This is a genomic window from Nocardioides sp. Z38_18, assembly GCF_058215695.1.
This window is the reverse complement of sequence record NZ_JBZAJE010000001.1, coordinates 2,019,961-2,075,102: the sequence shown is the minus strand read 5'-3', so window position 1 is coordinate 2,075,102 and position 55,142 is coordinate 2,019,961. Positions and strand designations below refer to the sequence as shown.

At 70.2% G+C, this 55,142-nt stretch carries 54 protein-coding genes (2 of these 54 only partly in view); 30 read left to right on the top strand and 24 right to left on the bottom strand.

Translation table 11 applies throughout. From position 1 onward, the window contains the following. The 3 genes from AC4BGC_RS10050 to AC4BGC_RS10040 form a co-directional block, all read right to left on the bottom strand. Window positions 1–72, bottom strand: partial view of a hypothetical protein gene (locus AC4BGC_RS10050; RefSeq protein WP_490555453.1) — the 5' portion only. 234 nt of this gene lie to the left of the window's left edge; the window shows 72 of its 306 coding nt (coding positions 1–72); it begins with the start codon at window positions 70–72; the stop codon falls past the left edge of the window. A 21-nt stretch (window positions 73–93) separates the two neighbouring features. Further along, complete coding sequence (locus AC4BGC_RS10045) at window positions 94–318, bottom strand: hemerythrin domain-containing protein (RefSeq protein WP_490555451.1); 225 nt, start codon at window positions 316–318, stop codon at window positions 94–96. A 105-nt stretch (window positions 319–423) separates the two neighbouring features. Beyond that, window positions 424–1,233: a sigma-70 family RNA polymerase sigma factor gene (locus AC4BGC_RS10040; RefSeq protein WP_490555450.1), complete on the bottom strand. Its 810-nt coding sequence runs from the start codon at window positions 1,231–1,233 to the stop codon at window positions 424–426. Window positions 1,234–1,956: 723 nt separating this feature from the next. Between AC4BGC_RS10040 and AC4BGC_RS10035 the strand changes: the two genes are divergently transcribed. Genes AC4BGC_RS10035 through idi form a run of 6 tightly spaced genes read left to right on the top strand, consistent with a single transcriptional unit; the run spans window position 1,957 to window position 7,180 of the window. After that, on the top strand, window positions 1,957–2,709 hold the full coding sequence (locus tag AC4BGC_RS10035; protein ID WP_490555448.1) for a UbiA family prenyltransferase: 753 nt from the start codon (window positions 1,957–1,959) through the stop codon (window positions 2,707–2,709). Next, window positions 2,709–3,902, top strand: coding sequence for an NAD(P)/FAD-dependent oxidoreductase (locus AC4BGC_RS10030; protein WP_490555446.1), 1,194 nt, complete (start codon window positions 2,709–2,711; stop codon window positions 3,900–3,902). Before AC4BGC_RS10035 ends, AC4BGC_RS10030 begins: the two co-directional genes overlap by 1 nt. Continuing rightward, window positions 3,890–4,981 (top strand): type III polyketide synthase, encoded by a 1,092-nt coding sequence (locus AC4BGC_RS10025; protein ID WP_490555444.1) that lies wholly within the window; start codon window positions 3,890–3,892, stop codon window positions 4,979–4,981. Before AC4BGC_RS10030 ends, AC4BGC_RS10025 begins: the two co-directional genes overlap by 13 nt. Next, window positions 4,978–5,517 carry an isoprenylcysteine carboxyl methyltransferase family protein gene (locus AC4BGC_RS10020; RefSeq protein ID WP_490555443.1) on the top strand — a complete coding sequence of 180 codons (540 nt, stop codon included), beginning with the start codon at window positions 4,978–4,980 and terminating at the stop codon, window positions 5,515–5,517. The genes AC4BGC_RS10025 and AC4BGC_RS10020 overlap by 4 nt, the downstream gene beginning before the upstream one ends. Beyond that, window positions 5,514–6,536 carry an NAD(P)/FAD-dependent oxidoreductase gene (locus AC4BGC_RS10015; RefSeq protein ID WP_490555441.1) on the top strand — a complete coding sequence of 341 codons (1,023 nt, stop codon included), beginning with the start codon at window positions 5,514–5,516 and terminating at the stop codon, window positions 6,534–6,536. The genes AC4BGC_RS10020 and AC4BGC_RS10015 overlap by 4 nt, the downstream gene beginning before the upstream one ends. Further along, window positions 6,533–7,180, top strand: a complete 648-nt coding sequence (gene idi, locus AC4BGC_RS10010; protein WP_490555439.1) for an isopentenyl-diphosphate Delta-isomerase — start codon at window positions 6,533–6,535, stop codon at window positions 7,178–7,180. The genes AC4BGC_RS10015 and idi overlap by 4 nt, the downstream gene beginning before the upstream one ends. Window positions 7,181–7,186: 6 nt before the next feature. On the opposite strand, the gene AC4BGC_RS10005 is transcribed toward idi, so the two are convergent. Continuing rightward, window positions 7,187–7,999: an ABC transporter permease subunit gene (locus AC4BGC_RS10005; RefSeq protein WP_490555438.1), complete on the bottom strand. Its 813-nt coding sequence runs from the start codon at window positions 7,997–7,999 to the stop codon at window positions 7,187–7,189. Next, entirely contained in the window at window positions 7,996–8,895 is a 900-nt protein-coding gene (locus tag AC4BGC_RS10000; RefSeq protein WP_490555437.1) for an ABC transporter ATP-binding protein, read from the bottom strand. The genes AC4BGC_RS10005 and AC4BGC_RS10000 overlap by 4 nt, the downstream gene beginning before the upstream one ends. Window positions 8,896–9,025: 130 nt before the next feature. Between AC4BGC_RS10000 and AC4BGC_RS09995 the strand changes: the two genes are divergently transcribed. From AC4BGC_RS09995 to AC4BGC_RS09985, 3 genes are all read left to right on the top strand, one after another. Further along, the gene (locus AC4BGC_RS09995; protein ID WP_490555436.1) at window positions 9,026–10,165 is read left to right on the top strand and encodes a sensor histidine kinase; all 1,140 of its coding nucleotides are present in this window, start codon (window positions 9,026–9,028) and stop codon (window positions 10,163–10,165) included. Then, the gene (locus AC4BGC_RS09990) at window positions 10,162–10,818 is read left to right on the top strand and encodes a response regulator (RefSeq protein WP_490555435.1); all 657 of its coding nucleotides are present in this window, start codon (window positions 10,162–10,164) and stop codon (window positions 10,816–10,818) included. Before AC4BGC_RS09995 ends, AC4BGC_RS09990 begins: the two co-directional genes overlap by 4 nt. 314 nt (window positions 10,819–11,132) lie before the next feature. Further along, the gene (locus tag AC4BGC_RS09985) at window positions 11,133–11,939 is read left to right on the top strand and encodes an SDR family NAD(P)-dependent oxidoreductase (RefSeq protein WP_490555432.1); all 807 of its coding nucleotides are present in this window, start codon (window positions 11,133–11,135) and stop codon (window positions 11,937–11,939) included. A 31-nt stretch (window positions 11,940–11,970) separates the two neighbouring features. Here the strand turns inward: AC4BGC_RS09985 and AC4BGC_RS09980 are convergent, their stop codons facing one another. Continuing rightward, window positions 11,971–12,669 (bottom strand): GAF and ANTAR domain-containing protein, encoded by a 699-nt coding sequence (locus AC4BGC_RS09980; protein ID WP_490543994.1) that lies wholly within the window; start codon window positions 12,667–12,669, stop codon window positions 11,971–11,973. Between the two features lie 270 nt (window positions 12,670–12,939). Here AC4BGC_RS09980 and AC4BGC_RS09975 point away from each other — a divergent pair, with 270 nt between their 5' ends. Both AC4BGC_RS09975 and AC4BGC_RS09970 read left to right on the top strand, forming a co-directional pair. Continuing rightward, complete coding sequence (locus AC4BGC_RS09975) at window positions 12,940–13,644, top strand: GAF domain-containing protein (RefSeq protein WP_490555431.1); 705 nt, start codon at window positions 12,940–12,942, stop codon at window positions 13,642–13,644. A gap of 138 nt (window positions 13,645–13,782) precedes the next feature. Further along, the gene (locus AC4BGC_RS09970; RefSeq protein WP_490555430.1) at window positions 13,783–14,490 is read left to right on the top strand and encodes a GAF and ANTAR domain-containing protein; all 708 of its coding nucleotides are present in this window, start codon (window positions 13,783–13,785) and stop codon (window positions 14,488–14,490) included. 23 nt (window positions 14,491–14,513) lie between these two features. Here AC4BGC_RS09970 and AC4BGC_RS09965 read toward each other — a convergent pair whose 3' ends face one another. After that, window positions 14,514–16,274 carry a PKD domain-containing protein gene (locus tag AC4BGC_RS09965; protein ID WP_490555428.1) on the bottom strand — a complete coding sequence of 587 codons (1,761 nt, stop codon included), beginning with the start codon at window positions 16,272–16,274 and terminating at the stop codon, window positions 14,514–14,516. Between the two features lie 163 nt (window positions 16,275–16,437). Here AC4BGC_RS09965 and AC4BGC_RS09960 point away from each other — a divergent pair, with 163 nt between their 5' ends. The 3 genes from AC4BGC_RS09960 to AC4BGC_RS09950 all read left to right on the top strand — a co-directional run bounded on the left by AC4BGC_RS09960 (window position 16,438) and on the right by AC4BGC_RS09950 (window position 20,755). Continuing rightward, window positions 16,438–17,124 carry a DUF2238 domain-containing protein gene (locus AC4BGC_RS09960; protein ID WP_490543998.1) on the top strand — a complete coding sequence of 229 codons (687 nt, stop codon included), beginning with the start codon at window positions 16,438–16,440 and terminating at the stop codon, window positions 17,122–17,124. Between the two features lie 111 nt (window positions 17,125–17,235). After that, window positions 17,236–18,153, top strand: coding sequence for a universal stress protein (locus AC4BGC_RS09955; RefSeq protein WP_490555427.1), 918 nt, complete (start codon window positions 17,236–17,238; stop codon window positions 18,151–18,153). A gap of 37 nt (window positions 18,154–18,190) precedes the next feature. Continuing rightward, entirely contained in the window at window positions 18,191–20,755 is a 2,565-nt protein-coding gene (locus tag AC4BGC_RS09950) for a cation-translocating P-type ATPase (protein WP_490555426.1), read from the top strand. Window positions 20,756–20,762: 7 nt separating this feature from the next. On the opposite strand, the gene AC4BGC_RS09945 is transcribed toward AC4BGC_RS09950, so the two are convergent. Next, the gene (locus AC4BGC_RS09945) at window positions 20,763–20,930 is read right to left on the bottom strand and encodes a DUF8730 family Cys-rich protein (RefSeq protein ID WP_490555425.1); all 168 of its coding nucleotides are present in this window, start codon (window positions 20,928–20,930) and stop codon (window positions 20,763–20,765) included. A 128-nt stretch (window positions 20,931–21,058) separates the two neighbouring features. On the opposite strand from AC4BGC_RS09945, the gene AC4BGC_RS09940 reads away from it, so the two are divergent. Further along, window positions 21,059–21,325: a metal-sensitive transcriptional regulator gene (locus tag AC4BGC_RS09940; RefSeq protein WP_490555424.1), complete on the top strand. Its 267-nt coding sequence runs from the start codon at window positions 21,059–21,061 to the stop codon at window positions 21,323–21,325. A gap of 10 nt (window positions 21,326–21,335) precedes the next feature. On the opposite strand, the gene AC4BGC_RS09935 is transcribed toward AC4BGC_RS09940, so the two are convergent. The 3 genes from AC4BGC_RS09935 to AC4BGC_RS09925 form a co-directional block, all read right to left on the bottom strand. After that, window positions 21,336–21,989 carry a DUF2238 domain-containing protein gene (locus AC4BGC_RS09935; RefSeq protein WP_490555422.1) on the bottom strand — a complete coding sequence of 218 codons (654 nt, stop codon included), beginning with the start codon at window positions 21,987–21,989 and terminating at the stop codon, window positions 21,336–21,338. Between the two features lie 76 nt (window positions 21,990–22,065). Next, window positions 22,066–23,388 carry a Na+/H+ antiporter NhaA gene (nhaA, locus tag AC4BGC_RS09930; RefSeq protein WP_490555421.1) on the bottom strand — a complete coding sequence of 441 codons (1,323 nt, stop codon included), beginning with the start codon at window positions 23,386–23,388 and terminating at the stop codon, window positions 22,066–22,068. Between the two features lie 82 nt (window positions 23,389–23,470). Continuing rightward, entirely contained in the window at window positions 23,471–25,612 is a 2,142-nt protein-coding gene (locus AC4BGC_RS09925) for a hypothetical protein (protein WP_490555419.1), read from the bottom strand. 93 nt (window positions 25,613–25,705) lie between these two features. On the opposite strand from AC4BGC_RS09925, the gene AC4BGC_RS09920 reads away from it, so the two are divergent. Further along, window positions 25,706–26,314 carry a TetR/AcrR family transcriptional regulator gene (locus tag AC4BGC_RS09920; protein ID WP_490555418.1) on the top strand — a complete coding sequence of 203 codons (609 nt, stop codon included), beginning with the start codon at window positions 25,706–25,708 and terminating at the stop codon, window positions 26,312–26,314. An 83-nt stretch (window positions 26,315–26,397) separates the two neighbouring features. Then, window positions 26,398–27,411: a M48 family metallopeptidase gene (locus AC4BGC_RS09915; RefSeq protein WP_490555416.1), complete on the top strand. Its 1,014-nt coding sequence runs from the start codon at window positions 26,398–26,400 to the stop codon at window positions 27,409–27,411. Here the strand turns inward: AC4BGC_RS09915 and AC4BGC_RS09910 are convergent. After that, the gene (locus AC4BGC_RS09910) at window positions 27,408–29,258 is read right to left on the bottom strand and encodes an FAD-dependent oxidoreductase (protein WP_490555415.1); all 1,851 of its coding nucleotides are present in this window, start codon (window positions 29,256–29,258) and stop codon (window positions 27,408–27,410) included. The genes AC4BGC_RS09915 and AC4BGC_RS09910 overlap by 4 nt on opposite strands. Window positions 29,259–29,296: 38 nt before the next feature. On the opposite strand from AC4BGC_RS09910, the gene AC4BGC_RS09905 reads away from it, so the two are divergent. The 8 genes from AC4BGC_RS09905 (at window position 29,297) to AC4BGC_RS09870 (ending at window position 38,919) form a co-directional block, all read left to right on the top strand. Then, a complete protein-coding gene (locus AC4BGC_RS09905; RefSeq protein WP_490555414.1) occupies window positions 29,297–29,950 on the top strand; it encodes a PaaI family thioesterase in 654 nt (217 codons plus the stop codon). 26 nt (window positions 29,951–29,976) lie between these two features. Continuing rightward, entirely contained in the window at window positions 29,977–30,354 is a 378-nt protein-coding gene (locus AC4BGC_RS09900) for a PaaI family thioesterase (RefSeq protein WP_490555413.1), read from the top strand. Window positions 30,355–30,475: 121 nt separating this feature from the next. After that, on the top strand, window positions 30,476–31,708 hold the full coding sequence (locus tag AC4BGC_RS09895) for an MFS transporter (RefSeq protein ID WP_490555412.1): 1,233 nt from the start codon (window positions 30,476–30,478) through the stop codon (window positions 31,706–31,708). Further along, the gene (locus AC4BGC_RS09890; RefSeq protein WP_490555411.1) at window positions 31,705–35,430 is read left to right on the top strand and encodes a nitrate reductase subunit alpha; all 3,726 of its coding nucleotides are present in this window, start codon (window positions 31,705–31,707) and stop codon (window positions 35,428–35,430) included. Before AC4BGC_RS09895 ends, AC4BGC_RS09890 begins: the two co-directional genes overlap by 4 nt. A 2-nt stretch (window positions 35,431–35,432) precedes the next feature. Continuing rightward, window positions 35,433–37,100: a nitrate reductase subunit beta gene (gene narH, locus AC4BGC_RS09885; RefSeq protein ID WP_490555409.1), complete on the top strand. Its 1,668-nt coding sequence runs from the start codon at window positions 35,433–35,435 to the stop codon at window positions 37,098–37,100. Beyond that, complete coding sequence (gene narJ, locus AC4BGC_RS09880) at window positions 37,097–37,798, top strand: nitrate reductase molybdenum cofactor assembly chaperone (RefSeq protein ID WP_490555407.1); 702 nt, start codon at window positions 37,097–37,099, stop codon at window positions 37,796–37,798. The genes narH and narJ overlap by 4 nt, the downstream gene beginning before the upstream one ends. Next, entirely contained in the window at window positions 37,795–38,526 is a 732-nt protein-coding gene (gene narI / locus AC4BGC_RS09875) for a respiratory nitrate reductase subunit gamma (RefSeq protein WP_490555405.1), read from the top strand. The genes narJ and narI overlap by 4 nt, the downstream gene beginning before the upstream one ends. A gap of 60 nt (window positions 38,527–38,586) precedes the next feature. Beyond that, window positions 38,587–38,919, top strand: a complete 333-nt coding sequence (locus AC4BGC_RS09870; RefSeq protein ID WP_490555403.1) for a cupin domain-containing protein — start codon at window positions 38,587–38,589, stop codon at window positions 38,917–38,919. Between the two features lie 15 nt (window positions 38,920–38,934). Here the strand turns inward: AC4BGC_RS09870 and AC4BGC_RS09865 are convergent, their stop codons facing one another. After that, window positions 38,935–40,302, bottom strand: a complete 1,368-nt coding sequence (locus AC4BGC_RS09865) for a serine/threonine-protein kinase (RefSeq protein ID WP_490555402.1) — start codon at window positions 40,300–40,302, stop codon at window positions 38,935–38,937. A 131-nt stretch (window positions 40,303–40,433) separates the two neighbouring features. Here AC4BGC_RS09865 and AC4BGC_RS09860 point away from each other — a divergent pair, with 131 nt between their 5' ends. Together AC4BGC_RS09860 and AC4BGC_RS09855 are read left to right on the top strand one after the other, a co-directional pair. After that, window positions 40,434–42,695 carry a catalase gene (locus AC4BGC_RS09860; RefSeq protein WP_490555400.1) on the top strand — a complete coding sequence of 754 codons (2,262 nt, stop codon included), beginning with the start codon at window positions 40,434–40,436 and terminating at the stop codon, window positions 42,693–42,695. A gap of 8 nt (window positions 42,696–42,703) precedes the next feature. Further along, complete coding sequence (locus AC4BGC_RS09855) at window positions 42,704–43,441, top strand: TetR/AcrR family transcriptional regulator C-terminal domain-containing protein (protein WP_490544019.1); 738 nt, start codon at window positions 42,704–42,706, stop codon at window positions 43,439–43,441. On the opposite strand, the gene AC4BGC_RS09850 is transcribed toward AC4BGC_RS09855, so the two are convergent. From AC4BGC_RS09850 to AC4BGC_RS09820, 7 genes are all read right to left on the bottom strand, one after another. Further along, window positions 43,433–43,945, bottom strand: a complete 513-nt coding sequence (locus AC4BGC_RS09850) for a MarR family winged helix-turn-helix transcriptional regulator (RefSeq protein ID WP_490555398.1) — start codon at window positions 43,943–43,945, stop codon at window positions 43,433–43,435. The genes AC4BGC_RS09855 and AC4BGC_RS09850 overlap by 9 nt on opposite strands. 265 nt (window positions 43,946–44,210) lie before the next feature. Continuing rightward, window positions 44,211–44,702: a hypothetical protein gene (locus AC4BGC_RS09845; protein ID WP_490555397.1), complete on the bottom strand. Its 492-nt coding sequence runs from the start codon at window positions 44,700–44,702 to the stop codon at window positions 44,211–44,213. Window positions 44,703–44,718: 16 nt separating this feature from the next. Further along, window positions 44,719–45,858 carry a zinc-dependent alcohol dehydrogenase gene (locus tag AC4BGC_RS09840; protein ID WP_490555740.1) on the bottom strand — a complete coding sequence of 380 codons (1,140 nt, stop codon included), beginning with the start codon at window positions 45,856–45,858 and terminating at the stop codon, window positions 44,719–44,721. A gap of 71 nt (window positions 45,859–45,929) precedes the next feature. Beyond that, on the bottom strand, window positions 45,930–46,712 hold the full coding sequence (locus AC4BGC_RS09835) for an MBL fold metallo-hydrolase (protein WP_490555396.1): 783 nt from the start codon (window positions 46,710–46,712) through the stop codon (window positions 45,930–45,932). A gap of 10 nt (window positions 46,713–46,722) precedes the next feature. Then, entirely contained in the window at window positions 46,723–47,178 is a 456-nt protein-coding gene (locus tag AC4BGC_RS09830; RefSeq protein WP_490555395.1) for a siderophore-interacting protein, read from the bottom strand. Window positions 47,179–47,394: 216 nt separating this feature from the next. Beyond that, window positions 47,395–48,402: an ATP-dependent DNA ligase gene (locus AC4BGC_RS09825; RefSeq protein ID WP_490555394.1), complete on the bottom strand. Its 1,008-nt coding sequence runs from the start codon at window positions 48,400–48,402 to the stop codon at window positions 47,395–47,397. A gap of 93 nt (window positions 48,403–48,495) precedes the next feature. Continuing rightward, window positions 48,496–49,680, bottom strand: a complete 1,185-nt coding sequence (locus AC4BGC_RS09820; protein ID WP_490555393.1) for an MFS transporter — start codon at window positions 49,678–49,680, stop codon at window positions 48,496–48,498. Window positions 49,681–49,839: 159 nt separating this feature from the next. On the opposite strand from AC4BGC_RS09820, the gene AC4BGC_RS09815 reads away from it, so the two are divergent. Further along, on the top strand, window positions 49,840–50,349 hold the full coding sequence (locus AC4BGC_RS09815; protein ID WP_490555392.1) for a DUF2243 domain-containing protein: 510 nt from the start codon (window positions 49,840–49,842) through the stop codon (window positions 50,347–50,349). On the opposite strand, the gene AC4BGC_RS09810 is transcribed toward AC4BGC_RS09815, so the two are convergent. Continuing rightward, window positions 50,343–50,840, bottom strand: a complete 498-nt coding sequence (locus tag AC4BGC_RS09810) for a hypothetical protein (protein ID WP_490555391.1) — start codon at window positions 50,838–50,840, stop codon at window positions 50,343–50,345. The two genes, AC4BGC_RS09815 and AC4BGC_RS09810, sit on opposite strands and share 7 nt — an antisense overlap. A gap of 144 nt (window positions 50,841–50,984) precedes the next feature. Between AC4BGC_RS09810 and AC4BGC_RS09805 the strand changes: the two genes are divergently transcribed. Both AC4BGC_RS09805 and AC4BGC_RS09800 read left to right on the top strand, forming a co-directional pair. Beyond that, complete coding sequence (locus AC4BGC_RS09805; protein ID WP_490544029.1) at window positions 50,985–51,485, top strand: hemerythrin domain-containing protein; 501 nt, start codon at window positions 50,985–50,987, stop codon at window positions 51,483–51,485. Window positions 51,486–51,599: 114 nt separating this feature from the next. Then, window positions 51,600–52,028 (top strand): pyridoxamine 5'-phosphate oxidase family protein, encoded by a 429-nt coding sequence (locus AC4BGC_RS09800; protein ID WP_490555389.1) that lies wholly within the window; start codon window positions 51,600–51,602, stop codon window positions 52,026–52,028. Window positions 52,029–52,038: 10 nt separating this feature from the next. Here AC4BGC_RS09800 and AC4BGC_RS09795 read toward each other — a convergent pair whose 3' ends face one another. The 3 genes in view from AC4BGC_RS09795 to AC4BGC_RS09785 are tightly spaced (at most 25 nt apart) and all read right to left on the bottom strand, a layout consistent with a single transcriptional unit that may run on beyond the window. Continuing rightward, complete coding sequence (locus AC4BGC_RS09795) at window positions 52,039–52,740, bottom strand: glycoside hydrolase family 16 protein (RefSeq protein ID WP_490555387.1); 702 nt, start codon at window positions 52,738–52,740, stop codon at window positions 52,039–52,041. A gap of 25 nt (window positions 52,741–52,765) precedes the next feature. Further along, window positions 52,766–54,400 (bottom strand): sensor histidine kinase, encoded by a 1,635-nt coding sequence (locus tag AC4BGC_RS09790; protein WP_490555385.1) that lies wholly within the window; start codon window positions 54,398–54,400, stop codon window positions 52,766–52,768. Between the two features lie 2 nt (window positions 54,401–54,402). Beyond that, a protein-coding gene (locus AC4BGC_RS09785) for an alpha/beta fold hydrolase (RefSeq protein ID WP_490555383.1) crosses the window boundary here: on the bottom strand, window positions 54,403–55,142 show its 3' portion. It continues 73 nt past the right edge of the window; only the last 740 of its 813 coding nucleotides appear in the window; the start codon falls outside the window, past its right edge; its stop codon occupies window positions 54,403–54,405.

Sequence of the window (55,142 nt, the reverse complement as noted above, 5' to 3'; positions counted from 1 at the left end):
TGACTTGAGCTTCGCGAACCCCGCCTCGAAGCCGGGCTCGCTCACCTTCATCCCGTCGAGGTCCGCCAGCATCTTCTTCGACTCGGTCTCCTCCTAGAGGCGCGCGTCGACGACGGCGTTGCCACCCTCGGCGGTGCGGACGTTGGGGTGCGTGACCAGCTCCTCGGCGGTCTCGTGGACGGCGAGCAGGCGACGCAGCTCCTCGAACTTCTGCTGCTTGGCGGCGCCTTCGGCGCTCTCCACCTCGGCGAACAGGGTGCGGATCAGCTCGTGCTGCTCGATCAGCAGGTCCACGACATCACGCTCTGGGGTGCTCATGGTGATCCTTTCGTGCATTCGGGACTTCGCGGGCCGAGGCAGGGGTACCCAGGTGGATGCCGGTCCACGCGCCGGCGTCGTGCCCGCCCGGGGTCAGGTGCAGGGTCAGTACGACGAGAGCTCGCCCACCCGGTGCCGGAGCTGGCCCAGCACCCGGCTCAGGATCCGGGAGACCTGCATCTGGGTCACCCCGAGCTTCTCGCCGATCTCACGCTGGGTGAGCCCTTCGTAGAAGCGCATCCCCAGGACGAGCCGATCGCGGTCCCCGAGCGTGGCCAGCACGGGGTCGAGCATCAGGCGGGCTTCGGCGGCACCGTGCTCGTTGGCACTCGCGGGCAGCAGCTCGCCCAGGGTGGTGGTGGTGCCGTCGCCGCCCACGGTCTGGTCGAGCGAGGTCATCGTGAAGTAGCCGTCGCTGGCCAGAGCCTCGATCACCGACTCGGTCGGCACCCGGAGGTGCTGGGCGACCTCGCCCGGTTGCGGGGAGCGTCCCAGCAGGTGCGAGAGCTCGGCGTCCGCGACGCTGATCCGGGCCTGGAGCTCCTGGATCCTGCGAGTGGGCCGGATCATCCAGCCGTGGTCGCGGAAGTGCTTGCGCAGCTCGCCTCGGATGGTCGGAGCCGCGTAGGACATGAAGTCGAAGCCCGAGGTGACGTCGTACCCTCGCGCAGCCTTCGTCAGGGCCATCGCGGCGACCTGCTTCAGATCCTCGAGGGGTACGCCGCGGGAGCGGTACCGGGCCGCCTGGGCGTGCGCGTAGTCGAGGTGCATCTCGACCACGCCGTTCAGCAGCTCGAGTCGCTCCTGCTCGCTTCCGCACGACTGGGCCAGCAGGAACAGTTCGCGAGCCCGGTCCGAGCGTCCTTCGATGGAGGAGCGACCTGAATGGTCGTGGATCTGGGGATAGGTAGTCATCGCGCGCACCAAAGCTCAGGTCTCCGCGTGGAGACCAAATGGTGAGTGCCGCTCGACTAGAGCACTCTGGAACCTGGTCGAGTGTCTGCAACGAGGTCATCGCCACCGAAAGGCAGCGGTGCCACTCACTCTAGAGGGTCGGTGTCTGCCGACAAAGAACCCGCTCGGAGGTCACTGGTCCACCCTGGCGGCGAGCAGGTCCAGCAGCCGGTCGATCTCCTCGACGGTCGGTCTGACGACGGAGAACACGAACAGGTCGCTCTCGGCTGACCGGCCAAGTGGCCTTGCGCCCGCGTTGGTGCCTCGGCGATGGGTACAGACACCGTCACACGGCTCGGGCTCCCGGAGGCATTATGCGCATCGTCATCACCGGCGAGAATGGCAATCTCCGCTCGGCTCGGACGCGCCGATTGGCTGCCGGCGGCGTACACGACTTGGACTACCTCGACATAACAGGCACCCGCCGGGTCATCGCGGCGCACGAGGTGGCGGGGCACGGAACTCGCGTCCCGCCTACGGCCCGGCAATGTGGGACAGCGGACAGCCGGCAGCGCGCTGCTTCGTCATGGCGTCCTCGTCGGGTGCCCGCCGGGCGCAGAATCTCGTGCGGGTGCTTCCCTTGGACCGTCGGCTGAAGTGACTGACGCGATGAGCATCCCAGTCGAGCGCGCATCGCGGCCAAGCTCACTCGCACTACTGCGGGCTGCGCACATCGGACCAACCGTGGCCGTCACGGTGCTGGCGGCACTGCTTGCAACCGCCGCCGAGCCCAACGCTTCCACCGCGTTCCTGGTGACCGCGGCGGTCCTCACCGGGCAGCTGACGATCGGCTGGGCCAACGACCTGCTCGACCGCGAACGAGACACGCACAGTGGACGCAGCGACAAGCCGCTGGCCACTGGCGAACTGCGCCCAGGGCTCGTCCAGGTGAGTCTGGTCCTGGCCGGCGCCGCGTGCGTCGTGCTGTCGTTCTCCGTGGGCTGGCGCAGTGCCGTGGTCCATCTGCTCCTCGGGGTGGCAGCTGGGCACGCCTACAACCTGGGGCTGAAGTCCACCGTGGTGTCGTGGGTGCCCTATGCATTCGCCTTCGGCACCCTGCCGGCGGTCGTCACCCTCGCTGGCACCCCGCCCGAGTGGCCGCCCTGGTGGCTGATGACTGCGGCCGCCACGCTGGGCGTTGCCGCGCACTTCTTGAACACCCTCCCGGACTTCGAGGACGACGCCGCCACCGGAGTGCGTGGGTTGCCCCATCGGCTGGGCCAGACGGCCTCGCGCGTGGTCGCGACCACGCTGCTCGTGACAGCTTCCGCGACGGCGATCCTGGGTCCAGGCTCCCTGTCCACCTGGAGCTGGGTCGCCCTGGCCACGACCGTAGGACTAGCGGCTGTCGCCCTGATCGGGCCAGGCAAGGTGCCGTTCTACGCGGCTGTCGTCATCGCCTTCCTCGACGTCGCGCTGCTGACGGTGATGACCTGATGCGCTATGACCTCGCCATCGTCGGCGCCGGACCGGCCGGTGCCGCCACTGCCATCGGCGCCCTGCGAGCCGACCCCTCGCTCTCGGTGGCGTTGATCGACCGAGCCGACTTCCCACGTGACAAGACCTGCGGTGACGGCATCGCCCCCCATGTGGTCGACCTGCTCACCGCAGTCGGTGTCACCAACCTGATGGAAGACCAGGTCCCGGTTCGACGTCTCCGGCTCACCAGGCGGGGCCTCAGCGTGGACCGAGCGATGGCACGTCCGGCCTGGGTCGTGCCGCGGACCGTCTTCGACCACCGACTGGTCCTGGAGGCATGCTCCAGGGGTGCCGATCTCGTCCGCCACCGGGTGCGTCATCTCGAGGAGGGCGCGAACTCGGTCGTCCTGGACGATGCTTTCGAGGCCAGTGTGCTCGTAGGCGCCGACGGTGCGCATTCGGTCGTCCGACGGGCCGTCGGCGCCGGCGGCGGGCCGATGGCGGTGGCGATCCGTGGCTACGCGCCCACCAGCCAGGACCGCGCCGGAGCCCAGGTCATCGTCTTCGGGACGCAACGCCAGCCGTCGTACGCCTGGTCCTTCGACCGCGGGGACGGCACCTCCAACATCGGGTACGGCGAGATGCAGACCCGTCGTGGGGGGCGGCCGAGCCGTGCCCTGCTCCTGGAGCAGCTGGAGACGCTGCTTCCCGGCTCGACGATCGGGGGGCGCGGGTGGCGGGGACACCACCTGCCGCTCTCGACCTGGCGAGGTCCCCATCGAGGGGGCGGGCGTCTGCTGTTGGCAGGTGACGCCGCCGGACTCGTGAACCCCATGACCGGTGAGGGCATCTTCTACGCCGTGGCCACCGGCCTGCATGCCGGACGAGCGGCTGCGGAAGCCCTGGCAGCCGACGGTGGCGCAAGCGCTGCGCGTCGGCAGGCGAAGCTCGACCAGGCATTGCTCGCGGGACACCTCCGGCACACGGATCTCGCCGCCAGGCTGTGTCGCTCGGGCGCGGTGCTCGACGCCGGGCTGCGGGCAGCCGCTGCAGACCAGCGCGTGTTCGACGACCTGGTCGAGCTCGGGCTCGCACGGGGTCGCATCAGCGCCACCATGGCCTTCGGCCTGCTCAAGGCCGGGCCTCGCGTACTGACCGACCGACCTTGCAGCAGCGACCACGTCGAGGAGACACGAGCATGCAGATCCTGAGCGTCCGGGGGGTCCTCCCCGAAAACCGTTACGAGCAGTCCCAGATCACCACAGCGTTCACAGAGACGATGCTCAGCGGTGCCGTCGACCGGACGGTTGTCGAACGGCTGCACCGCAACGCGGGAGTCGAGTCCCGACACCTCGCTCTCCCGCTCGAGCGATACGCCGAGCTGCGCGACTTCGGCGAGTCCAACGACGCCTTCATCGAGGTGGGAGTCGAGCTCGGAGCGCAGGCCGTGACCGAGGCACTCAAAGCCGCTGGGCTCACCCCGGGGGACGTCGACCTCATCGTGTCGGCCACCGTGACCGGCCTGGCCGTCCCATCGCTGGAGGCGCGCGTCGCGTCGGTCATCGGGATGCGACCGGACGTGGTCCGAATGCCGCTGGTGGGCTTGGGCTGCGTGGCCGGCGCCGCAGGGGTCGCCCGCCTGCACGACTACCTGGTGGGCCACCCGGACAAAGTTGCCGTGCTGATGTCCGTCGAGCTGTGCTCCCTGACCTTGCAGCGCAACGACGCCTCGATCCCGAACCTGGTGGCCAGTGGGCTGTTCGGGGACGGTGCCGCGGCCGTGGTGGCGGTGGGCGCTGACCGGGCAGCCGAGTTGGCCTCCGACCCATGCTCGCCCCGGCCCGAGGTCCTGGCCAGCCGCAGCAGGCTCTACCCCGATTCCGAGCGCACGATGGGCTGGGACGTCGGCGCCACCGGGCTGAAGATCGTGCTGGACGCCAAGGTGCCTGACCTGGTGCGCACCTACGTGGGCGACGACGTTCAGGACTTTCTCGCCGACCACGGGCTCAGTCACGCGGACATCGAGTGGTACGTCGCCCATCCGGGAGGCCCGAAAGTGCTGGAGGCGCTCGAGACCGCCCTCGACGTCAGCCGGGACGCGCTGCAGCTCACCTGGGACTCGCTCGCGCGCATCGGCAACCTCTCCTCCGCCTCGGTCCTCAACGTCCTCGCAGACACCCTCGCAACCCGGCCCCCGAGGCCCGGTTCCTACGGCCTGATGCTCGCGATGGGGCCCGGATTCTGCTCCGAGCTCGTCCTGCTCCGCGCGCCGGAGGAGGTCGCCGCATGAGCGGGGTGCTGTTCACCGTCCTCATCGGAGCGGTGGCAGTGGAGCGGCTGGCCGAGCTCGTCGTCTCCAAGCGCAACGCTGCGTGGAGCTTCGAGCGCGGTGCGGTCGAGACGGGGCAGAGGCACTACCTCGCGATGGTGATCCTGCACTCTGGGCTGCTGGTGGGAGCACTCGTCGAGGTCTGGGTGCTCAGGCCGGACTTCGAGCCGGCCCTGGGCTATCTGATGTTGGCCGTCGTGGTGGGGTCGCAGGCGTTGCGGTGGTGGTGCATCCAGACCCTCGGACGTCGCTGGAACACCCGGGTGATCGTCGTGCCGGGGCTACCGCTCGTGACGGGCGGTCCATACCGTCTGACGTCGCACCCCAACTACGTCGCGGTCGTCGCGGAGGGGCTAGCGCTTCCGCTCGTGCACTCGGCGTGGATCACCGCGGTCGTCTTCACAGTCTGCAACGCCATCCTGCTCGCGGTGCGACTGCGGGTGGAGAACGAGGCGCTGGTCGCTGCTGCACCACGGTCCCAAGGCGCACACACGTGACGGACCTGCTGGTCGCTGGCGGCGGACCCGCGGGGCTGGCGGCAGGGCTGTACGCCGCACGGGCAGGGCTGAAAGTGACCGTTCGGGACCCGCGGGGCAGCGTGATCGACAAGGCCTGCGGCGAAGGACTCATGCCGGGTGCGCTCGCGGCCCTGCTTGACCTCGGCATCGACCCCCCAGGTCACGAACTGCACGGCATCCGCTACGTCGCCGGTGAGCGAGCCGCCGCGGCCCACTTCCGGAACGGTCCCGGCCGAGGCGTGCGGCGCACGAGCTTGCACGCGAGCATGCGCGAAGCCGCCGTCCACGCCGGCGTGGTCATCGAGCAGAGCACCGTGACCGACGTGGTGCAGGACGACTCCGGTGTGGTCGTGGACGGGACCCGGGCACGGTTCCTGATTGTCGCCGACGGACTGCACTCACCCTTGAGGCGGTCCCTTGGCCTGGAGACCCGACCCGCGTCGCTCCGTCGCTACGGACTGCGTCGTCATTTCGCCATGGCTCCCTGGACGAGCCACGTCGAGGTGCACTGGTCCGACTCGACCGAGGCCTACGTGACCCCCGTCGGTCCGAGTCTCGTGGGGGTCGCGATGCTCACCTCGACCCGTGGGTCCTTCGACTCCCACCTCGCCCAGTTCCCCGCCCTCGGGTCCAAGTTGTCGGGACACGAGGGCGGTGCGGTCATGGGCGCCGGCCCGCTGCGGCAACGGGCCACCTGCCGCGTGCACGGACGATGCCTGCTCGTGGGAGACGCCGGAGGGTACGTCGACGCGCTGACGGGCGAGGGAATCGCACTTGCCCTGGCCCAGGCGCGATCCGCCGTGCGCGCCATCGCTGATGACGACCCGGGACGATACGAGCACGAGTGGCACGCCATTACGCGCCGCTACCGACTGATCACCGCTGGACTGCTGGGAGCCACCCGCGTGCCTCCGGTCCGTCGCGCGCTGGTGCCTGCCGCGGCTCTTCTTCCCGGTGTGTTCACGGCGGCTGTCGACGCCCTTGCGAAGCCGGCATGAGCGCGGCGCCCGAAATGGTCGTCCTGGTGGACGACAGTGGCAAAGCGATCGGCACCGCCCCGAAGGCGACCGTCCACCACCGCCAGACTCCGCTCCACCTGGCGTTCTCCTGCTACATCTTCGACCACCAGAATCGTCTGCTGCTCACCCAACGGGCGCTGGTCAAACCGACTTGGCCCGGGTCGTGGACGAACAGCTTCTGCGGTCACCCCACCCCTTCGGAGGACATCTTCGAGGCCGTCAGGCGACGCGCCCGCCAGGAGCTGGGGATCACTCTCGACCATCTGCAGCTCACTTTGCCGAAGTTCCGCTACGAGGCCACGATGGCCAACGGCACGCGCGAGAACGAGCTGTGTCCGGTGTTCACGGCCACGACACCGGACGCGGTGCTGCCGGAACCCTCCGAGGTCGCTGACCTCAGGTGGGCCGACTGGAACGCCTTCCGCGACGAGGTGCTGGAAGGACGCCGTGCGATCTCCCCGTGGAGTGTCCAGCAGGTGACCCACCTCGCAGCGCACGAGACCGGCACCGGGTTCGAGACGGCACCGACGTCAGACCTGCCCCTTGCGGCCAGGACACCCGAATTCACCGCGAACCTGCGGTGTCCGGAGCCCACAGATGAGTTCCGGACACCGCCTGTCTAGTGTCGGCTACTTGACCTCGGATCGGCGCAGGGAGAGCAGCCCGACGACGAGGGGAATGACGATCCAGATCATCGTGGTCGAGCCGAGCATCGCCCACTCCTTGCCGGTGTTCATGGCGCCCTCGAGGAGCGCCACCTGCGTCTCGTTCCAGTCGATCCACGGCTGCAGGTCCTCGAACCACGGGCGCACCTGGGCCAGGAGGACGAGGATGCCCGGCAGGACCAGGGAGACGAGGAAGTAGCCCACGATCGCTGCCACGGAGCTGCGCAGCACGACACCGAGGGTGAAGCCGATGGCCATGCCGACCAGGTTGAAGAGCACCATCTGGGGCGCCATGGACAACGAGATGTCCCACACGGTGTCGACGCCGGCGAGTGCGGAGCCGGCCACGTTGCCGAGGGCGCCGATGGCGAAGGCGGCGGCCACGGAGCCGAGGCCCACCAGGAGGGTCGCGATCGCCTTGGCGCCGATCACGCGTCCGCGGCTCGGCACCAGCGTGAACGTGGTCAGCCCACTGCGCTGGCTCCACTCATTGGTGACGGCCAGGATCGCGATCATCGGCAAGATCAGCGACATCGGGAACCCGCTCGCCCTCGTGAAGCTCTCGTAGGTGATGTCACGGTCGGGAGCGAAGACGAGGACCGACCCGGCCGCGATGGGCGTCAGGAAGCCGATGCTGACGAGCAGCCAGAAGCCCGAGCGGGTGTTGAACATCTTGCGCAGCTCGACCGTGACTAGCCGGGTGGTCGGGATGGGAGGGGCGGTCCGGCGGACGGGGGCGGCCTCGTTGGTGTCAGGGGGGACGATCGTGGCGGTCATGCCGCAACTCCTTCGCGTTGGGTGTCGGCAGTGAGCGACAGGAACATGTCTTCGAGCCCGGCGCCCTCGGCGGACCGGAGCTCGGTGAGGGCGATGCCGGCGGTCAGCGCCACGGCGCCGACCCGAGCAGGGTCGGCATCGGTGCGGACCGAGCCGTCTCCGGCGAGTGTGCTGGTGATGCCGGCCTGTTCGAGTGCGTGAGTGAGGTCGCTCGGTGACGTCGACCGGGCGAGCGTTCCGGCGGCTGCGAGGAGCTCGTCCTTGCTGCCGGACGCGACGATCTTGCCGTTGCCGATCACGACCAGGTCGTCGGCGACGACCTCGATCTCGTGCAGCAGGTGCGAGGACAACAGGACGGTGCCGCCCTGGCTGGCGAATCCCGTCAGCAGGTCGCGCATCCACCGGATCCCGGCGGGGTCGAGTCCGTTGGCGGGCTCGTCGAGGATCAGCACCCGGGGGTCCCCGAGGAGTGCGGTGCCGATGCCCAGTCGCTGGCGCATGCCGAGGGAGTAGTTGCGCACGCGGCGCTTGGCCTCCGGTGATGTCAGGCTGACGAGGTCGAGCATCTCGTCGACGCGGCGGCGGGGCAGACCCATGGTGTCTGCGGCGATCGTGAGGATCTCGCGTCCGGTGCGACCGGCGTGCTGGGCGGAGGCGTCCAGGAGGACGCCCACCTCGAGGCCGGGGTTGGGGAGGTCGGCGAACCGTTCTCCGTTGATGGTCGCGGTGCCGGACGTCGGGACGGTCAGGCCGACCATCATTCGCATCGTGGTGGACTTGCCGGCGCCGTTGGGGCCGAGGAAGCCGGTGACGCGACCGGGCAGGGCGGTGAAGGAGACGTTGTCGACGGCGGTGAAGCCGGCGTACCTCCGGGTCAGTGACTCAACAGTGATCATGTGACAACCCTCGACGGGTCGCGGCGTGCGCACATCGGCGTCGAGGCCGGACCCTCGCCCGCCGTTGGGAGGAAGGGGTCTCGTTCTTTCGGTCGGTACCCGACGCCTCTGCAGTCCCTAGGGTGGGCAGGTGACCACCGCCCTGCGCTCGCTGTGGGACGAGCCCCGCGCAGCCGCCGTTCCCGCACGGGGGTGGCGCGACTGGGTGCTGGTCGGCGCGTTGATGGTGACGGCGCTGCTCGAGGGAGTCCTCCGCGACGACGTCACCTGGCGGGTGTTCGTGACGATCGTGGTGGTCGGGCTCGCACCGGTGCTGCTGTGGCGGCGTACGCACCCGTTGACCTGCGTCGTGGTGGGCTTCGGCGTCGGTATGGCGTTGGGACTGGTGACTCTGACCAGCGGCGTCCCGGCCCTGGGCCTCGACACGATGATCTACGTGCTGGTGCTCGTCTACGCGTTGGTCCGCTGGGGCTCAGGGCGCGAGATCGTGATCGGGCTGGCGGTCGTGCTGGTCGCTGCGGTGATCGGCACGTTCGCCGACTACACCGGGCCTGCCGAGCTCATCGGTGGGTTCGGCGTCCTGGTGGCCGCGGCCGCGGGCGGAGCCGCCTTCCGCTACCGCGCCGAGAGCTGGCGCCGGGCGCTGGACCAGATCCGCAGCCAGGAGCGGGTCGGCCTCGCGCGCGAGCTGCACGACATGGTCGCCCACCACGTCTCGGCGATCGCTGTGCAGGCGCAGGCGGGCCGGGCGATGGCCGGTCAGCGACCTGAGGCGGGGCTCGAGGCGTTGGCGGTCATCGAAGGTGAGGCGTCGCGGACACTCGCGGAGATGCGGGCGATGGTCAGGGTGCTGCGCGACGGAGCCCCGGCGGAGTACGCCCCCCAGTCCGGCGTCGCCGACCTGGCGTCGCTCGCCCGCCGGGACCCGATCCCGGTCGTCGACGTGGAGGTGTCGGGAGACCTGGACGAACTCCCGCCCCAGGTCGACGCGGCGGTATACCGGCTGGCCCAAGAGTCGCTGACGAACGCCCTGCGGCACGCCCGCAACGCCTCGCGGGTGGAGATCCGGGTCGTCGAGGGTGGAGGAAGGCTCCGGCTGCGCGTGACCGACGACGGACAGATCGACTCGGTGTGGCCGGCGAACCACGGCTTCGGGCTGCTGGGGATGACCGAGCGCGTTGAGCTGCTCGGCGGCACGCTTCACGCCGGGCCGGCGCCCGAGGGCGGGTGGACGGTCGACGCCGAGCTGCCGACGAAGGTCCGCAGATGACGGTGCGAGTGCTGGTGGCCGACGACCAGGACCTGGTGCGGACCGGGCTGTCCATGATCCTTGAGGCCCAGCCCGACATCGAGGTCGTCGGCCAGGCCGCCGACGGCCACGCCGCGGTCGAGCTGGCTCGTCGGCTCCGCCCCGACGTGTGCCTGGTCGACATCCGGATGCCCGGGCTCGACGGGATCGAGGTGACCGAGCTCCTCGCCGGGCGGGGCGTCCCGGACCCGGTCGCGGTGGTGGTGATCACGACCTTCGACCTCGACGAGTACGTCCACGGCGCGCTTCGGGCCGGCGCCCGGGGCTTTCTGCTCAAGGACGCCGGGCAGGAGCTGCTCGTCCAGGCCGTGCATGCCGCCGCCGCCGGCGATGCCCTGATCGCACCGAACATCACGCGACGGCTGCTGTCCACGCTGGCCGCCAGGGAACCGTCGAATCGACGTACCCAACCGATCCAGCCGCTCACCGACCGCGAGGAGCAGGTGCTGGTGCTGGTCGCCCGCGGCCGCACGAACGCCGAGATCGCCGCCGACCTCTTCATCGGCCTGACGACCGCCAAGACCCACGTCGCGAGCCTGCTGACCAAGATTGGCGCCCGCAACAGGGTTGAGATCGCGATGTGGGCCTACGACACCGGCCGGGTCGGGGACTGAAGCCGCCGACCGAGGACTCGGAGAAGCCGTCGCGCCATACAAGCAGGACCCGATGAACGCGGTCTCGTCAAGAAGATGCGCCGCCAGCCGCGGATGGCGTGTGCGGCGAGAACCGTGGCCGCCCGACTCACTCCCGCCGGTGGAACCGCACCTTCCCATTGGGCAGCCGGTGTCCAGGGTGCACACGCCTGCGGCGTCGCGGGTGCGATCACCTCGAACAGGTGCCGGCCCAGGAGCCGCAGCATCTTGGCGTCGTGATCGGCGTGGACACCCGTGCTCGGGTTGACCTGGGCCTGTCCGGGTACTGCGGCCGCATGGACGTCGAGGCTGCATCTACCACCCGTCCGCTCGCGCTCGTCACGGGCGCCTCCAGCGGCATCGGCTACCAGCTCGCGCTGGAGCTGGCGCGACGCGACCACGACCTGCTGATCACCGCGGAGGACGCCGAGCTCGACGCCGCCGCCGCGGCGATCCGCGGGCTGGGCTGCTGGGTCGAGGCCGTCCGCTGCGACTTGCGCGAGACGGCCGGCGTGGACCAGCTGGCCGCTGCCCTCGCAGCCGTGGGCCGCCCGGTCGCGGTGGTCGCCCTCAACGCCGGGGTCGGCCGGGGTGGCGCGTTCGTCGACAACGAGCTGGCTGACGAGCTGTCGGTCATCGACCTCAACGTCACCTCGACCGTCCGCCTGGCGAAGCTGCTGCTGCGCGAAATGGTGAGCGTCGACGCCGGGCGGATGCTGGTCACCTCCTCGATCGCCGCCGAGATGCCCGGGTCGTTCCAAGCGGTCTACAACGCCTCGAAGGCCTTTCTCCAGTCCTTCGTCCAGGGTCTTCAGGACGAGCTGAGGAGCACCGGCGTCACCCTCACGCTACTGATGCCGGGACCCACGGAGACCGAGTTCTTCGATCGTGCCGAGATGCAGGACAGCAAGATGGGACAGTCCGACAAGGACGACCCCGCGACCGTGGCACGGCAGGGAGTGGACGCATTGTTCGCCGGCAAGGCGCGGGTCACCGGGGGTGGCGTGCGCACCCGGCTGCAGGACGCTGCCAGCAAGGTGGTGCCGGACCGGCTGAAGGCGGCCATGCACCGGGGGGCGGCGCAGCCGGGCTCAGCCGACTGAGACTGGCTCGTACGCCGGAAGGTCAGCCGGGTCAGCGCGTCGATTCCTTGTTGGCGTCGTCGACCATGCGCTGCGCGATGTCACGGATCTTGGTGTTGGAGTGCGACGACGCCCGGACCAGCAGACCGAACGCGGCGTCCTGGCTGAGGTGGTACTGCTGCATCACCATGCCCACCGCGGTGCCGATCACCGTGCGTGACGCGAGGGCCTCCTGGAGACCGGAGATCTCGGTGGTGAAACCCAACGCGATCGCGGCGTGGGAGGCGAAGAGCCGGCCGAGGCTGATGGCTCCCGGGTCGATGTCCTCGGTGGTGGTCGAGTAGACGTTGAGACCGCCGACAGTGCCCTCGGAGTCGAGGTAGAGCTTGAGGCCGAGCTGGGACCTCAGGCCGAGTTCGACGGCTCGCGGGACGTACCCCGGCCACCGCGTGTCCTGCTCGAGCCGGGGCGCCTCGACGACCCAGGCGTCGGAAGTGTCCTGGAGGCTGTCGAGACAGGGGCCCTCGCCGAGCGCGTACTGGAGCCGGTCCAGCTCCCAGACCAGCTCGTCCGTCCCGACCCGGGTCGTGACGTGTCCGTCCTTGTCCACGGTGGAGATGCCGACCGCGTCGAACCCCGGCAGGGAGTCCTTCGCCGTCTCGACGATGTTGCTCAAGTGCTCGTCCACGGTGGAGCTCGCGCGGACACTGCGGGCTGCCTGCTCGAGAGCCTCGTTGAAGTCGGTGGTCATGCGGCGTCTCTTCCGACAAATGGGTGACGTCGTGCGCCAAGGACAGGCCTGCTGATCTGACCAGCGCACCGCGGCGACCGGTGTTGAGTCGCTGAGGGCCACGCCATCGTAACGCGGAAGTCCGGCAGGGCCACCGGTCCGCTACTCACCCCGGGACGATCGCCGACCGGCGTGGACGCACCGAAGCGCCACCTCCCGCCCGCTTGCTGCCGATGGGTTCGGGGTACCGGAAGTGTTATGGCGCCCAGCGAGTCGCACAGCGATGATGCGATGCAGCCCGTTGCGGAGACGCGGGTGGCGTTGGACTGGTTGTCCTCCTGCGACCCGGACCGGCAGATGGGCACCTCGATCGCCGAGGTCGGCCGGCGGGTGCGGGAGATCGTGCCGGAGTGCTTCGCCCTCAGCGTGGGGCTCGTCGAGGACGAGCTCACCTTCACCTTCGTGGCCGAGAGCGCGGAGGACGCTGCCCTCGACGCGGTGCAGTACCTCGAGGACGGCTCCCGCGTGCAGGCCGCGCGGACGGACGCGCCGCAGGAAGATGCGCCGTCGCCGATCGACGAGACCAGCTGGCAGCTCTACGCCCGAGCCGAGGAGCCGGCAGGCGTCACGACCACCCTGTCGCTACCGATCATGGAGGGCGAGAAGGTCGTTGCCGGGGTGAGTCTCTACGCCTCGCAGGCCCACGCCTTCGACGGCCACCACGAGGAGCTCGCCGAGGCGTGCGGTGCCTGGGCGAAGGGAGTCGTGACCAACGCCGACCTGTCCTTCACCAGCCGGTTGCGTGCGGCCGCTGCTCCGGCGCGCTTGCGCGAGCAGGCGTCCATGGCCGCCGCCATCGGGTTCGTCGCGGCTCGTCAGCGGGTCGACACCGCCACGGCTGCGGCTCGGATCCGGGACTCCGCGACCCACGCAGGGGTGCGGGAGTCCGACGTCGCCAGGTTCATCGTGGACGCGGATCCCACGGCAGATTCCTGACCCCGGCACAGCCCGGAGGTGTACTCTCAGCAAGCCCCAGCAGGTCCGACAAGTGGCCTCTGTGGAGGGTATGCAGCGTCAGTGACTCGACACCCTCTCTGTGCCCCTTCATCCAGTTCGGATAGCAGAGTGGACAACGTGGACGACAGAACTCTGAGCGCCGCCCTCACGCACGCCGCGCGCTCGATCGGCCAGGCAGGCACCCCCGAAGAGACGTTGCAGAACATCGCCGAGACAGCCCTGCTGTCGATCCCGGGGATCGACCACGTCGGGGTGTCGGTGATCGACGAGCACGGCGCCCCGCAGACCCGGGCCGCCACCAGCGAGCTGGTCTGGACGCTCGACGAGCTGCAGTACTCCCTGAACGAGGGACCGTGCCTGCAGGGCCTCCTGGAAGCGGAGGTGGTCGAGGCTCCCCGGATCAGCGAGGACCCTCGCTGGCCCCGCTACGTCGGGGCCGCGGTCGAGCTCGGCCTCAAGGCCCAGCTGGCCGTCAGGCTGTACGTCGACGACCAGGGCACCGTCGGTGGCCTGAACATGTACTCGACGCAGTCGGAGGACATCGACCCCCAGGCGCCGGGAATCGCTGACCTGTTCGCGACGCACGCCGCTCTGGCGCTCGGCAAGGTCAGGATCATCGACAACCTGACCGAGGCGCTGCGCACCCGCGAGGTGATCAGCCAGGCCGTGGGGCTGCTGATGGCGAGGTACCAGCTCGATCCCGACGCCGCGTTCGGCTTCCTGGTGCGCACCTCCTCGCACTCGAACACGAAGGTTCGCGACATCGCGGCCATGATGATCAAGCACCACGTGGCGCAGGTGCAGCGGCCCGACTCCAAGAAGTAGTCGGCCGGGCCGCCGCCACCTGATCAGTAGGTGAGCGTCACGCTGGCTCCGAGCTTGGCGTAGGAGGTCAGCCAGATCCTGCTGGCGCCGTGCCCGGACAGGACGTAGCCGTTGGCCGGGATCGGCAGGTTGCCGATCTGGTTGGCCACCTGCGTCACCTTGCCGTCGACCACCGCGGCCTCGTAGCCGTACTCGTTCGTCCTGGTGCTGGCGCCGTACGCCGGCGTGTAGCGGATCAGGGCGTCGGTCGACCGGTACACGTTGGTGCCGGTGATGTTCCGGGTCTGGGTGCCGATCCTGACCGCCTTGGGAGCCGTCGTGGGCGTCGCTGTCGGAGTGGGGGTGGGTGTCGGGGTGGGTGTTGGGGTGGGTGTTGGGGTGGGTGTAGGAGTCGGAGTCGGGGTGGGTGTCGGCGTGGGAGTCGGGGGGGGTGTCGGTGTCGACGTACGAGCCATGACTGCGCCGACGGTCTTGACCTGGGTGGACGCGGGCCGGGTGGCCAGCCAGTCCACGAACGCGGTGAAGGTCCCGAGGTCGATCGAGTTCGCCGCGCAGCCGGAGCAGATGCTGTGGAAGACCAGGGGCACCCAACCGCCCTTGTCGTTCTCGGCCTGGGTCACGTAGGTCTTCAGCATCTCCAGCGTGGTGTCGGACTGCACGGACTTGTTGGTCCGCACCTGGTAGGGATCGGCGGGCGGGATGGTCTCCGCGGTGGCGCAGGAGAGGCAGCCATAGCCGGGTGAGCGCAGGCTCCCGACACCCCGGGCGCTGTCGTAGCCGCAGTTCTTGGTGATGCCCTTCACGGTCGCGTTGGTCGAACCGAAGGGATAGGCGAAGCTGGGGACGCCGCCTCCCAGCCCCGTCCGGTCGTCGCAGATCTGCCGGGTGGCCTCGGCCGTGGTCACCGTCGGGAGATCGGCGTGCGTGAGGGTGTGTCCACCGACCTCGTGCCAGGTCTTGAGGGCATCGACCTGCGCCCGGCTCATGTACGACGACGAGGTGCCGATCCGGGGGCTGTTGATGTAGAACGTGCCCTTCATGCCTCGCGCCTTCAGCACGTCCGCCGCCGGGACCTGGTTGGAGAACGTGTCGTCGAAAGTGAACGAGACCACCGTGGACTTCGTCGGGGCGGTCGGCTCGGCCGCGGCTGTCACGGCAAGTGTGCTCGTGGTCGTGTCGGTGGCCCCCGCGGTGTCGGTGACGGTCACCCTCATCTCGTAGGTGCCTGACTTCTTGAAGTGGTGGCGCACGGTGGAGGCCGGTTGGGAGAGGGTGCGGCTGCCGTCACCGAAGCTGAACTGGTAGCTGGTGATGCGCCGGTCGTCGACCGAGGACCCTGCGTCGACCACGACGTCGCCGGCGCCGCCCTTGGTCACGGTCAGGTCGGCGACCGGCGGGCGGTCCGGACCCGGTGCCGCGGCGACCACCTCGACGGTCTTCTGGGTGCTGGCCGGTCGGCCCTCGGCGTCGCGCACGGTGAGCTTGACGGTGTAGGTGCCGGGTTTGCTGTAGACGTGTGAGGCCGTCGATGGCGGCTCCGGGGGAGTCCGGCTGCCGTCGCCCCAGGAGACGCCGTAGGCGGTGATCTCCTTGTCGTCGCTCGAGCCGGACCCGTCCGCGACCACGGTCAGGGGTGCCGCGCCTTTCGGGGGGTTGAGCACCAGGTCGGCCACGGGCGCCTGGTTGGGCGTCGCCGCAGCGACGCTCTGGTCGTTGTTCATGGATCCGACGACGGGTGCAGCGATGACGAGCAGCGCAGCGACCACACCGATGTGACGCTTCATCTCTTTGTTCTCCTCCAGGGTTAACCCCCCCCGGACAGGAAGAACATTCCCATTTGTGTCCGCGTCATCCCATGCCGGGTTCCGGGTGGTCTAGAGCGTTCCACCCGGGAGGGTCACAACGTGAGACAGATCCGGCTGGGGGAGTGACTCCTAGGCTCGAAGCATGGCCAACGGTGAGCACGACCGGTTCGTCCGTGCACCACTGATCGCCGGGGCCGATGCGGCGCTGAAGCTGGTGCTGCTGTGGTTCCTGGTGCTCGTGCTAATCGATCCCACCTGGGGACACCTGGACGGGAAGGCGCCCACCGCCCGTGCGCTGACCTATCCGCTGGTCGCCTTCGCGATCCCGGCGTGGTGGCTGCTCCGTCGTCCCCGCAAGCCCTACCCGTGGCTCTCGGACCTGTTGCTGACCTACCTGGGGTTCAGCGACATCCTGGGGAACCGGTTGGACCTGTACGACCGGGTCGTGTGGTTCGACGACTGGATGCACCTGAGCAACGTCACCTGCGTCTCGGCGGCCCTCGTGGTGCTGACCATGCACGGCACCACCCGCCTCGGACCGGTCGTGGAGCGCTCGGTCGCGCTCGGCATGACGGCGGCCCTGGGGTGGGAGGTGTTCGAGTACTTCTCCTTCCTCACCCGGTCCTCGGAGCTGCCCATGGCGTACGCCGACACCCTCGGCGACCTGGTGATGGGGTGGTTCGGCACCCTGCTCGCGGCCCTGCTGGTGCACGCGTTCTGGAGAACGCACATGTCCGGGCGTCTGGCGTCACGATCGCTCCCGCGCTCCGTGACGACGCCGTCCGCCCGAGCCGCGATGTCCTCGGAGTCCCTCAAGGCGCGCTGGTAGAGCCCCGGGGGGACGGGAGGGAAGAAGGTCCTGAATCGGCGTGCCCGTGGACCCTGCTGACCTGAGTTCCCGCGCGCCAGCATGGGAGGAACCCGGTGAGAGGATCCCGCGATGTCGGATCGCGACCCCGTCCTGGTGGGTGTGGACGGTTCCGAACCGGTCACCGCAGCCATCCAGTACGCCGCCCAGGAGGCCCAGCGCCAGGGAGCCACGCTCGAGCTGGTGCACGTCGTCCCCCGGCACCTGCCGCTCGCACCCATCCGTGGGGTGTCGGCCGCAGAACTCGACGAGATGGGCCACCGGATCCTGGCTGCGGCCACGGAGCGGGCGCGGTCGTTGCTGGGCCCTGACCGCGTCGCCACCTCCCTGCACCACGGCACCCGGGTCTCCACCCTGCTCGAGCTCGCCGAGCACGCGCGACTCGTCGTCCTGGGCGCCGGGCAGCGACCAGCACTGGAGAGGCTGCTGACCGGCTCCACGCTGACCGGCGTCGCCTCCCGGGCCACGGCCCCGGTGGTGGCGGTGCCGGCCACCTGGGTCCCGGGGGAGGAGCGCCACCGCGTCGTGGCGGGGGTGAAGTCGACCCAGCACTCGCCCGAGCTGATCCGCCGTGCACTGGAGGTCGCCGACGAACGGGACGCCGGGCTCGTGCTGGTGCACGCGTGGGAGCTGCCGGGGGAGTACGACGACCTCGTCTCCGGTCGCGTGGAGCAGGACGAGTGGAGGCGACGTGCGGAGGAGATGGTCCAGCACAGCCTCGAGGAGCTGCGCGAGGAGTTCCCCACCACGCCGGTCGAGGTCCGCGTGGTCCACGGCCAGCCGGCCCGGGCGCTGCAGGCCGCGTGTGCCGAGGCCGACCTGCTGATGCTGGCACGGCGCCACCGGGGAGTCCCGGTCGGTCATCTGGGTGGGACGGGGCGCGCGCTGCTGCGGGCGGCGCCGTGTCCGGTCCAGGTGGTCCCGCCCGCCGACGTGCCCGTGGACCTGGAGGGCCTGGTCCTGGAGCGGGACGGGCACGTGGAGAAGTGACTGTCCCGGTCGTAGCCGTCGCTCGGTGGCCGACCGGGTGACCCAGCCACTCGCCCCGGCCGGCCTGACGACGGCCGAGGTGACGGCCCGCCGCAACCGCGACGGGACCAACGAGGTGCCTGCGCCGCGTGGCACCCCCGCCTGGCGACAGCTGCTGGCCCAGCTGACCCACTTCTTCGCACTCATGCTGTGGGTCGCGGCTGCCCTCGCCCTGGTGGCCGGGATGGCCTCGCTCGCGGTGGCGATCGTGGTGATCGTGCTCCTGAACGGTGTCTTCGCCTTCGCCCAGGAGCGCAAGGCCGACACCGCGGCCGCTGAGCTGGGCTCGATGGTCCCGGCGTCCGCGCGGGTGCGGCGCGACGGTGAGGAGACCACGGTCGAGGTCGCAGAGCTGGTCCGCGGTGACGTGGTCATCCTCGAGGCGGGCGACCGTGTGGGCGCGGACCTGCGCCTCCTGGAGGCGCACGACCTCACCCTGGACGAGTCGATGCTGACCGGGGAGAGCGTCCCCGTCCCGCGCAGTGTGGGCGAGGAGGTGTTCACCGGGACCTTCGCCGTGCAGGGGGATGCCACGGGCGTCGTGGTCGCGACCGGCACCCACACCCGGCTGGCCGGCATCTCTGCACTGACCACGCAGGCGAGCCGTCCACCGAGCCCGCTCAACGTGCAGCTGCACAGGCTCGTCCTGGTCGTCGCCGTCGTGGCAGTGTCGGTCGGGATGGTGCTCAGTGCCACGGCACTGGCCCTGGACTCGAGCATCACGGCCGCACTGCTGCTCGGGGTAGGGGTGATGGTGGCCCTGGTGCCTGAGGGCCTGTTGCCGACGGTCACGCTCTCGCTGGCCCGCGGCGCACAGCGCATGGCCCGCGTCAACGCCCTGGTGAGGCGGCTCGACGCGGTCGAGACGCTGGGCGCCACCACCTTCATCTGCACCGACAAGACCGGCACGCTGACGCGCAACGAGATGGACGTGGTGGAGGGGTGGACCCCTGCAGGTCCCTTCCAGGTCAGTGGCGTGGGCTACGACCCGCAGGGGGAGGTACGGGGCGAGGGCGACGCGGTCGCCGCCGCGGCCACGGCGGCCGCGGGAGCCACCGGGTGCATCACCGGAGGCAGCGTCCTGCGCGAGGGCAGCTGGACCGCCGAGGGCGACCCGATGGATGCCGCGCTGGACACGTTCGCCCGGCGGCTGGGCCTCGCGCCCCAGGACCGGCCCGCGTCGAGTGCACGCCTGCCCTTCACCTCCACGACCATGGCGAGCGCTGCGGCGCTGGGAGGAACGGGCTACGTGATGGGAGCGCCCGAGGGCGTCCTCGGCCGCTGCACCGGCATCGCCAGCGACAGCGAGGAGTGGTCGCGCCTGGCGGAGATGTCCGGGCGGGGCCTGCGGGTGCTCGCGGTTGCCCGTACCGGGACCGCCGAGCCCGTCAGTACCGAGGCCGAGCTGGCCTCCGCGGTCCAGGAGCCGCTGACGCTGCTGGCGCTGATCGCCATCCAGGACCCTCCCCGCGAGGAGGTCCCGGCGGCGATCGCGTCCTGCCACGGGGCCGGGATCCGGGTCGCGATGATCACCGGGGACAGCACGGCGACCGGAGAGGCGGTCGGCCGTCAGGTCGGTGTGCTGGGGCCGCAGGGCGTGGTGGTGCTCGGGTCCGACCTGCCGGGGACCGACGAGGCCCTCGCGGAGCTGCTCGACGTGCCGGACGGTGCCGTGGTGGCCCGGGTGACGCCGGCCGACAAGCTGCGGATCGCGCGGGCGCTGCGCACGCGGGGACACGTGGTGGCGATGACCGGCGACGGCGTGAACGATGCCGCTGCGTTGCGCGAGGCCGACGTCGGCGTCGCCATGGGGAGGTCAGGCAGCGACGTGGCCCGTCAGGCCGCCGACCTCGTCCTGCTCGACGACAGCTTCGCCTCCGTCCCGATGGCGATCGCCCTGGGGCGCGGCACCTTCGCGAACATCCGGCGGTTCCTGACCTTCCACCTCACCGACAACGTCGCCCAGCTGGTCCCGTTCGCTGTCTGGGCGATCACGGGGAACGACATCCCCCTGGCGATCGGTGTCCTCCAGGTCCTGGCCCTGGACATCGGCACCGACATGCTCCCGGCGCTGGCGCTGGGGGTGGAGCCCGCCGACGACCACACCATGCAGGGCCCCCGACGGACCGGGGACGTGGTCGACGGGCGGCTGCTGCGGCGCGCGCTGCTGGTGCTGGGGCCGACGGAGGCGACCGTGTCCATGGCCGCCTTCCTGACCATCCTGGTCACGGGCGGCTGGAGCTACGGGGAGGAGCCATCCTTCTCGCTGCTCGCGGTGGCGTCCGGCTCGGCCTTCGCGGTGATCGCGGTGGCTCAGATGGCCAACGCGTTCGCCTGCCGCAGCGAGACGAGGCCCGCCTGGCGGATCGACCCTCGGCGCAACCCGCCACTGTTGTACGCGGTGCTCGTCGAGGTGGTCCTCCTCGTGGCGTTCGTGGGGATCCCGTGGCTGGCGGACCTGCTCGGGGGCACCTGGCCCTCGATGCTGGGCTGGGCGTTCTGCCTGCTGGCGGCGATTGCGATGCTGCTGGTGGACGCCGTCCACAAGCGGGCTGTCGTCTGAGGCTGCCTCAGCGGCCGAGCAGCCGCCGCAGCCAGCTGTCCTGGGACGCCGTCGCGCGCGGGTGGCCGGCGCACCACTGGCCGGCCGGGACCGACGCCTTGACCTGGGCGACGTGCTGGCCGCAGCCGGCCCAGGTGGTCTTCTTGCAGGTCTTGCAGGTGGTCGGGCGACACATGTAGAGCTCCTCCTGGATACCTAGGGGGGTATAGTGCGAACGACGATAACACCCCCTGGGGTATCTTTCTCTCCTCGTGCCGCGAAGCCGGCACAGGCCACACCCCGGACTACCGAAGGACTCAGCAGATGCCGCAGCTCGATCCCGAAGAGATGGGTGCGGTCATCAACCGCATCAAGCGCGCGCAGGGCCAGCTCGGTGGCGTGCTCCGGATGCTGGAGGAGGGCCGCGAGTGCGAGGACGTGGTCACCCAGCTGGCCGCCGTCTCCCGCGCCCTGGACCGTGCCGGCTTCGCCATCGTCGCCACCGGACTCCAGCAGTGCCTGACCAGCGGTGACGGTGTGGACAGCCTGGACGTGAAGAAGATGGAGAAGCTGTTCCTCTCCCTGGCGTGACCGCGGGTCGCTAGATGACCAGGGGACGCGAGCTCAGCGTGGTCTCCAGCTGGGGTGCCGCGGACATCAGCAGCCCACGTCGCCACAGCCGGTGCACCAGCACACCCGCGACCAACGACCCGATGGATCCCAGGGTGAGGTCACCCAGGGTGTCGGCGTACGCGTGCTGCTTCTCCGAGGACTTGCTGATGAAGGCGAAGTACTCCGCAATCTCCCACCCGACAGCCGCGGTGACGCCGAACGCCAGCGACCGCTCCACCACTGCGGCCAGGGTCGAGCTGTGCCGCATCGTCAACAAGATGACGGCGGCGGTGAGCAGACCCGTGTTCACCAGGTGCATCAGGTCGTCGAACCACACCACCGAGTCGTACAGGTCCAGCCTGTTGCCGAGCGTGTCGGTGAAGCAGGTCGAGGTCACCATCAGGTCCGCCACCCAGGGGAACGATGCCCGGTCGCGCCAGAACACCCACCAGATCAGGGGCACGGTGAAGGACAGCGCCGGGTAGGCGACTGCGCGGAGCCCTGCGGCCTTGTCCTCGACGTTGCCCAGCTCGGGGAAGAGCAGGGAGATCACCAGCAGCACCACGAGCCCGATCTTGGCCGTGACGTCGAGTGCCGCCACCACCGGCGGAGTCGTGTGGCGCAGCGCCTCGGTCTCGTTCATCGGACGCAACGCTATGTCACCCTTCGCCAGGTTCGAGCACCAGCAGTCCTGGGGCTGGTGATGCTCGTGAGACTCATCACGAGTTCTCGGTGTAGATGTCTGGCACGCCGTCCGCGTCGTCGTCGCGTTCCTCGTCCTCCTGGATCCGGCGGTAGACCCGGTTGCGAGAACGCAGCACCACCGTGGCGAGCAGGGCTGCGAGCAGGGAGCCCGCCAGGACCCCCACCTTCACGTGCTCGTCGGTGGCGCTGCCGGCACCGAAGGCGAGATCGCCGATCAGCAGCGAGACGGTGAACCCGATGCCGGCGAGGATCGAGACCCCGAGCACGTCCACCCAAGCCAGGTCGTCGTCGAGCCGTGCGTGGGTGAACCGCGCCATCAGGTACGTCGAGCCGAAGATCCCGAGCATCTTGCCGACCACGAGGCCGGCGACGATCCCGAGCGCGACAGGGTCGGTGAAGGCGTCCGCGAGGCCGTCGAGACCCCCCACCGTCACCCCGGCCGCGAACAGGGCGAACACCGGGACCGCGAAGCCCGAGGAGAGTGGACGGAGCAGGTGCTCGAAGTGCTCGGCCATCCCGGGCCCCGCGTCCGGGCCGCCCGCGGCGTCGCTGCGGACGACCGGGACGGTGAGCGCGAGAAGCACACCGGCGACGGTGGCGTGCACACCCGACGCGTGCACGAGGGCCCAGGCGACCAGGGCGAGGGGGAGCAGCAGCCACCAGGACCGGACCCGCCGCTGGACCAGGAAGCCGAACAGGGCGATCGGGACCAGGGAGAGCAGCAGCCAGACCAGCTCCAGCGAGCGGGTGTAGAACAGCGCGATGATCATGATCGCGAGCAGGTCGTCGACCACGGCCAGGGTGAGCAGGAACGTCCGCAACGCGGCCGGCAGGTGCGTGCTGATCACGGCCAGTACGGCGACGGCGAAGGCGATGTCGGTCGCGGTCGGGATCGCCCACCCGCCCAGCGCCTCGCTGCCCGAGCCAGCGGCGAGGTTGACCGCGACGTACACCAGCGCGGGGACAGCCATGCCGCCGCCCGCGGCAAGCACTGGGATGGCGGCGCGACGGGGGTCACGGAGGTCTCCGGCGACGAACTCGCGCTTGACCTCGAGCCCAGCCACGAAGAAGAAGATCGCCAGCAGCCCGTCCGCGGCCCAGGTGCCCAGGCTGAGGTCGAGGTGCAGTGCCGCCGGACCCACGGTGAAGTCCTTGAGGGCGGTGTAGCTCGAGGCCCACCCCGAGTTGGCCCAGACCAGAGCGACCACGGTCGCCACCAGCAACAGCGCCCCGCCCACCGTCTCGTGCCGCAACAGCTCGGTGATGCGCGAGGTCTCCGACCAGGTCCCCCGGGACAGGAGGCCTGGTCGTCGAGAGTCTGGGGCGCGTTCAGTCATGGGGTCCTTCGGGGTCGCCGGCTTCGTTGCCGACCAGACTTCCCGGCGCACCGCGTCCAACCCTACTGACCCGATTCGAGGTTCAGGCGGCCGCCTCGACCTCCTCCGGCTTCGCCCGGCCGTGCCGGGGTCCCATGGGGGCGTGGGGGCGGGCGGTCGCCCTGTTCACCCAGCGATCCACCACCAGCAAATTCACGACCAGCCCGACCGCACCCCAGATCGCCAGGACCAGGAGGTCGCCCCCGACACCGATCCCGTCGAAGTAGGTCAGGGACCGGGCGATGTCGACCGCGGCAGGCAGCGGCAGTACGTCGGCGAGGGGCCGGAAGAACTCCGGAACCATGTAGACCGAGAGCCCACCTCCGGAGGCGGGTACGCCGGCGAGCATCACCATCACCATCACCGGGATCAGCCCACCTAGGCCGAGGCTGCGGATCACGATCGCCGAGGCCCAGGCGATCGCGAAGACGGTGAACGCGCCGTACCCGATCATCTGCAGGGCGTTGCCGTTGACCGCCCCGATGATCACGTCGAAGAGGAACCACAGCCACACCGAGATGCCCACCGACCACCCGGCCACGAACGGCAGCAGCTGACGGGTGCGGGTCAGGTCGGGAGCGCCCCCGCGCATGACGGCGAAGAACAGGAAGCCGGCCATGATCCAGCTCATCCCGACGTACATGCTGTTGGAGCTGTTCACGTCGTCGTCGCTCAACGGTGCGAGGTCCTCGACCACCAGCTCGGCGCCGCTCGCGGCGGCGACCCCCTGGAACATCTGTGTCACGGCCGACTGCTGGCTGGCGCCGCCACCCGAGGCGGTCAGCAGGGTGGGGCTCTCCCCGGCCTTCGTGGGCAGCACGTACGCCGCCACGAGGTCCTGGCTGCGGATGCGGTCGGCGGCCTCGTCGGCGGTGAAGTTCAGCTGCAGGTCGGCGTACTGGCCCAGGGTGGGCTCGACCGAGGCGGCGAACTGCACCGCCTGGGCGTTGGGAGCCACCACCGCGACCGGCATGTCGCGGACCTCCGGCTGGTGCATCGAGAGCCCCATCAGGGTGACCACGGAGACCAGGATGCTGAGTGGGAACAGTGCGGCCGCGATGACGCGGGCACGGTAGGACGCGACCGGGCCGCCCGAGAGCGAGGCGAGCGGGGCATCGCGCCCGATGTGGACGGGGCCGGCGATCACCACGTCGCCCGACTTGCGCTCCTTGGCCACCGCGAGCAGCAGTGCCACGACCAGCAACCCGGCGAGCGTCGCGACATGCTTCCAGAACCCCTCGCCGTCGAAGTACACCGCCGAGCGCAGGGCCTCTCCGGCGGCAGGCAGCGGCAGCACGCCGTGCAGCCACTGGAAGAAGCCGGGCTGGGAGTGGATCGACATCGCCAGGTTGGAGGACGGCATCCCGAAGATGACCCACAGCAGCATTCCGAGCAGTACGGCGAACGGGCCCATCACCTTGGTGAGCAGCAGCTGTGCGACACCCACCGCGGCCACGGCAAGTGTGCCGACACCGAGGAACAGCGGGTAGTGGCCTTCGACCGCGCCCACGATCGGACCCAGGATCAACCAGATCAGCGAGCTGGTGAGTGCGCCCCAGCCGATCGCGATCGGGAAGAACTTGCGCACCCGCAGCAGGTTCGGCGTGCCCATCATCATGGTGCTGAGCGGGACGTAGCCGGCGAGCATCATCCCCATCGCCGCGAACAGCACCATCGTCCCGGAGCCGTCACCCTCGGGCAGTGGCTCCGGGTCGACCGTCTCCACCTGCCAGCCGTTCGCCGCTGCGGCGGGGCCGAGCAGCTTGTCGACCACGGTGGCCTGGGACGCGCCCGCGGCCATGGTGCGGTGCACGGTCGCCTTGCCGTCCGCGCTGTCCGGGATCGCGATGGAGCCGGCGATCTCCTGGTCGTGGACGAGGTCCTCGGCCTCGGCGGCGTCGACGACCAGCCGCACCTCCAGGGCCCCGTCGGAGTCACGTTCCAGATCGGCGGCGAACCGTTCCGCCACTGCGCCCTGGCCCACCACCGCCACCGGCAGGTCGCGCGGGTGCGGGTTGTGCATCGTGCCCATGTACGTCGCGTACATCATCGTGATGATGATGAACGGCATCACGAACAGCGCAGCGAGACGGCCCTTGCGCTCGGCCGGCGACTCCGGCGGGGGAGGCGGGTACTTCACCGAGTAGTGGTCCGTGGGAGGAGTCAGCGAAGCAGTCGAGGTCACTCGTCGAGGCTAAGTCACATGACTTAAAATGGCGGGATCGCACTAGGGTTAGCCGGGTCACAGTCCACCGGGTGGCGTCACGAGAGGGGAGCGATGGCCCGCAACGACGGCCGGCAGAGTCTCCTCGACGCCGCCGAACGGCTCTTCGCCGAGCACGGGATCCCGACGGTCTCCGACCGCCAGGTGGCCGAGGCTGCGGGCAACAGCAACCACTCCGCGGTGCACTACTACTTCGGCGGTCGCGAGGGACTGCTGATGGAGCTCATCGGGCGGCACCGGCAGACCCTCGAGCCGGAGTACCGGCGGATGTTCGAGGAGTCGGACTCGTTGCTCGGCGACATCCGGGCGCTGATCATCCCGCTCACGGCGAGCTTCGCCGAGCTGCCCACCCCCACCTGGCGGGCCCGGTTCCTGGACCAGGCCCTGCACGACCCCCCCACCGCGCAGCTGCTGCGCGAGCGTGGTGACCGCGAGTCGGTGGCGGCGGACGTGGTGAGGTCCGTGGTCAGGCGCCTCGCGCACCTGGACCCGCAGATCGTCGAGGGCCGGGCCCGGCTGACCACCCACGTCGTCAGCACCGCGTGCGCCCAGGTCGAGGAGCAAGCGGCCGACACCGGAGAGCCTGCGCGCTGGCACGAGGTGGGCGTGTTCCTGTGCGACGCGATCGCGGGCATGCTCCAGGCTCCGATCACCCGGCCCTAGGGAGCCCTGCGGGACCTCGGCCTCCGTGCAGGCCTGAGCCGGTTCGCCCGCGCAGGGCCAGGCACAGTGGCAGGATGCGCGACATGCCCGAGACGAGGCCTGTGCGCCCCCGCGTCCTGTTCCCCGAGATCAGCTCGCGTGCCTGGGAGCACCCCGCGGACCGCGGTGCACTGGTCGCGCTGCGCAAGCTCAAGGGCTTCGACACCGTGCTCAAGGCGCTCTCGGGGATGTTCAACGAACGGGCGGTACGCCTGCAGTTCCTCGGGTCAGGGATCCGGGTCGATGAGCGGCAGTTCCAGCGCCTGCACCTGCTGCTGGCCGACGTGGGCAGGACCCTGGACGTGGCCGAGCTGCCCGAGATGTACGTCGTGGCCGACCCGAACCTGAACGCCATGACGATCGGCATGAACAAGCCGATCGTCGTGCTCACCAGCGCGCTGGTGAACCTGCTCGACGAGGACGAGCTGCGCTTCGTGATCGCGCACGAGGTCGGTCACGCCGCGAGCGGGCACGCGGTCTACCAGACCCTGCTGCAGCGGCTGCTCGTGCTCACCGGCGTCGTGAACGCCACCGTGATCGGCGGTCTCGGCTTCCGGGTGATCGTCGCCGCGCTGATGGAGTGGTCACGCAAGGCCGAGCTCTCGGCCGACCGGGCCGGTGTGCTGGCCACCCAGGATCCCGGCGTCGCGTTCCGGGTGCACATGAAGCTGGCCAGCGGCGGCAACCTCGACGACCTCGACACCACGTCGTTCTTCGCCCAGGGCATCGAGTACGACGAGGCCGGCGACCTGCGGGAGTCGCTGCTCAAGCTGATGCTCGTGGAGAACCAGTCCCACCCGTTCGCCGTCGTCCGGGCCTGGGAGCTGCGGCGATGGGTGGAGAGCGGGGAGTACACCCGCATCCTCGGCGGCACCTACCCGCGTCGCACCGAGGACGACGGCGCCAGCATGAGCGAGTCGGCGCGCGAGGCCGCCCAGAGCTATGCCGAGTCCTTCCGCAGTACCCAGGACGCCCTGGGCCGGTTCGTGCACGAGACCGCGGGAGCGCTGGGCAGCCTCAAGGGCTGGCTCGACGAGACCCTGCGCCGACGGCCCTAAGGCAGCTCACGACTCCTTGGGCGACCGATGTCACCCAGCCAGAGCGCCGCGGGTGCGTGCGCCGGCACGGCGGGGGAGCGCGGAGCCACCGGGGACACCCGGGCGTAGGGCGCGCCGAGCGGAGGACGCGGATCAGGCTCGCCGCGGTTGGGCCAGAACGAGACCGCGCGCTCGGCCATCGCGGTGATGGTCAGAGAGGGGTTCACGCCGAGGTTCGCCGAGACGGTGGAGCCGTCGATGACGTGCAGGTTCTCGTAGCCGTGCAGCCGGTGGTGTGCGTCAACGACGCCGGTGGAGGAGGTCTCGCCGATGGCGCAGCCGCCGATGAAGTGCCCGGTCGTCGGGATGTCGAACATGTCGGCCCAGCCCGCCCCCGCGATGCCGTTCATCTGCCGCGCTGCGCTGCGAGCGAAGGTGTGGGCCTCGGGCAGCCACGTGGGGTTGGGCTCGCCGATGCCCTGCCGGGTGGTCATCTTCCGCTTGCCGGTGATCCGGCGCTTGCGGGTGTAGGTCGTCAGGGAGTTGTCGGCGCTCTGCATCACCAGGAACGCCACCGTCTGCTGCGACCAGCGTCGTGGGTCGTGCAGCCGGCGCAGGTCGGCTCGGCGCGCCCACATCTCCTTGAGGGCGACCGCCATCCGCCTGCGGTCGGGCACGGGGTCGGTGAGGACGGCCATCATCAGGCCCATGGTGTTGGAGCCGTGGCCGTAGCGGCATGGCTCGACATGGGTTGACTCGTCGAGGTGGATCGAGGAGGTGATCGCCACGCCCTCGGAGTAGTCGATGTCGTCCCCCCGGGCGCGCACGCCGAGCACCGCCTCGGAGTTGGTCCGGGAGAGCTCACCGAGACGGGGTGAGATGCGTCGGAGGCTGCCGGAGTCGCGCAGCTTGTGCAGCAGCTTCTGGGTGCCCATCGCCGCGGCCGCGAAGACGACGTGCTCGGCGGTGAAGGTACGCCGGCCGCGGCGCGTCGTACGCCCGGTGCGATGGGTCTCGACCGCATAGCCGCCCGAGTCCCGGGGCCGGACATCGGTCACGGTGGTCAACGGGTGGACCACCGCCCCGGCTTCCTCGGCCAGATAGAGGTAGTTCTTCGGCATCGTGTTCTTGGCGTTGTGCCGGCACCCGGTCATGCACTCGCCGCAGTGCAGGCAGGCGTTGCGGTCGGGACCGGCGCCACCGAAGTAGGGATCCGGCACCCGCTCACCGGGACCGGTTCCGAAGCTCTCGCCGAACAGGACGCCCACCTGGGTCTGACGGTAGGTCCGCGAGACGCCGAGCTCGTCTGCCACCGACTGCATCAGCTCGTCGGCCGGGGTCACCCGCGGGTTCTCGTCCACACCCAGCATCCGCTTGGCCTGGTCGTAGTGCGGCGCCAGCTCGTCGGCCCAGTCGGTGATGTCGCGCCACTGCGGGTCGTCGTAGAAGGCTCGGGGCGGCTCATAGAGGGTGTTGCCGTAGACCAGGGAGCCGCCGCCGACCCCTGCTCCGCTGATCACCAGGATGTTGCGGAGCAGGTCGAGACGCTGGATGCCCGTCAGACCCAGCGCGGGGGCGAACAGGTAGTCGCGGGTCTTCCACGACGTCTGTGCGAACTCGTGGTCGGCGAACCGGCGTCCTGCCTCGAGCACGCCGACCCGGTAGCCCTTCTCGGTGAGCCGCAACGCGGTGACGCTGCCGCCGAAGCCGGAGCCGATGACCAGGACGTCGTAGTCGTGCCCGGGGGTGGAGTCGAGGGCGGAATCGGGGGTGGAGTCGGGAATCGGGGGCTCCTCGGGTCGTCCGGCATCAGCGGGGCTGCGTCGCGAAACGTAGGGCCAGAATTGACACGCGTCAACAACATGCACGATGGTGCCCGTCCCATGACCTCGAGGGTGGAGCTGAGATGGCGGACGACGACCTGATGGCACGGCTGCCGGACGGCTGGGAGCTCGACGACGCCAGCCCCGAGGAGATCGAGGAGGAGCGGCAGGTCCGGGTGCCGTTCACCGAGAGCCTGCGCGAGCTCGTGGACCTCGGCATCCGCAGCGAGGTCGGCCTCGACGACGTCCGCCGGGCGCGGGAGCACATCGAGGCGGCCAACGAGCTTCTGCGGGGCAAGGTGGCCCCGCACTCGTACGGCGTCCGCATCGGCAACGGGACCGGCCGCAACTGGGGCAACGCGATCATGGGGCTGCGCAACGCGATCGCACCGCCGCTGGCGATCGAGAGCGATGGCGTGAGTCGGTCGTGGTGTGAGTTCACCCTGGGAGCCGCCTACGAGGGCCCACCCAGGCTGGTCCACGGGGGAGTCACCGCGCTGGTCCTGGACCACGTGTTCGGCGCCGCAGCGGGGGCCGACCAGGTGCCGCGGATGACGGGGACCCTGTCGATCCGCTACCGCCGCGGCACCCGCCTCGACGTCCCCCTCCGCGCCGAGGCGTGGGTCGACCGTGTCGAGGGGTGGAAGTCCTTCGTGGTCGGGCACCTCGCCGACGAGGAGGGTGTCACCGTGGAGGCCGAGGGAGTCTTCATCCGGCCCCGCTGGGCACGCGTGTAGGCCGCGGCAGACGGTACGGTCGAGCGATGACGGACAACGACCCCGGTTTCATCGAGCTCGTCGGCGCTCGCTCGCCCGAGGCGGAGGACGGGACCGCGCACCTCTCGGTCGAGGTGGACGAGCGGCACCTCAATCCCGGCGGCACCGTGCACGGCGGCATGCTCGCCACGCTGGTGGACACCACCATGGGCGCCGCCGTACGCAGTGCGATCGACGAGGAGCTCCCGGCGACCAGCCAGCTCACGATCACCTACCTGCGACCGGGCAAGCCCGGCACCCTCGAGGTGACCGCGAAGGTGAGCAAGCGGGGGGACAGCCTCACCGTGTGCGAGGCGGACGTGGAGCAGGACGGGAAGCCGCTCGTGCACGCGCTGGCGACCTTCGCCCTGGTGGGGAAGAAGTGACCAAGGTCACATCCTGAACCATCGTTGGTCCCTCCGTTGCTGACCGTCCCCGACGAACAGTGGAAGGTGTGGCGCCGGAACTCGGTCCGCGCCAACGCGTCGGCGGTGAGGGGCCCAGGCGATGGCATCAGCCAGCACCGGCACCCGGACCGGAGCGCCCGTCGTGCCGGCTCGCGCGTGGATCACGCTGGTCCTCGCCACGGTCGGCTTCGCGATCAACTTCTGGGCCTGGGCGCTGCTGAGCCCGCTGGGCCCGCTGCTGCGCACCGAGGGCCGTCTCGGCGACCTCTCCGAGTCCGACGTGGCGCTGCTGGTGGCCGTGCCGGTCATCGTGGGCTCCCTGGGCAGGATCCTCGTCGGCGCCTGGACCGACCGGTTCGGGGGCCGGATCATGTTCCCGCTGGTCTCGGTGGCCACGATCTTCCCGGTCCTGTTCATCGGGTTCTTCGCCCTCGACAGCTACGCCGCCCTGCTCGTCGCCGGCTTCTTCCTCGGGATCGGCGGCACGGTCTTCGCCGTGGGAGTGCCGATGGTCAACGCCTGGTTCCCGCCGGAACGCCGTGGCCTGGCGACGGGAATCTTCGGCGCAGGCATGGGCGGCACCGCGATCGGCGCGCTGACCACGGTCACGCTGTACGACGACTACGGGGAGTCGTCTCCCTTCGTCCTCACCGCGTCGTTCCTGGCCGTCTACGCCGTGGTGGCCTGGGTCTTCATGAGGGACGCCCCCGGCCGGACGGTCCCGGAGGGAAGCCTGGGGAGCCGACTCGCGGCCAACGCCAGGCTCCCGATCACCTGGCAGGCGTGCATCCTCTACGCCGTCGCATTCGGTGGGTACGTCGCGTTCTCGGTCTACCTGCCGACGTACCTCAAGACCGCCTACGGCCTCGAGGCCGGTGACGCCGCCAACCGGATGGCCGGCTTCGTGGTGATCGCGGTGGCGATGCGTCCCGTCGGGGGGTGGCTCTCCGACCGGTTCGGCGCCATCCCCGTGCTTGCCGTCGGCTACGCCGTCGTGGTCGCCGGGGCCGGGGTCGCCGCGGGGAACCCGGTGCTCGAGTGGCTCGGCACGATCGCCTTCCTCGCCATGGCCGCAGCCCTGGGCTCGGGCAGCGGCGCCACGTTCGCCCTGATCGCACAGGTCACCGACCCCAAGCGGGTCGGCGGGGTGACCGGGCTCGTCGGCGCCGCGGGCGGTCTCGGCGGGTTCGTGCCTCCGCTGGTGATGGGCTACATCTACGGCCAGACGGACTCCTACGCCATCGGGCTGGTGCTCCTCGCCGTCGCCGCCGCGCTGACGCTGGTGCTGACCCTGACCGTCGTACGCCGGACCGCTGAGCGGAGCCGCACATGACCGAGATCCTCGACCCGCTGGGCGACGCGATGATCCGCAGCCGCCGGTTCTTCACCAAGGGTGAGGTCTCCGACGACCTGCGCACCCTGCACCGCAAGGGTGGCCGCGGGGCCGACAGCTTCTACCGCGACCGGTGGAGCCACGACACCGTGGTGCGCTCCACCCACGGGGTCAACTGCACCGGGTCGTGCTCGTGGAAGGTCTACGTCAAGGACGGGATCATCACCTGGGAGACCCAGCAGACCGACTACCCCTCGGCGGGCCCCGACTCCCCGGAGTACGAGCCCCGCGGGTGCCCACGTGGTGCCGCGTTCTCCTGGTACACCTACTCGCCGACCCGGGTCCGCTACCCCTACGTCCGCGGGGTGCTGCTCCAGCTGTACCGGGAGGCCAAGGCCCTGCACGGCGGGGACCCGGTGCGTGCCTGGGAACACATCGTGGAGACCCCCGAGCTGGCGCGCGCCTACAAGTCCGCCCGCGGCAAGGGCGGCCTGGTCCGCTCCACGTGGGACGAGGCCACCGAGATCATCGCGGCGGCCCACGTGCACACGATCAAGGAGTACGGCCCGGACCGGGTCGCGGGCTTCTCCCCGATCCCGGCGATGTCGCTGGTCTCGCACGCCTCCGGGGCCAGGTTCGTGAACCTGATCGGCGGCTCGATGCTGAGCTTCTACGACTGGTACGCCGACCTCCCGGTCGCCTCTCCCCAGGTCTTCGGCGACCAGACCGACGTGCCCGAGTCGGGGGACTGGTGGAACGCCGGCTACCTGATCATGTGGGGCTCGAACCTGCCGGTGACCAGGACGCCCGACGCGCACTGGATGACCGAGGCGCGCTACCGCGGGCAGAAGGTGATCGCGGTGGCCCCGGACTACGCGGACAACGTGAAGTTCGCCGACGAGTGGCTGTCGGCGAAGCCGGGCACCGACGGGGCCCTGGCGATGGCGATGGGGCACGTCGTGCTCAAGGAGTTCTTCGTCGACCGGCACACGCCGTACTTCACCGAGTACGTGAAGAAGTACACCGACCTGCCCCACCTCGTCCGGCTCGAGGAGGAGGCCGACGGGGTGTTCCGGCCGGGGAAGTTCCTCACGGCCGCGGACCTGGTTTCGACAAGCTCAACCACCGGGGACGGCTCAACCGCCGGGGCGGGGGAGAACGCGGAGTTCAAGACCGTGCTGGTGGACGCGCGGACCGACGAGGCGGTGGTGCCGAACGGGTCGCTGGGGCACCGGTTCGGTGAGGCCGGGGTGGGGAAGTGGAACCTCGACCTCGGCGAGGTGGACCCGAAGCTGTCGTTGCGCGACCCGGTGGGTCCATCGGTGCGGGTGCGGCTGCCGCGCTTCGACACCCGTGACGGTGCGGCTGACGACCTCGTCCGCGGGGTCCCCGTGCGGCACGTGGCGGGGCACCTGGTGACCACGGTCTTCGACCTCCTGCTCGCGCAGTACGGCGTGGCACGCGAGGGGCTGCCCGGCCAGTGGCCCACGTCGTACGACGACGCGGACTCGCCGTGCACCCCGGCCTGGCAGGAGCAGATCACCGGCGTCAAGGCGGAGACGGCCGCGCGCATCGGTCGCGAGTTCGCGCAGAACGCAGCCGACTCGAAGGGCCGCTCCATGATCGTGATGGGAGCCGGCACCAACCACTGGTTCCACTCCGACACCATCTACCGGGCATTCCTGACCCTGACCAACCTCACCGGCTGCCAGGGGGTCAACGGCGGGGGATGGGCGCACTACGTCGGCCAGGAGAAGGTGCGACCGATCACCGGCTACACCCAGGTCGCGAACGCCCTGGACTGGAACCGGCCGCCACGCAACATGATCCAGACCGCGTTCTGGTACCTGCACACGGACCAGTTCCGCTACGACCCGTTCGGTGCCGACACGCTCGCCGCGACCACGGGACAGGGCCAGCTGGCCGGGAAGACCACCGCGGACGTGATCGCGCAGAGCGCCCGGATGGGGTGGATGCCGTCGTACCCGACCTTCGACCGCAACCCGCTCACGATCTGCGAGGACGCTGCCGCCGCGGACAAGCCGGTTGCGCAGTACGTCGTCGACCAGCTCCGGTCCGGTGACCTGTCGTTCGCCGGGGAGGACCCCGACGCCCCGCAGAACCACCCGCGGATCCTGTCGATCTGGCGCGCCAACCTGCTCGGCTCCTCCGGCAAGGGCAACGAGTACTTCCTCAAGCACCTGCTCGGGACCGGCTCCTCGCTGCGGGCGACCGAGGCGCCGGAGGGCCAGCGGCCCAAGGACGTCCGGTGGCGCGAGGAGGCACCCGAGGGCAAGCTCGACCTGCTGATGACGATCGACTTCCGGCAGACGAGCACGACGATCTACTCCGACGTCGTCCTGCCCGCGGCCACCTGGTACGAGAAGCACGACCTGAACACCACCGACATGCACCCGTTCGTGCACTCGTTCAACCCGGCGATCGCGCCGCCGTGGCAGACCCGGACCGACTGGGACGCCTGGCAGAGCATCGCGGGGAAGTTCAGCGAGCTCGCCGCCGACCGGCTCGGGGTGCGCAAGGACGTGGTGGCGGTGGCGCTCACCCACGACACCCCTGACGCGATGGCCAACCCCCACGGCGTGGTCCGGGACTGGAAGAAGGGGGAGTGCGACCCGGTGCCGGGCACCACGATGCCGAAGCTCGTCGAGGTGACCCGTGACTACGGTGCCGTCGCGGAGAAGATGAACGCCCTCGGCCCGCTGATGGACACGCTGGGGGCGACCACGAAGGGGGTCACCTTCGAGCTCTCCGAGCAGGTCGACTACCTGCGCCGGAAGAACGGCGCCGTCCGCGGGGGAGTGGCCGACGGGCGGCCCTCGCTGCTGCGCGACGTGCACGTCTGCGAGGCGATCCTGGCGATGTCGGGCACCACCAACGGCAAGCTGGCGACGCAGGGGTTCAAGACGCTGGAGCAGCGCACCGGCGTACGCCTCGCCGACCTCGCCGAGGAGCACGCGGGCAAGCAGATCACCTTCGCCGACACCCAGGGCCCGCCGGTGCCGGTGATCACCTCGCCGGAGTGGTCCGGGTCGGAGTCCGGCGGCCGGCGCTACTCGCCGTTCACGATCAACGTGGAGCGGCTCAAGCCGTGGCACACGCTGACCGGGCGGATGCACTTCTACCTCGACCACGACTGGATGGCCGAGCTCGGCGAGTCGCTCCCGGTCTACCGTCCGCCGCTGAACATGGCGTCGCTGTTCGCCGAGCCGGTCCTGGGAACCACCGACGGGTCGGCGGGCGTGGAGGGGCTCGCCGTGCGCTACCTGACCCCGCACAACAAGTGGTCGATCCACTCGGAGTACCAGGACAACCTGTTCATGCTCTCGCTGTCCCGCGGTGGCCAGAACATCTGGATCAGCGACCGCGACGCGGCGAAGGTCGGGATCGAGGACAACGACTGGATCGAGGCCGTCAACCGCAACGGGGTCGTGGTCGCCCGGGCGATCGTCTCCCACCGGATGCCCGAGGGGACGGTGTACATGTACCACGCACAGGACCGGCTGATCGACGTACCGATCGCGGAGGCCTCCGGCCGCCGGGGCGGGATCCACAACTCCTTGACCCGGCTGCTGGTCAAGCCCAGCCACCTGATCGGCGGCTACGGCCAGCTCGCCTTCGCCTTCAACTACCTCGGCCCCACCGGCAACCAGCGCGACGAGGTCACGATCATCCGGAAGCGCTCACAGGACGTGGAGTACTGAAGATGCGAGTCATGGCCCAGATGGCGATGGTGATGAACCTCGACAAGTGCATCGGCTGCCACACCTGCTCGGTGACCTGCAAGCAGGCGTGGACCAACAGGTCCGGGACGGAGTACGTCTGGTTCAACAACGTGGAGACCCGGCCCGGGCTCGGCTACCCGCGCACCTACGAGGACCAGGAGCGGTGGCAGGGCGGCTGGGAGCTGGGCAAGCGAGGGCGGCTCCGGCTCAGGGCCGGCGGCCGGTTCAAGAAGCTGCTCACGATCTTCGCCAACCCCAGGCTGCCCTCGATCGACGAGTACTACGAGCCGTGGACCTACGACTACGCCACCCTCACCGACGCCCCGGCGCAGGAGCACTCACCGGTGGCCAGGCCGAAGTCGCTGATCTCGGGGAAGGACCTGAAGATCGAGTGGTCGGCGAACTGGGACGACGACCTCGGCGGGTCCACGAAGACAGCCCACCTCGATCCGATGCTGGAGAAGATCGGCGACAAGGTGAAGTTCGAGTTCGAGCAGACGTTCATGTTCTACCTGCCGCGGATCTGCGAGCACTGCCTGAACCCGTCGTGCGCGGCGTCGTGCCCCAGCGGCGCGATCTACAAGCGCGAGGAGGACGGCATCGTCCTCGTCGACCAGGACCGGTGCCGCGGCTGGCGCGAGTGCGTCACGGGCTGCCCCTACAAGAAGGTCTACTTCAACCACCGCACCGGCAAGGCCGAGAAGTGCACGTTCTGCTTCCCGCGGGTCGAGGTGGGCCTGCCGACCGTGTGCTCGGAGACCTGCGTGGGCCGGCTGCGCTACATCGGCCTGGTGCTGTACGACGCCGACAAGGTCCTCGCGGCTGCCTCCATCGAGGACGAGCACGGTCTCTACGAGGCCCAGCGTGAGGTCTTCCTCGACCCCAGCGATCCCGAGGTGATTCGCGAGGCGGAGCGGGCCGGCATCCCCCGTGACTGGGTGGAGGCGGCGCAGCGCTCGCCGATCCATGCGCTGATCAACACCTTCCGGGTGGCGCTTCCCCTGCACCCGGAGTACCGCACGATGCCGATGGTCTGGTACATCCCGCCGCTGTCGCCGGTGGTGGAGGTGGTCCGCGAGACCGGCGAGGACGCCGAGGACCAGCGCAACCTGTTCGCGGCGATCGACGCACTGCGCATCCCGGTGGAGTACCTCGCGGAGCTGTTCACCGCCGGCGACGTACGGCCGGTGGACGCCGTGCTGCACCGGCTGGCCGCGATGCGCTCCTACATGCGCGACATCAACCTGGGCCGCGACCCCGACGGGTCCATCCCCGAGTCGGTCGGGATGAGCGAGGAGGACATGTATGACATGTACCGCCTGCTCGCCCTCGCCAAGTACGACGAGCGCTACGTGATCCCGCCCGCGCACGCGGAGCAGGCGCACTCGCTCGAGGAGCTCGCCACCGAGTGCTCGCTGGACTACGAGGGCGGCCCGGGCATGGGCGGCTCGGGACCGTTCGGGGAGGGCTCCGGCGCCCCCACGCCGATCGCGGTCGAGAACTTCCAGATGCTGCGCAGCCGGCAGACCTCCGACTCGATTGCCGGTCCCGAGGGCAAGAACGAGCGGGTGAACCTGCTCAACTGGGACGGCAAGGGCTCACCCGGCGGGCTGTTTCCGCCACGCGCCGGCGAGGGGGAGGACGAGTGACGCGGCGCAGCCGGCCCAGGCCGGCGCACTCCGAGCAGACGCTGACGCTGGCCTGGCAGGCGGCGTCGCTGCTGCTCGACTACCCCGACGAGCCGCTTCGCGAGCAGCTCCCGGTGCTGCGCTCGGTCGCCAGGGCGCTCCCCGACCCGGTCGGCCCCTCGATCGGGGAGTTCCTCGCCCACCTCGCGGCGACCGACCTCGCTGTGCTGCAGCAGGACTACGTGGAGACCTTCGACACCAGGCGGCGCTGCAACCTGTTCCTGACCTACTTCGCCCACGGCGACACCCGCAAGCGCGGCATGGCCCTGCTCCGGTTCAAGCAGACCTACCTCGAGTCCGGGTTCGAGCTCAGTGATGCCGAGCTGCCCGACCACCTCTGCGTCGTGCTCGAGTACGCCGCGACGATCGACCACCGTCGCGGACGGGACCTGATCCTCGACCACCGCGCCGGCCTGGAGCTGCTGCGCCTCTCGCTGCGCGACCTCGGCTCGCCCTGGGCCACGGTGGTCGACGCGGTGTGCGCCACGCTGCCGCCGCTGCGGGGCGAGGAGCAGGACGCCGTACGCCGCCTGGCCGCCGAGGGGCCCCCGGAGGAGGAGGTCGGTCTCGCCCCCTTCGCCACCCCGGAGTTCAGCCCCGGAGCACCGCCCGAGCGGGTGCCGCTGCCGATGCCGACCTTCCCGGGGGCGCGGCCGTGAACGAGTTCCTCTGGGTCGTGGTGCCCTACCTGTGCCTGGCCACGTTCGTCGTCGGCCACTTCTGGCGCTACCGCTACGACAAGTTCGGGTGGACCACCCGGTCCTCGCAGCTCTACGAGAGCCGGCTGCTGCGCATCGGCAGCCCGCTGTTCCACTTCGGGATGCTCGGCGTCGTCGGCGGCCACGTGCTCGGGCTGCTGATCCCGCAGTCGTGGACCGACGCCATCGGGATCAGCCCGGAGGCCTACCACGTGATCGCGGTGGTCGGCGGCCTGCTGGCGGGTGCGATGACCGTGGTGGGGATGGCGATCCTGGTCTACCGCCGACGCACCGTCGGGCCGGTGTTCTCCGCGACCACGGGGATGGACAAGGTGATGTACGCGTTCCTGGGGACGGCCATCGTGCTGGGGATGTGGAACACCGTCGCGGGGTCGATCCTGACCATCGGCGGGGAGTACAACTACCGCGAGGGCGTCTCGGTCTGGTACCGCTCGTTCCTCGCCTTCCAGCCCGACGCCGACCTGATGGGTGAGGCGCCGCTGGGCTTCCAGCTGCACGCGCTGGTGGCCTTCGGGTTGTTCGCGCTGTGGCCGTTCACCCGGCTGGTCCACGTGTTCAGCGCCCCTGTCGGCTACCTCACCCGGCCCTACATCGTCTACCGAAGTCGCGACGACACGCAGCTGGGCATGCACGGGCCGCGCCGCGGCTGGGAGAGCATCGACCGTTGAGGCCCCGTTGAGGCCCCGTTGAGGCCCCGTGCCACACGACCACGCACAGATCGGAAGCAGATGGACAACACCTCACTGACCGCGCTCGCCCGGGAACAGCTCGACCTCGCGCGCTCCTCCTCCAGCGGCCGCAGCGCGAAGACGGTGTACGGCGGCGAGGAGCACACCTTGCGGCAGACGCTGATCGCCCTCGCCGCCGGCCGGATCCTCGACGAGCACGAGAACCCGGGGGAGGCCACGGTGCAGGTGCTCCAGGGACGGGTCCGGATCGTCTCGGGCGAGCTCGTGCGCAAGGGTGCGGCCGGGCACCTCCTCGTCGTACCCGACGCCAGGCACACGCTGGAGGCCGACGAGGACTCGGTCGTCCTGCTCACCACCGCCCTGCGCCGCTGACCGGGCTCCGGTTGCTCAGCCGGCGGGGACGAATCCCTCCGACTCCTCGCCGTCGATCAGGTAGCGGCCGTCCTCGAACTTCAGCTTGAGCACGGTCGGGCCGGGCCCGTTGGCGAAGTTGTCGAACCGGACCTGGTAGCTGACCACCAGGTCCTCCGGGTCGGCGGAGATGCTCAGCACGCGACCGTTGGTCGCCGGCGTCCAGAACTGGCGATACCTCTCGAACCCGCCGCTCTCCCGCTGGAACTTGGGGGTGAGCATCTGCCAGGACTGCGCCGGGTCCTCCGCCACCGCGCGCACGTAGTCGCGGATGAAGGTCTCCATCCCTTCCGCGGTCGGCTGCGGGGCGGCGCTCTCGGTGGCGGAAGGAGTCGGCGACGGTTTCGGTGTCGCCTGGTCGGTGGCCGGGTCGTCGCCGGAGAGGACGGCGTACAGCGCCACGGCGACGACGAGGAGCAGCGCCACCAGGGCCAGCCCGATCCCGAGCGCCCGGCCCCGGGGGCCCCGGGAGCGTCGCTCGCGGGCCGGAGCCACAACAGCGGGCGCGACGGTGGTGAGCGGTTGGGTCGAGGACTCCGCCCGGGGCGGCACCGGGTGCGCGGGGTCGCGCAGGAAGTCGCGCACCTGCTCCATCGTCCAGCGCCGGCCGGGGTCGCGGACCATCGTGCCCTCGAGCATCGGGTTCATCCAGCCGGCGTCGATGCGCGGCGGCTCCTCGTTCACGATCCGGTAGAGGCCCCCCAGCACGTGGTCGCCGATCTCGTACGGCGGCCGGCCGGCCAGGAGATGGAAGGCCGTCGCCCCCAGTGACCACACGTCGGCCGACTCGGTGCTGCCCTGGCCGGTGGCCACCTCCGGGGCGAGGTAGGCCGGTGAGCCGGTGACCAGGCCGGTCTGGGTCAGGGAGGGGTCGGTGGCGATCCGCGCGATCCCGAAGTCGGTGAGCTTCGCGTTCCCGGAGCGGTCGACCAGCACGTTGGAGGGCTTCACGTCACGGTGCACGATGCCGGCGGCATGGGCCTCGACGAGGGCGTCGGCGACCTGTCCCAGCAGCGGTGCGGCCTCGTCGGGGGAGAGAGCGCCGCGCTGCTTGACCAGCTCGGCGAGGGTCAGCCCCTCGACGTACTCCATCACCAGCCAGTGGGCGTCGGTGGCGGCGTCCACGACGGTGTCGAAGACCGCGACCACGTGCGGGTGATTGAGGCGGGCGCTCAACCGCGCCTCGCGCTCGGCGCGTGCCAGGTCGGTGCCGTCGGCCCCCGGCAGCATGCCGATCCGCTTGAGGGCGACCGGCCGCCCGAGCACCTCGTCACGACCGAGCCAGACCACGCCGGTGCCGCCCCGGCCGACCTCGCGCTCGAGCGTGTACCTACCTGCGATCACGGGTGTCCTTCGGTCGAGATGTCGATGCCGGGGACCATCGTAGGCAACGGCGTGGCGATGAGATGGGTGTGTGACCCACCGGCGGGCTGGGTACAGGTAGGAGCCACCTTCCCCCAGTAAGAGGAGTACACATGGATGTCAGCAAGCCCGCCAAGGCTGTGAAGGACGCGGTGGAAGCCACCGCCGAGAAGGCTGCGGAAATGCTGACCCCGAGGGTGCCCGGAGTGCCTGGAAGCGCACCCGCGCCGCTCGAGGAGCCGACCGAGCCCAAGCCCCCGCTGCCTCCCAAGGACGAGCAGGGCGCCCCGGACACACGGACCCCCACCGGAGCCGAGACCGGCGCGCCGGTCACGTCGGCCGCCCAGCAGGGCGCCTACCTGACCACCGCGAACGGTGCGCGGCTGCGCGACACCGACCACTCGCTGAAGGCGGGCGAGCGCGGACCGACGCTGCTCCAGGACCACCACCTGCGCGAGAAGATCACCCACTTCGACCACGAGCGCATCCCCGAGCGGGTGGTGCACGCACGCGGCACCGGTGCCCACGGAGTCTTCGAGGGCTACGGCACCGCTGACGACGTGACCATCGCCGGGTTCCTGAAGAAGGGCAAGAAGACCGACGTCTTCGTGCGCTTCTCCACCGTCCTCGGCAACCGCGGTTCGGCCGACACGGTGCGCGACACCCGTGGCTTCGCCACCAAGTTCTACACCGACGAGGGCACGTTCGACCTCGTCGGCAACAACATCCCGGTGTTCTTCATCCAGGACGGCATCAAGTTCCCCGACGTCATCCACGCGGCCAAGCCGCACCCGGACCGTGAGATCCCCCAGGCGCAGAGCGCGCACGACACCTTCTGGGACTTCGTCTCGCTGCACACCGAGGCCCAGCACCACACGATGTGGAACATGTCGGACCGCGGCATCCCGCGCTCCTACCGGATGATGGAGGGCTTCGGAGTCCACACCTTCCGGCTGGTCAACGCCGAGGGCGCGACCGTCCTGGTGAAGTTCCACTGGAAGCCGTTGCTCGGCGTGCACTCCCTGACCTGGGAGGAGGCGCAGATGCTCGGCGGTCTCGACCCCGACTTCCACCGCCGCGACCTCTACGACGCCATCGAGGCCGGTGCCTTCCCCGAGTGGGAGCTCGGCATCCAGGTGATGCCGGACATCCCCGAGGAGACCTTCGAGGGCATCGACCTGCTCGACGCGACCAAGATCGTGCCCGAGGAGATCGCGCCGGTCCAGCCGATCGGCAAGCTGACGCTGAACGCGACCCCGTCGAACTTCTTCGCCGAGGTCGAGCAGGTCGCCTACCACCTCGGTCACCTGCCTCCCGGCATCGACGTCACCAACGACCCGCTGCTCCAGGCCCGGCTGTTCTCCTACCTGGACACCCAGCTGACCCGTCTCGGTGGACCGAACTTCGTGCAGATCCCGATCAACCGGCCGCACGCGCCGGTCAACGACATGCTGCGCGAGGGCTTCCACCAGCACGGTGTGCACAGCGGCGTCGCGGCGTACAAGCCGAACTCGCTGGACGCCGGGAACCCGTTCGTAGCCGGCCCGGAGGACCACCCGTTCGTGGACACCCCGGTGCGTGTCGCGGAGGCGACCAAGGTGCGCGCCAACCCGGTGTCCTTCGACGACCACTACAGCCAGGTGCGGCTGTTCTGGGAGAGCATGACGCCGGTGGAGAAGGAGCACATCATCCGGGCGTACACCTTCGAGCTCGGCAAGTGCTACGAGCAGGCCATCAAGGAGCGCCAGCTGCAGTGCCTGGCCAACATCGACCCGGTGCTGTGCGCCGAGGTCGCGACCGGGCTCGGCCTGCCTGCACCGGAGCCGACCGTTCCCCTGGCCGAGGTGACGCCCAGCCCGGCGCTCTCGCAGATCGGCGGCGAGTGGCCGCCGGACGGCCGGATGGTGGGCATCGTCGTCGACCCCGACGGCGACCTGTCCGGTGTCCCCGAGCTCCGTGCCACGATCTTCTCCGCCGGGATGGTGCCGTTGCTGATCGCACCCCACGGCGGGATGGTCGACGGCATTCCGGTGCAGCGCACCTTCTCCACGGGCCGCTCGGTGGAGTACGACGTGCTGCTGCTCGCCGGCAGCCCGGTGCCGGCGCCCGACGCCGTGATCGCCCGTGAGTCCGAGGCGGGTGCCTCCACCGATGCCGCCCTTGACCCGCGGGTGATCCTGATGATCGAGGAGTGCTGGCGTCACGGGAAGGTGATCGGCGCCTGGGGCGAGGGAGTCGCTGCTGTGCAGCGCACCGTCGCTGCCGGTAGCGTCGGCGTCATCACTGGGGAAAGTGCCAGCGCGGTGTTCACCGAGGTGCAGCAGCAGATGGCCTCGCACCGTGTCTGGGAGAGGTTCCCCGCGACGGTCGCCTAGGAGCCCACGTGTCGCAACCCGGTCTGGACGCCGACAAGGATGTCGTCGCGGGGGAGGAGCGTCCCTCGGCGAGGACGCCGCTGAGCCGCGAGCGCGTCGTCGAGGCGGCAGTCGCGTTCATCGACGAGGAGGGGCTCTCCGGGCTGACCATGCGTCGGCTCGGGGAGCGCCTCGACGTGGAGGCGATGTCGCTCTACCGCTACGTCCCCGGCAGGGACGCGCTGCTGGACGCGGTGGTGACCCACATCGTGGACGAGATGCGCGAGGACCCGGACCTGGCCCAGGAGCCCGCGTCCGGGTGGCAGGACTTCCTGCAGCGGATGGCGCACGCCGTCCGTCGGGTGGCCCTGGCCCATCCCAAGGCGTTCCCACTGGTGGCCTCGCGCCCCCCGGAGGCCCCGTGGCTGCGTCCGCCGCTGCGCAGCCTGAAGTGGGTCGAGACCTTCCTCGAGGGGCTGGTCGCCGAGGGCTTCGACGACGACTCGGCCGTGGCCGCCTACCGGGCGTTCACCAGTTTCCTGCTCGGACACCTGCTGCTCGAGGTGGCCAGCCACGGCGCCGACCTCGGCCCTCTGGACGTGGTCGAGGAGACCGAGGCCCCGGTCCTGGACGCGCTGGCGGGGTATCCCCTGGTGAAGCGGCTTCGGCGGGCGCTCTCGGAGGACCAGGCGGCGGTCGAGTTCGAGATGTCGCTCGAGGAGCTGCTCAACCGGATCGCGTTCACGGTGAAGTCGCCGTCACCGTGAACCAGCCTCCCCGCGCCTGTCGTAGCGCTCGTAGGTGGCGATCATCTTGCCGTCGGGGTCCAGCCGGCGCAGGATCGCGTCGGTGATCTCCCCGAGCTGGAGCACCTGGTCGGGGGTGAGCGCGTCGATCACGTACTGGCGCACGGTGGCCACGTGCGTGGGGGCGGTGCGGGTGACCGTGGACAGGCCGTCCTCGGTCAGCGTGACATCGGTGGCGCGTGCGTCCTCGGGCGCCGGGGCCCGTTCGACCAGGCCGCGTTCTTCGAGTCGGCGTACGACGTGGGAGAGCCGGGGGAGGGTCGCGTTGGTCTGGCGGGCCAGCAGCGTCATCCGCAACGTCAGTCCGGGCGCCTCGGAGAGCATCGCGAGGACCCAGTACTCGTAGTGCGTCAGGTCCGCGTCACGACGCAGCTGGGAGTCCAGTACGCCGGGCAGCAGCTCCAGCACGGCGGCCATCCGCACCCACGAGGACAGCTCGGCCTCGGTCAACCAGTTCGGCTCCATGGGTCCATCGTCGCAAGAACGTGGCCAGTCCGGCCGCACGGCGGGCCGGTCCTCGTCCATCGTCCACCAGCTCGTCGTCGGGGCGTCCTAGTTCAGGTCAGGGTACGGCGGGCAGGGGCTGAGCAGGGCCCAGAAACGTTCATCGAGCTGGTGTGGGGACCAGCCGTCGTTCACGCCGTAGTGGCTGGCAGGCGTTGCATCCATGCAGTTCGTGCTCCTCGGGACCGGGACCGGACGAGCAGGTAACGAAGCGGACCGGCGGGGGTCACGCGCGAATCCGGTTCCTCCTGAGTCGCCGCACGGTGCGGTACGCCACGCCCGCGGCGAGGAGCCCCGGGACGGCGACGATGACCGGGTTGTCCGGACGGCCACGGAGCGGGGAGCCCAGGGTGCTCTCCAGGGCGTCCACCCGGTCCGCGCCCAGCAGGATCAGCCAGTGGGCGGCGCGGGCCTCGCTGTAGCGGGCGTAGGCCAGCCTGCGCAGCCGGCCGGAGAGCCCCTTGGGTGGGCAGCTGGTGCCGAACACGGGCGTCAGGAAGGCGTGCTCCAGGGAGCGCTCCCGGGGCCAGGTCTCCGGCTGCCGGTCGGGGAACTCCCAGTGGGCACCGGTACGGGCGGGGTCGAACTGCAGCTTGGGCACCGAGGGCCGGTCCCGGGGGTCGAGGTCGACTCCCCAGCCGGGGATCCGTGCCCGGAGGTCATCACTGGACTCCGACAGCGGCGGCTTGTGCGGCCCGTAGGTGTAGCTCTCGGTCATCGTCGGTCTCCGTCACTCATGCGGGCGTGGGCACGATCAGCGGCTTGATGCACCCGTCGAGCTTGGCCGAGAAGATGTGGTAACCCTCGGCGATGTGCTCCAGCGGGATCCGGTGGGTGACGATGTCGCTGGGCTTGAGGTGGCCGTTGCGGACGTGCTCGAACAGGCGGGGCCACTGCCGCTTGACCGGGCACTGGTTCATCCGCAGGGTGAGGCCCTTGTTCATGGCGTCGCCGAACTTGACCGCGCTGAACATCGGGCCGTAGGCGCCCATCACCGAGACGGTGCCGCCCTTGCGCACCGAGTCGATCGCCCAGTTGAGCGCGATCGGTGAACCGCCCTGCAGCTTGAGCTTCGCGGACGTGACGTGCTGGATCAGGTTGCCGTCCGCCTCCGCGCCCACGGCGTCGATCGCGACGTCGGCGCCGAGGAAGCCGGTGAGCTTCTTCAGCTCCACCACGATGTCGGCGTACTCGGTGAAGTTGAGCGTCTCCGCGTGGGCGAACGTGCGGGCCTTCTCCAGCCGGTTCTCCAGGTGGTCGATCACGATCACCCTGCCCGCTCCCATCAGCCAGGCGGACTTGGCCGCGTACAGCCCCACGGGACCGGCGCCGAAGACCACCACGACGTCACCCTCGGCGATGTCGCCGAGCTGGGCCCCGAAGTAGCCGGTGGCCAGGGCGTCGGTGAGCAGCACGGCGTCCTCGTCGTCCATCCAGTCGGGGATCTTGCTCGGTCCCACGTCGGCGAACGGCACCCGCACGAACTCGGCCTGGCCGCCGTCGTACCCGCCGGTGGTGTGGGAGTAGCCGTAGATCCCGCCCACCGCTGTGGCGTTCGGGTTCACGTTGTGGCAGTTGGAGTAGAGGCCGCGCACGCAGTAGAAGCACGACCCGCAGAACACGTTGAACGGGACCATCACCCGGTCGCCGACCTGCAGGTTCTGCACCGAGGGACCCACCTCGTCGATCACTCCGATGAACTCGTGGCCGAAGGTGTGCCCGACCCGGGTGTCCGGCATCATCCCGTGGTAGAGGTGCAGGTCCGACCCGCAGATCGCCGCCAGGGTCACTCGGACGATCGCGTCATTGGGGTGCTCGATCCGCGGACGGTCCTTCTCCTCGACGCGGACCCGGTACGGACCGCGGTAGACCATGGCTCTCACGTCGACCTCCCAAGGCTGCTCGGTCCGGGGGCGGTACCCAGGCCGCGCGCTGCCAATCGCGGCTACGGACCGAGCTCGACGGTCTCGCCGCGGCGTACGGGACGGACCAGGTGCGCGAGGCCGGTCGCCTCGGCCAGCTGCTCGAAGTCGGCCAGCGGGGAGCGGAAGACGCGGTAGTCGTCGTAGTGGACCGGGATCGCCTGGCGGGGCTGCACTCGGCGCAGGAAGTCGACGCCCTGCTCGGCGTCCATGGTCACCGTGTGGAACAGCACCCGGGTCCCGCCGAGGTGCACCACCGCCACGTCGATCTCGGGGTGACGGGAGGCGATCTCGTCGAGGTGTGCCCCGGTCAGCGTGTCACCGGTGAGGTAGACCCGCCGCCGGACCCGACCACCCTCACTGTGCTCGAGCAGGCTCCCCATCACCGGGGGCAGCAGCCGGCCCATCACGCCCCGGGCGTGGATGCCGGGGAGCGCGGTCACCGTCAGGGACTCCTCACCGCGGGTGAGGGTCCGGGAGTCCCACACCGCGATCCCGTCCGCCGCGAAGCCCCACTCGGTGAGGCGGTCGGCCGCCTCCGGCGTGGTCAGCACCGGTTGCGCGCGGGACAGCTCCGCGCGGGCGACCCGGTCGAAGTGGTCGCCGTGCAGGTGCGAGAGCACGACGGCGTCCAGGGCCGGCAGGTCCGCCGGTGACATCGCCGGATCGGTCAGCCGCCGGGACCACAGGCCCTTGCCGAGATAGGCGCGCTGGCCGCGGTGCAGGAAGTTCGGGTCGGTGAGCAACGTGAACGACCCGAGCCGGATCACGGTGGTGGCGGTCCCGACGAACGTCAACGTGTCCACGCGGCTGTCGTTACCCAGCGACCCCCGACGCATGCGGCACCTCGACGTCGGCCTCCATCGCGGCGACGAAGTCGCGCTTGACCTCGCGCCAGGCCTCGTCGGTCATGTCGCGGCGCCAGTACGGCGAGCAGGACATGTCCGCGCGGGTGAGCCCTCGCTCCGCAAGCAGGTGCCGGCGGATCCCGCGGATCTCGGTGGCCTCCCCGTGGACGAAGCCCTGCACCCGTCCCGCTGGGAAGGAGAGGTTCGCAACGGCTGCGAGGAGCAGGTCGCCGTTCCCGGGGTCGGCGCGGCGGTGCACCCACCCGAGCGAGACGTCGCCGGGGGACTCGAGGTCGATCTCGTGCTCCGGCCCGTCGCACAGCAGCCGGACGACCGCCGGGGTGCCCGGGGGTACCACCTCGAGGGACGCGGCGATCGCGGGCGGGGCCGACTCGTCGCCGACCATCAGCAGCCAGTCCGCCACCGGGTCGGCGCGGTAGCCGCCCGCGCACGCACTTCTGCCGGGTCGAAGACCGGGCCGTACGGCGCCCCCGGTGGCGCGAACGCGAGGTTCACCTAGGCGTCGGTCGCCTCGACCATCGCGAAAGCGTCGAGGTCCCCGCCACCGAGGACGACGCGGACCAGGTTGGGGGCGAGGTGACGGGTGTGCAGCACCTGTCCGTGAATCAGCGGTGTCCGGTTACTTGCCGGCCCTGTCGATCTCCTCTATCCGAGCCGACGCGACCTGGGTCACGGCCTCGTCGAACGCCGGCACCTCGCTGCGGAGCTTGGCGAAGGCCGAGGTGGGGAACGCCAGCGTGACGAGCGGTTCCAGTGCGGTGACGGTGGCGGTGCGCAGCCGGTGGGCGATCGGGGCGATCTCGCCGACGAAGTCGCCCGGTCCCAGCTCGGTCACGGTGTCCTTGCGCACGCTGATCCGGACCCGGCCCTCCAGGATCAGATAGGCGGTGTCGGGTGGCTCCAGCTCGTGCACCATCGACCAGCCGGCGGGAACCGTGACCACCGTGCCGCCGGCCCAGACCTGCTCGACGTCCTGCTCGCTGAGTCCAGGTACGTCGCGCAGCGAATCGTGGACCGGCGCGGACGCGTCCCGCTTGTGCATGTGGCTCTCCTCTGGTCGTGGTGGATTCTGGCACTTGAACTTCAGCCAGTGCCCGGTGCGTCCGGGTGCATAGAGCCCGTCAGCACGCTTGGCCACCACACCCTCCCATCCATCACCACAGATCTTGGAGAACCACTCCTCGCCAGCGTCCACACGGTGGGACAGCGGCCGGAGGGGGTCCGCCCAGTCCAGCGAGGCCAGGAGCAGCCGCTTGCGGTCGAGCAGGGGCTGGGAGCGCAGGTCCCTGCCGTTGAGCTCGAGTAGGTCGAAGACGTAGAACCAGACCGGGACCTCGCTCGCCCGGGCCCGTTGCTCGTCCTCGATCCGGATCCGGGGCCGCAGCAGGGCGAAGCTGGTGCGCTCACCCTCGAAGGCGACGATCTCCCCGTCGAGGACGAACCAGTCGTGGTGCTGCTGCTGGAGCGCGTCGGTGACCTCCGGGAAGGTGTTGGTGATCTCCCGGCCGCTGCGCGAGTAGAGGCGGATGCCCTCCGCGTCGCGCACGGCCAGGCACCGGTGACCACCGAGGCTGCGCTCGTAGATCCAGTCACTGCTCCAGAACCGGTCGTGACTCAAGATGGCCACTGCTGGCCTGGGCACCGCCGAGGAACCCTGCATGTGATGGCAGTACCCGCGGACCGTCGTACACATGAGTGCGCGCCGGGTGCTGCCTCGCGCTCAGCCGAGGGAGTCGACTCGCGTCGAGGGCTCCGGGAGCCGCAACGCCACCAGGCCTGCGAGCAGGAGCAGCGCCGCCAGCACCGTCAGGGACGGGGTGAAGGATCCCGAGGAGGTCCGGGTCAGCGACATCAGCACGACGAACACCACCGAGGACTGCCCGGCCAGCTGGATGAGCCCGTTGGAGGTGCCTGCGGGGGTGGGCGCCGTGATCTCGGCGGCGTACTGCAGGCCGACCGGCAGCGCGCTGGTCATGAAGAACCCGAGGACGAACGCTGCGGTGAGCAGTCCGGCGAGGGAGTCGGCCAGGGCCATCGTCAGCAGTGCGGGAGCGGAGAGGCCGAGCGCCGCCGCGATGTAGGGCACCCGCCGCCCGGAGCGGTCCGAGAGAGCCGAGATCGCCATCGCGCCCACCACACCTCCGAGCAGCAGCAGCGCACCGGTGTTGCCTGCGTCCGTCGAGGAGAACCCACGTGGGCTGACGATGTCCTCGATCCACGTGGAGAGGCCGTTGAAGACCCCCATGGTCACGAACGCCATCACCAGGAACGCCACGAACGGGCCGACGGTCAGGGCGTGGCGCACACCGGCGAGCGGAGGCACTGCCGCGCCGGTCCCGAGGGCGTCCGGCAGCTCGTGGGGCGAGGGCCGGTCCCGCGCCACCAGCACGAAGACCACGCCCCCGAGCAGGGCGAGCCCGCCGTACACCAGCTGCACCTGGGCGATGGACATCGACTTCACCAGGGTGGGGGTCAGGGCGAGCCCGACGCCGGCCCCGACCAGGTTCGACAGCGTGACCAGGGAGACCGCGGTGGCGCGCTGGGAGAGCGCGAACCACTGGGTGGACATGGTGGTCCAGGCGTTCAACAGGAAGGGCTGCGCGATCGCGGCCCCGATCGTGGCCAGGATCGCGAACGCGTAGTGCGGACCGGACAGTCCCCGTGCCACCCCGGACACCCCGGCCAGCAGCGCCCCGAGGCCTGCCGCGAACCGGAAGCCGCGACTGGTGATGGCGTGCGAGGCGATGAAGGAGACGGGCAGGTAGGCCACCATGAACAGGATCGCGAACACCCCGATCGCCCCGGCGGAGACGCCGTAGTAGTCCTGGGCGGTGCTCGAGACCGGGGCGTAGCTGATCCACAGGGTCTGGATGGTGGCGTTGACCCCCATGAAGGACGCCAGCACGACCCATCGGTAGCCGGAGACACCCACTTGTTCGCGTACGACCACTGGACCCTCGTATCTGCTCGGCGAACGCGGTTGCTCCGGGATCGCGCGCGGTCACGCTACCGTCCGTGCTCGGTTCCGTGCATGCGTCGCGGTCCGGCCGGGTAGGAAGGCTCCATGTCCACAGCCCGAGTCCCGGAAGTCCCGCGTGCCGAGCTTCGCCCCTCTCGCCTGCCGGGCCTGCTCTACGGCCTCGGCCTCGGTGGCTTCGTCGACGGGATCGTGCTGCACCAGATCCTGCAGTGGCACCACATGATCAGTCACACCGCGGACCACCCGATGACCACGCTGGCCGGACTGGAGATGAACACGCTGGCCGACGGGTTCTTCCACCTCGCGACGTGGGTGCTGGTGCTGGCCGCGTCGATCCTCACCCTGGTCCAGTGGCGCCAGGGCCGGCTGGCGCCCAGCTGGAGCTTCCACTTCGGACTGGTCCTCGCCGGCTGGGGGATCTTCAACCTCGTCGAAGGGATCATCGACCACCAGATCCTCGGCGTGCACCACGTCCGCGACGACCTCGGTGGGCCGCTGTCGTGGGACATCGGCTTCCTGGTGTTCGGCGCGCTGCTCGTGGCCGTCGGCTGGGCGCTGCAGTCGAGAGGTGCGCGCAGCCTGCGGCGTCAGTGACTCTCGGTCCCGCGCCGTGATTCTAGGGTCGCGGGGATCCAGGCGTCGCTGACCAGGCCGGTCACGACCGAGTACACCGCCTTGTGGGCCAGGTCGACCGCCCGCTCGTCGGCGGGCCACGTCATCGGCGGAGCCCCCGCGCCGGTGGCGTTCTCCATCGTCTGGTCGAAGGCCAGCCGGACCACGGCGTGGGTGGCGCTCGCCTGGGCGCCGCGGATCCCAGTCGCCGACCAGACCCCGCGCAGGGCGCCGAGCGCCGCACCCGTGCCCCAGTGCATCGCGTGGTTCCACGCCGGGGGAGTGGCCGACTCCGGTGGGCGGCGGCCCGCGAGCGTGAGCAGGGTCCGGCCCGGCACGTAGGAGTTCGCGCGCCGGGTCAGCCGCTGCTCCACCTTCTCGGCAGCCGTCATCGCCAGCACCCCCACGAGCCCGGCCACGGCGCCGCGCCCGGCAGCCTGGAGCAGGGCGGTGCCCCTGTCCGTCGTACGCATTGATCGACCCCCTCGGGAGGCCTCCCGGTACCCCGAGAGACGCACCCGATGCGTCCCAGGCACCCGGGGAAGGGTTGCCTTCCGTGTGAGGCGATCCGCATCCGGGTAGGACGTACTCACATCCCCTCTCACTTCAGGAGCCCCATGTCCACCGACGCCATCGTCCTGCTCAAGAACGACCACAAGGAGATCCGCAAGGCCTTCCGCGACTTCGAGAAGGCCGGCGAGAACGCCCACGTCACCAAGGGCAAGCTGGTCGACAAGATCATCGAGCTGCTGACGGTGCACACCTACATCGAGAACGAGGTGATGTACCCCCGCGTGCGCGAGCTGCTTCCCGAGCTCGAGGACGACGTCCTCGAGTCCTACGAGGAGCACCACGTCGCCGACGTGCTGATCATGGAGCTGGCCGCGATGAAGCCCGACGCGGAGCGGTTCACCGCCAAGACCACTGTCCTGATCGAGAACGTCGACCACCACATCGACGAGGAGGAGAAGGAGTGGTTCCCCAAGGTTCGCGAGGGGCTTGGTCGCAAGCTGCTGCAGGATCTCGGCGCCGAGATGCTCGAGGCGAAGAAGTCGGCTCCCAGGCGACCTTCGCAGCCGAGTGCCCTGAAGAAGACCGTCGACGCGGTCATCTCCTGAGGCCGTAGGAGCAAGGTCCCCGGGCGCAGGGACGAGGGGCCCTTCCACCCGCCCGGCAGAAGCGGGTGAAATGGGGGCGGAGAGGGCGCCCGGCCCGCCCACGAAGGAGGAGCCATGTCACCCGAGGACCCGGTCCGCGAGCTCAGTGCTGAGGACTGCTGGGAGATGCTGCGGACCGAGGAGTTCGGGCGCCTCGCCTTCCTCCTGGTCGACGAGGTGCACATCACCCCGGTCAACTACGCGGTGGACGGCAAGACCTTGCTGTTCCGCACGGCCGAGGGCAGCAAGCTCCTGGCCGTGGTGATGGGCCGCGAGGTGGCGTTCGAGGTGGACCGGTACGACGAGGTGAGCGCGCGCAGCGTCGTGGTGCGTGGCGCCGCCCGGCTGCTCCCCGAGGACGAGGCGCACCGGGCGGAGAACGTGCCGCTGAGGCCCTGGGTCCCGTCCACGAAGTACAACGTCGTGGAGATCGCGCCCAGCGTGGTGACCGGTCGCGAGTTCGAGCTCGCCCGGCCCTGGCTCCACCTGCGCCCGCACAGCTGAGGGCGGCGGCTCAGCCCGGTCGCACGCGGATCCAGTCCACCAGCAGCTCTGCCGGCAGGTCGGGGTCGTCGGTGTCGTTGCCGGGCCAGTCGCCCCCGACGGCGAGGTTGACCAGCAGGAAGTGGGGGTGGTCGAAGGGCCACGCTCCGGGCACGTCGTCGGGGGTCAGCCGGTGGTACTCCCGGCCGTCGAGGAGCCAGGCGATCGAGTGCTCGTCCCAGTCGACGGCGTACTCGTGGAAGTCCTGGGACAGGTCCACGCCTGCGTCGACCGAGGCGCCGACGCCTCCCTCGAGTCCACTGAACCCGGGACCGTGGGCGGTGCCGTGGCAGTGCCGCGGGTCCGCTCCGACGTGCTCCATCACGTCGATCTCGCCGCAGGCGGGCCACTCCACTCCGTCGATGTCGGCGCCGAGCATCCAGAACGCCGGCCAGGTGCCACGACCGCCCGGCACCTTGATCCGCGCCTCGACCCGGCCGTAGGTCGTGGCGAAGCCGTCCTTGGTCACGAGCCGTGCGGAGGTGACGGTGCCGTCGGGCTCGCGACGAGCCGTGATCGCCAGGTGCCCCTCGCCGTCGAGAGCGGCGTTGGCCACCTCGGCCGTGTAGACCTGCTGCTGCCGGTCACCCCAGCCGCCGCCACCGACCTCGTGGGTCCACACCTCGGGGTCCGGTGGTGCCCCTCGCGGTCCGTCGAAGTCCTGCACCCACATGCGCCCAGTATCGGATGGTTCGAGGTCAGTCGACGGGTGCGTTCTCGTCGTACGACGGCAGCGACACCGTGACGGTGGTCCCGCGTCCGTGCGTGGACGCGATCGCCATCGTGCCGGAGTGCGCGGCCACGATGGAGTCCGCCACGGTCAGTCCCAGGCCGGTGCCGGGCACCGCGAGTCGGTAGGCCTCCGTGGAGCGGTAGAACCGGTCACGGGCCCGCTCCCGGTCCTCCTCGGTCATGCCGATTCCCGTGTCGGTGACGGTGAGCGCGAAACCCGTGGACGTGGGCGCGAGGCACACGCTGATCGACCCGCCGTCGGGGGTGAACTTGATCGCGTTGGCGCCGAGGTTGGACACCACCCGTCGCAGCGCCGCAGCGTCGCCCAGCACGACGGCAGGCGCGTCCGGCACCTGCACGTGCATCGTCAGGTCACGGCCGCCGACGAGCTGGTCCAGGCCCTTCTCGGCATCGACGACGAGCGCTGCCAGGTCGTGCGGCTCGAGGCGGAGGGACTCCTGGTCTGGGGACCCGTCCCGGTCCAGGAAGACGAGGTTGTCGACCAGTGATGCAAGCCGTGTTGCGTTGCGCAGCACCGTGGCGACCGCGTCGGCCTGGGCAGGTGTGAGCTGTCCGAGGTCGCCGTCGGCGAGCAGCTCGCTGTATCCCCGGATCGAGGCGATCGGAGTACGGAGCTCGTGGCTGATCGTCGAGACCACCTCGTCCTTCATCCGGTCGGCCTCCTCGAGCCGGGCGACGGACTCCAGCTCCCTGCGCAGCGCCGCGGCCTGGGCGGCCTCGGTGCGCAGCCGGACGGAGATGTCCTCGCCCGCGCAGAGGAAGCCCAGCAGCCGGCCCTCGTCACGGATCTCGGTGAAGCTCAGCGACATCGTCCTGCGTTCACCGCTCCTGGTGACCAGCGTCCAGTCCCGTGGTGCCCCGTGGCGGACCAGCGCAGGGACAAGCGTCGCGAGGTCGGCCGGGACCCCGAGGGCCCCCGCGTGGCGACGGGCCTCCTCGGGCGTACGGACCCCGACCATGGAACGCCCGATGACGTCCTCCGCCGGGTAACCCAGCAACATCTGGGCCCCACGGTTGAAGTGGGTGACGACGAAGTCCGCGTTGGTCGCCACCAGAACCGTGTCAGTCGCCGCATCGAGGATCTGGCTGACGGTCGCCGTGGCGCTCGCTGCCTGCTCTGCTCGCGCCTCGAGCTCGGCCTCCTGCTCGTTGCGGGTCCGCACCAGCTCGCGCTCGTAGGCGCGCCGTCCAGTGGCGTCGAAGACCGCGACCCGGACCAAGTGGGGCTCGCCGTCCGGTGATAGGACCACGGAGGCGTTCATCAGCACGGGCAGGCGGGTCCGGTCCGCGCGCACCACGTCGAAGGCGACCTCTTGGACCGACCCCTGCATCCGAAGCAACGGGGCGTAGTGCGTCTCGTGGAAGATCCGGCCACCGACGCTCAGCAGGTCGACCAGGCGGCGACCCAGCAGATCGTCGGCCTCCATCCCGAGCCAGCTGCAGAAGGTGGCGTTCACCTTGACGATGCGACCGTCCGGGGTCGTCGACAGGTATCCGCAAGGCGCGTGCTCGTACTCCAGAGCGGGGTCGTCCTCGAACGGCACCCTCGGGACGCCGTCGACGGCTTGCTCGAGCGACATGGCTACGCGGCCGCGTCTCCCCGGCTCAGGAAGTCGCTGATCGCCGTGACGGTCTCCTCGGGCGCGCTCAGGTTCGGGCAGTGTCCCGAGGCGGCCAGCTGCACCAAGGTGGCCCGGGGGACCGAGCTCGCGACGTACGCCCCGACAGCGGGTGGGGCGATCGCGTCGTCGCTGCACTGCAGGACCAGCGTGGGTACGCCGATCCGCGGCAGGTCCAGACGGTTGTCGGAGAGGAAGGTGGTCGTCGCGAAGCGCCGGGCGATCTCGGGGTCCATCCGGCAGAAGCTGGCGGTGAGCTCCTCTCCGAGGGCAGGTCGATCCGGGTTGCCCACGATCACGGGTGCCATCGCCGCCGACCACCCGAGGTAGTTGCTCTCCAGGGACTCCAGGAGCTCGTCGATGTCCTCCTGGGTGAAGCCACCGGCGTAGTGCTCGTCGTCGATGTACCGGGGAGAGGGGGCGACCATCACCAGGTCGGAGAACCGCTCGGGCGCCTCGATGACTGCGAGTGCGCCGATCATCGAGGACACCGAGTGCCCGACGAACACGACGTCCTCGAGGTCGAGCGCTCGGACGATCTCCAGGACGTCTGTGGCATAGCCGCTGAGGTCGGCGTACTTCCGCGCGTCGTAGGCAGAGGAGTCGGAGCCGCCCGAACCGATGTGGTCGAAGGTGATCACGCGGTAGCGGTCGGTGAACGCCGGCGCCACGTGGCGCCACATGCCCTGGTCGCAGCCGAAGC

Bases quoted from the DNA above. Each gene is read 5' to 3' on its own strand.
- AC4BGC_RS10045 (WP_490555451.1), bottom strand. From the start codon at position 318: ATGAGCACCCCAGAGCGTGATGTCGTGGACCTGCTGATCGAGCAGCAC.
- AC4BGC_RS10040 (WP_490555450.1), bottom strand. From the start codon at position 1,233: ATGACTACCTATCCCCAGATCCACGACCATTCAGGTCGCTCCTCCATC.
- AC4BGC_RS10030 (WP_490555446.1), top strand. From the start codon at position 2,709: ATGCGCTATGACCTCGCCATCGTCGGCGCCGGACCGGCCGGTGCCGCC.
- AC4BGC_RS10025 (WP_490555444.1), top strand. From the start codon at position 3,890: ATGCAGATCCTGAGCGTCCGGGGGGTCCTCCCCGAAAACCGTTACGAG.
- AC4BGC_RS10020 (WP_490555443.1), top strand. From the start codon at position 4,978: ATGAGCGGGGTGCTGTTCACCGTCCTCATCGGAGCGGTGGCAGTGGAG.
- idi (WP_490555439.1), top strand. From the start codon at position 6,533: ATGAGCGCGGCGCCCGAAATGGTCGTCCTGGTGGACGACAGTGGCAAA.
- AC4BGC_RS10005 (WP_490555438.1), bottom strand. From the start codon at position 7,999: ATGACCGCCACGATCGTCCCCCCTGACACCAACGAGGCCGCCCCCGTC.
- AC4BGC_RS10000 (WP_490555437.1), bottom strand. From the start codon at position 8,895: ATGATCACTGTTGAGTCACTGACCCGGAGGTACGCCGGCTTCACCGCC.
- AC4BGC_RS09990 (WP_490555435.1), top strand. From the start codon at position 10,162: ATGACGGTGCGAGTGCTGGTGGCCGACGACCAGGACCTGGTGCGGACC.
- AC4BGC_RS09985 (WP_490555432.1), top strand. From the start codon at position 11,133: ATGGACGTCGAGGCTGCATCTACCACCCGTCCGCTCGCGCTCGTCACG.
- AC4BGC_RS09980 (WP_490543994.1), bottom strand. From the start codon at position 12,669: ATGACCACCGACTTCAACGAGGCTCTCGAGCAGGCAGCCCGCAGTGTC.
- AC4BGC_RS09975 (WP_490555431.1), top strand. From the start codon at position 12,940: ATGCAGCCCGTTGCGGAGACGCGGGTGGCGTTGGACTGGTTGTCCTCC.
- AC4BGC_RS09965 (WP_490555428.1), bottom strand. From the start codon at position 16,274: ATGAAGCGTCACATCGGTGTGGTCGCTGCGCTGCTCGTCATCGCTGCA.
- AC4BGC_RS09960 (WP_490543998.1), top strand. From the start codon at position 16,438: ATGGCCAACGGTGAGCACGACCGGTTCGTCCGTGCACCACTGATCGCC.
- AC4BGC_RS09955 (WP_490555427.1), top strand. From the start codon at position 17,236: ATGTCGGATCGCGACCCCGTCCTGGTGGGTGTGGACGGTTCCGAACCG.
- AC4BGC_RS09945 (WP_490555425.1), bottom strand. From the start codon at position 20,930: ATGTGTCGCCCGACCACCTGCAAGACCTGCAAGAAGACCACCTGGGCC.
- AC4BGC_RS09940 (WP_490555424.1), top strand. From the start codon at position 21,059: ATGCCGCAGCTCGATCCCGAAGAGATGGGTGCGGTCATCAACCGCATC.
- AC4BGC_RS09935 (WP_490555422.1), bottom strand. From the start codon at position 21,989: ATGAACGAGACCGAGGCGCTGCGCCACACGACTCCGCCGGTGGTGGCG.
- nhaA (WP_490555421.1), bottom strand. From the start codon at position 23,388: ATGACTGAACGCGCCCCAGACTCTCGACGACCAGGCCTCCTGTCCCGG.
- AC4BGC_RS09920 (WP_490555418.1), top strand. From the start codon at position 25,706: ATGGCCCGCAACGACGGCCGGCAGAGTCTCCTCGACGCCGCCGAACGG.
- AC4BGC_RS09915 (WP_490555416.1), top strand. From the start codon at position 26,398: ATGCCCGAGACGAGGCCTGTGCGCCCCCGCGTCCTGTTCCCCGAGATC.
- AC4BGC_RS09905 (WP_490555414.1), top strand. From the start codon at position 29,297: ATGGCGGACGACGACCTGATGGCACGGCTGCCGGACGGCTGGGAGCTC.
- AC4BGC_RS09900 (WP_490555413.1), top strand. From the start codon at position 29,977: ATGACGGACAACGACCCCGGTTTCATCGAGCTCGTCGGCGCTCGCTCG.
- AC4BGC_RS09895 (WP_490555412.1), top strand. From the start codon at position 30,476: ATGGCATCAGCCAGCACCGGCACCCGGACCGGAGCGCCCGTCGTGCCG.
- AC4BGC_RS09890 (WP_490555411.1), top strand. From the start codon at position 31,705: ATGACCGAGATCCTCGACCCGCTGGGCGACGCGATGATCCGCAGCCGC.
- narH (WP_490555409.1), top strand. From the start codon at position 35,433: ATGCGAGTCATGGCCCAGATGGCGATGGTGATGAACCTCGACAAGTGC.
- AC4BGC_RS09870 (WP_490555403.1), top strand. From the start codon at position 38,587: ATGGACAACACCTCACTGACCGCGCTCGCCCGGGAACAGCTCGACCTC.
- AC4BGC_RS09860 (WP_490555400.1), top strand. From the start codon at position 40,434: ATGGATGTCAGCAAGCCCGCCAAGGCTGTGAAGGACGCGGTGGAAGCC.
- AC4BGC_RS09850 (WP_490555398.1), bottom strand. From the start codon at position 43,945: ATGGAGCCGAACTGGTTGACCGAGGCCGAGCTGTCCTCGTGGGTGCGG.
- AC4BGC_RS09845 (WP_490555397.1), bottom strand. From the start codon at position 44,702: ATGACCGAGAGCTACACCTACGGGCCGCACAAGCCGCCGCTGTCGGAG.
- AC4BGC_RS09840 (WP_490555740.1), bottom strand. From the start codon at position 45,858: ATGGTCTACCGCGGTCCGTACCGGGTCCGCGTCGAGGAGAAGGACCGT.
- AC4BGC_RS09815 (WP_490555392.1), top strand. From the start codon at position 49,840: ATGTCCACAGCCCGAGTCCCGGAAGTCCCGCGTGCCGAGCTTCGCCCC.
- AC4BGC_RS09810 (WP_490555391.1), bottom strand. From the start codon at position 50,840: ATGCGTACGACGGACAGGGGCACCGCCCTGCTCCAGGCTGCCGGGCGC.
- AC4BGC_RS09805 (WP_490544029.1), top strand. From the start codon at position 50,985: ATGTCCACCGACGCCATCGTCCTGCTCAAGAACGACCACAAGGAGATC.
- AC4BGC_RS09800 (WP_490555389.1), top strand. From the start codon at position 51,600: ATGTCACCCGAGGACCCGGTCCGCGAGCTCAGTGCTGAGGACTGCTGG.
- AC4BGC_RS09795 (WP_490555387.1), bottom strand. From the start codon at position 52,740: ATGTGGGTGCAGGACTTCGACGGACCGCGAGGGGCACCACCGGACCCC.
- AC4BGC_RS09790 (WP_490555385.1), bottom strand. From the start codon at position 54,400: ATGTCGCTCGAGCAAGCCGTCGACGGCGTCCCGAGGGTGCCGTTCGAG.